This is a genomic window from Amycolatopsis nivea (assembly GCF_004522235.1).
Classification (GTDB): domain Bacteria; phylum Actinomycetota; class Actinomycetes; order Mycobacteriales; family Pseudonocardiaceae; genus Amycolatopsis; species Amycolatopsis nivea.
Genome location: NZ_SDLT01000016.1, coordinates 114,952 through 170,540, shown reverse-complemented (window position 1 = coordinate 170,540; position 55,589 = coordinate 114,952). Strand labels below are relative to the sequence as shown.

Sequence of the window (55,589 nt, the reverse complement as noted above, 5' to 3'; positions counted from 1 at the left end):
GAAGGCGATCGCGGATCACCACTGGGCCAGCACACCGGTGCTCACGAAGTCCTTTCGGGCCAAGGAAATAACCGCAGTCGACGCGAAGCAGTTGCGGATCGTGCTCGACCGGCCGTCGAATCAGGTGCCCGCCTGGTTGTCCGCGCCCGGGCTCGTGCCGCTGCCCGAGTCGGTGCTGAAATCGCGCGACTGGAACGGATTCGCCCGCCATCCGATCGGCAACGGTCCCCTGCGGCTGGAGGGCGACTGGCAGTCCGGTTCCGGCGGCAAGCTCGTCCGGGTCGCCGCGGATCCGGTCCGGGCCAAGGAAATCGAGCTGCGCGTCGGCAATCCGGCGGAGCAGTACGACGAGGTCAAGGAGGGCAAACTCGACGTCGCCACGTCCGTCCCGGGCGACCGGCACGAAGCGATGCACGCCGATTTCGCCGACCGGCACGCGATGTGGGCGCTCCCCCGCGCCGGATACCTGGTGTTTTCCGCCGAAGCAACGCGATTCGCCGATCCCGCGGTGCGGCATGCCTTCGCGCTCGGCACCGACCGCGCCGCACTGGAATCCGGTCCGCTCGCGCACCAGGCGGACCCGGCCAAGGGACTGCTGCCGCCGGCAGTCGCGCCCGGCGAGCGGTCCGGGAACTGCCGTCCGTGCACTTTCGACGGTCCGGCCGCCAAATCCCTGCTGGACCAAGCCGGATTCACCGGCGACGCGGCCGTGTACTACGACAGCTTCGACGGCACCTGGCCGCAGGCGTTGGCCGCGGGCCTGTCGAAGAGTCTGGGAATTTCGGTTACCGCACAGCGAAAAGCCACCGGAGGCAAGCCGACCGGTCCGTCCGCGCTGGAGGTCAAGGCGGTCTCGCCGAGCCCGGCCGACCTCCTCCACACGCTCGCGGACGCCGCCGGTTACACCGATGCCGGATTCGCCGCCGATCTCAATTCCGCCGAAACCACCGCGTCACCGGAAGAAGCCGCGCAGCTGTTCCGGGTCGCCGAAAACCAAGCGCTGCGCGATCTTCCGGCGATTCCACTGTGGACCGCGCACGGCCACGCCGTCTGGTCCGCCCGGGTCCACGACGCGGTGACGACGCCGTTCGCCGGAATCGACCTGACGCGGCTGCGCGACTAAACCCGCGCGTGTTGCGCCAGCACTTCGCCGAACGCCGCCGTCAACGGATCCGGTTCGCTGCGGCCGTAAGCGACCAGCTCTCGCCGAATCGGTTTGCCTGGGCGCAAAACCCGGCCGCTGAACTCGGCGGGGAGCACGTTCGCCGGAACCAGCGCGGGCCCCAATCCGGCCGCCGCGAGCAACGGTGCGGCGGCGGTCTGTTCCGTGCGCACCGCGGGTCGCGGCCGGAACCCGGCTTCTGCGCAAGCGGCGTCGAGAAGTTCGGCTAAGCCGTGGCCAGGCGCGTAGTGCACCCACGCGCAGTCGGCAAGCTCCGCCAGGTCGACCGTACCGTCCGAAGTGGACTCCGTGGCGCCGTCGGCCGGGAGCACGACGACGAACTCTTCGGTGCCCAGCGTCCGCACCGGGCCCGTCCACCCGGCCGGACGCGGGCCGATCGCGAGATCCGCTTCTCCGGCCAGCATCGCGTCGCGCAGTTCGTCGGCGTGGCGGTACTCGAAAAGCCGCACGTCGACGTCCGGCCGTTCGCGCCGCCACACGCGCAGCGCAGGCGGCAGCACCCCGAGGCTCACCGAGTAGACCGTGGCGACCAGCAGTTCTCCGGCTACCTGGCCGGAAGCCTGTCGCGCGGCGCACCGGGCACGTTCGGCATCGGCGAGCGCGGCGCGGGCATGCGGCAGCATCGCGCGCCCCATCGGCGTGAGCCGGACCGAACGCGGCAACCGTTCCAGCAACGGCCCGCCGACGCTGTGCTCCAGCGCCCGCATCTGGTGCGACAGCGCGGGCTGCGTCACGTGCAACTGCTCGGCGGCCCGGGTGAATGAACCGGTGTCGACCACCGTGACCAGGTACTCGAGCTGCCGAAGGCTTGTCATAAGCATAGTTTATCGAAGCGGTGAGAAGTAAGCCTTGGACTCATCGCGCGAGCGAGGTCAGGATCGAAGACATGAGCAGCACACGCGTGGCCCTCGTGGCCGGGGCCAACGGGATCATCGGCCGGAAACTCATCTCCCACCTGCGGACTCTCGACGGCTGGGAGGTGCTCGGACTCTCCCGGCGCGGCGGACCGGGCAGCCTCGCCGTGGACCTGCTCGACCCGGCGGGCACCCGGGCGGCGCTGGCCGGTGTCGGCGCGACGCACCTGTTCTACGCCGCCTACCAGGACCGGCCGACGTGGGCGGAACTCGTACCGCCGAACGTCGCGATGCTGGAGAACCTGGTGAACGGCCTCGACGAAGGCCCGCTGGAACACGTCAGCCTGATGCAGGGCTACAAGGTCTACGGCGCGCACCTCGGCCCGTTCAAGACTCCCGCCCGCGAGGCCGACGCCGGACAGCACATGCCGCCGGAATTCAACGTGGACCAGCAGAAGTTCCTCGAACGCCGAGCCGCGGCAGGAGGCTGGTCGTGGTCGGCGATCCGGCCGTCCGTGGTCGGCGGGACGACGCTCGGCAACCCAATGAACCTCGCGCTCGTGATCGCGGTCTACGCGTCGATCTCGAAGGAACTCGGCCTGCCGCTGCGCTTTCCCGGCAAGCCCGGCGCGTACGACAGCCTGCTGGAGATGACGGACGCACAGTTGCTCGCCGAGGGCACAGTGTGGGCGGCGACGTCCAGTCAGAACGAAGCGTTCAACATCGCCAACGGTGACCTCTTCCGCTGGCGAGAGCTGTGGCCGAAGCTGGCCGCGTACTTCGACCTCGAAGTCGCTTCGCCGTTGCAGCTGCCGCTGACGACCGTGATGGCCGATAAGGAACCACTGTGGACCGAGATGGCGGCGAAGCACGGCCTCACTGCTTCGTACGCCGACGTCTCTTCGTGGGCCTTCGGCGACTTCGTGTTCTCGTGGGACTACGACATGTTCGCGGACACGTCGAAGTCACGCCGCGCCGGTTTCCACTCCTATGTGGACACTGAGCAGATGTTCTACCGGCTGTTCGACGAGTTGCGCCGCGACCACGTCATCCCCGGCCGATGAACGGCATCGTGGTGGCGGTGATGGTGAGGAACTGGACGTTGGCGTCCAGCGGCAATCCCGCCATGTAGAGCACCGCGTCGGCGACGTGGCCCGCGTCGAAGGTCGGCTCGGCCAGGAGCCGCCCGTCGGCCTGCGGGATGCCCGCGGCCATCCGCTCGGTCATCTCGGTGGCCGCGTTGCCGATGTCGATCTGTCCGCACGCGACGTTCCAGGCGCGGCCGTCGAGCGAAATCGAGCGGGTGAGACCGGTGACGGCGTGTTTGGTGGCGGTGTAGGCGACGCTCGCCGGACGGGGCGCGTGCGCGGAGATCGAGCCGTTGTTGATGATCCGGCCGCCCTGGGGGTCTTGGTCGCGCATCAGCCGCACGGCCTGCTGCGCGCACAGGAACATGCCGGTGAGGTTCGTGTCGACGGTGCGCCGCCAGTCCTCGACGGACAGATCCGCGACGGTGCCGCCGAGCGACACCCCGGCGTTGTTCACCAGCAGATCCAACCGGCCCCATTCGCTGCGCACGGCCGAGAAAAGCGCCTCCACCGAAGCCGGATCGGCGACATCCGCGGGCACGACCAGCGCGTTCTCGGCGGAACCGGCCGTCTCGCGCAGGGCGTCCTCGCGACGTCCGGCGAGCGCGACCCGGTAACCCGCGTCGAGCAGCGCTCCGGCGATCCGGCGGCCCAGCCCGGAACCGGCCCCGGTGACCACAGCGGTCTTCTCCGACATGTCGCCTCCTCAAAAGTCCGTTCGCCCGCACGTTGCCATATCGCGGCACACTGGGTTCATGGGACCACGTGACACGCTGCTCGCCGGGTTCGCCAAACAGCTGGGCCATCCGCGGGGCCGGGCCGGACAGGCTGTCGTCCGGCTGCTCAACAACGTCAACCGCGGGCCGGTCACCGGAGCGGTCGAAGCGCTGGAGATCCGCCGCGGCGAAACCGCGCTGGACCTGGGTTTCGGCGGCGGTCTCGGCCTGGACCTCCTGCTGCGCGCGACCGAAGGCGGCACCGTGCACGGCGCGGAGATCTCCGAAACAGCGCTGGCCCGGGCGCGGCGGACGTTCCCGAAGAACCTCGCCGCCGGACGGCTGGTGCTGCACCAGGCCGGAATGGCCGAGCTTCCGCTTGGCGACGGGACGATCGACGCGGCGCTGACCGTCAACACCGTCTACTTCATCCCCGACCTGGTGCCCGCGTTCGCCGAGGTCGCGCGGGTGCTCGCGAACGGCGGCCGGTTCGTCGTCGGCATCGGAGATCCCGCGATGATGCGCGAAATGCCCTTCACCAGCCACGGTTTCCGGCTGCGGCCGCCGGAAGAGATCGAGAAGGCGCTCGCGGACGCGGGGCTGGAACTGCGCCGCCACGACCGGCTCGGCGACGGGCCGAGGGCGTTCCACCTGCTGGTCGCCGGACGCTGAAAAGGGCGGGCTCCCCGGTCGAGGAGCCCGCCCTTTCCGCAACCGCTACTTCTTCGGCACGCCCAGCGCGGCCAGCGCCGGACCCGCCATGATCACGCCGTTGCCGGTCACCGCGTCGAATCCCGGTGCGCCGAGGTCGATCGCGCTCGACACCAGCGCGGTGCGGACGTCCGCCGGGGTCGCGGCCGGCTTGCCGGACAGCAGCAGCGCCGCGATCGCCGCCGCGTGCGGGGCGGCCGCCGAGGTCCCGTAGAACGGCTGGAAGCCGGCGACCGAGGTGGCCACGCCGTCGGCCGCGGTGATGTCCGGCTTCGCGCGGGTCGCGCCGCCGGTCGAGGACACGTTGCCCGGGGTCAGCTCGGTGCCGTCGGCGTTGTAGAAGACGTGCCGCTGGCCGTCGGAGGTGAAGCGCTCCCACTTGCTGGCCGAGGTGAACAGGCCCGGGTACGGGCCGGCCGGGTTCGCCGGGTCGCCGGTCTCCAGCGGACGGCCGAACGCGGTCGCCGCCGGGGCCGCGGCCACCGAGAACGCCGCTGCCGCCGCCGAGTGGCCCGAGGTCACGCCCGCGGTGCTGAAGCCCTTGAGCGAACCGGAGTCGACGAACCGGCCGCGGATCACGTTCAGCGCGAAGAACCGGTCCGCGCCGCTGTACTTGACCACCGCGACGCGGTAGCCGGAGCCGGACGTCGGCACGGTCAGGCTCTCGTACGGGTTCTGCGAACCGTCCTGCGAGTTGGCGCTGGAGGCGACGACGCCGCCGGAAGCGTTGAGCAGGAACAGGTCGTAGTCATTGGCCGAGTGACCCCACGGGTCCGACCAGAACAGCGTCACCGGCCTGCCGAGCGAACCCGGCGAGAGCGGGTCGGTCGTCTGCACGCCGCTGCCCGGGTCGAAGTCGTGCGGGGTGCCGGTGACGCCCGGCAGCGCGGTGCTGGACGAACGGAAGTCGCCCTCGTAGTAACCGCTGGTGCCGTCGGTGAGGTTGCCGGAGTTGCCCGCGGAGGAGAAGTAGAGCGCGCCGGCCGCGGTCACGTCGTTGACCGCCTGCGCGACCTGCGTGTCCTGGAACGGCGACTCGTCGAAGTACGCGACGTCGTCGACGATCACCGTGCACTTGCCGGTGCTGCGCAGCGCGCGGATGTTGTCCGCGAAGCTCGACTCGCTGGTGAACGCGGTCGCGAAACCGAGCGTCGCGCCCGGGGCGAGGTCGTGGACGATCTCCAGCATCGCGGTGCCCTCGTCGCCGCTGCCGGCTTGGCCGGGCAGCACGTCGACGGCGGGAAGTTCGCCCGCGTCCTGCGACTTCTTCAGCGAGTTGACGCCGTCGGAAAGCACGCAGACCTTCACGCCGGTGCCGTTCACGCCGTATTGCGTGCGCGCGGTGTCGGCGCCGTGGGTCTTGTCCCCTTCGGACACCTGCACGGCGGCGACGGCCTTCTTGGCCAGCTGCCGGCGCTGCGCGTCGGGCTCGTTCCAGGTCATCGCCTGCGTCGCGGGCTGGACCTGGCGGACGTCGCCGCGCGCCGCGATCCGGTCCACCGCGTTGAGCGGCAACTGGGCGCGAACCGAGCCATTGGACGAGGTGGACTGGACGGTGCCGCCCGCGGCACGCACGGCCTTCGCGATCACGGCTCCGGCAGTACCGGCGATGTCGACCGAAACCGTGCCGGCCTGGGTGACCGGCAGACCGGTGCGGTAATCCGGCAGCAGCGCGGCGAGACCGCGGTCCGCGCGCAGGCGCTTCTCCACGACGAGCTGGCTGGACTGCTTCCGCTCGGCCGGGGTGAGGGTCTTCTTGATCCCCTGCAACGCGCTGATCCCCGTCCCAGCGCGCGCGTTCGCCGCGTCCGCCGCCGACGGCTGCGCGACGGCGACCCCGCTCCCGGCGAGCACCACCCCGACCGCGAGGGGCACCGAATACGCGGCTACCCGGCTCGTTCTTCTCATGACAACTCCTGTCCTCGCCCCCGGCCACCCACTGTGGTCACGTGAATCTAAATAGCGACCGCGGCCAATACCACCGACCAAAGTGGTATCTGCCCGGATGGCCCACCTGGTGAGACGTCAACGGGCGCTTCCCGGCCCGAAGCGGAGCTGGCACTCTGCTCTCGTGGCGAACCTGGGGAGGGATTTCGCGCGGCTGTGGGCTGCGTACGCGATCAGCACGGCAGGCAGCACGGTCGGCGCGGGTGCCCTCGGACTCGTCGCGGTGCTCGTGCTCGACGCTCCCGCGTGGCAGGTTTCCCTGATCACCGCCATCTCGGCCGCCGCCAGCGCGGTCCTCGCTTTCCCGCTCGGGCCTCGCGTCGAATTCGCCCGGAAGCGTCCCGCGATGATCACCGGAGACCTGATCCGCTGTGCCGCGCTGGCGAGCGTGCCGCTGGCGGCTGCGCTGCACGTGCTGACCATGCCGCAGCTCTATGCGGTCGACATCGTCGTCGCCACCGCGGCCGTCATCTTTTCCGCAGCCAGCGGCGCACACCTCAAAGCCCTTGTCGCGCCGGACGAACGGGCTGTCGCCTTGAGCCGCTTCGAAAGCACCGACTGGGTCTGCTGGTCGGCCGGCCCACCCTTGGGCGGCGTCTTGATCAGTGGATTGGGCGCGACCGCGACGATGCTCATCGACGCGTTCTCGTTTCTGCTGTCCGCACTCGGAATCCGTCGTCTGCGTACGCCGGAACCACCGCCTGCGGTTGCTTCCGGGCCCGCTCGCCGCGGATTCACCGACGGATGGCGTTTCCTGCTGCGCAGCCCTGAACTGCGGCCGCTGTTCTTCAACTCCGTGTTGTTCAGCGGCGCGGTTCTTTGGGTCACGCCGCTGCAAACCGTGCTGATGTTGCGGGATCTCGGCTTCGCGCCTTGGGAATACGGGCTGGTGCTCGGCGTTCCCTGCCTTGGCGGGCTACTCGGCGCGCGGCTCGCGCCGACGCTCAGCTCCCGGTACGGCGCGCGGAAAGTGTTGCTCTGGACCAGTTTCGCGCGTACTCCGTGGCTGCTCGCCGCTCCGTTCGCCTTTCCCGGACCGGCCGGAGTCGTTCTGCTGATCGCCGCGGACTTCGGGCTGTTGCTGGTGGCGGGCATCTTCAACCCGACCTATTCGGCGTACCGGCTGTCGCTGATCGACGACACCGTCCTGACGCGGACACTCACCGCCTGGTCCACCGGAACCCGCACCGCCAAACCCATTTTCATCACCCTCGGCGGGATCGCCGCCGGAGTGGTCGGCGTGCGCTTCTCGCTGGGGATCGGCGCCGTGCTCTGTCTGCTCAGCGCCGCCGCGTTGCCCGCCCGCCGGAGCCGATGATCAGTTTTTGTCGGTGGTGCAGGTTACCGTGGCTGCCATGTTCAAGATCGACCGCGCGGCCGCTGCCGACGCCGCCGCGCTCACCGACCTCATGCACGCCTCGTCGGCCTACCAAGGCCAGTACGCCTCGATCCTGGAGGGATACGCCGTCACGCCGGATTACCTGCGCCAGCACCAGGTTCTGGTCGCCCGGGGCCCGTCCGGGCCAGTGGGTTTCGCCGCGCTCGCCGACGCGGAACTGGACCTGCTGTTCGTCGCCGACGAAGCGCAGGGAACCGGGCTCGGTGCCCGGCTCGTGCAGCGAGTCCTCGAGCTGGCAGCGGAAAACGGGCTGACCGAGGTGCGCGTGGTGTCGCATCCGCCCGCGGTGAAGTTCTACGAACGCATGGGCGCCCGGCAGATCGGGACCGTCCCGCCGAAACCGCCGAAGATCTCGTGGTCCCGGCCGGAACTGGTGTTCTCCCTGTCCGGAAACGACAGCGCCCCGGACCGCGAAACCACCGCGGGCCAGGGCGACCGTCGAGGAATCAGAAGTTGATCATATGACCAGCCAGTCCGTGCACCGCTTCCTTCACCGCCTCGCCCAGTGTCGGGTGCGCGTGCACGTTGCGCGAAACCTCGTGCACCGTAAGGTCCCACTGCTGCGCCAGCGTCAGCTCCGGCAGCAGCTCCGTGACGTCCGGGCCGATGAGGTGCGCGCCGAGCAGTTCGCCGTACTTCGCGTCGCTCAGCACCTTCACGAAGCCCGCCGCGTCGCCGAGGCCGTGCGCCTTGCCGTTGGCCGTGAACGGGAACTTCGACACCTGCACGTCGAAGCCCTTCTCGCGCGCCTGCTCCTCGGTCCAGCCGAAGCTCGCGATCTGCGGCTGGCAGTAGGTCGCGCGCGGGATCATCACGAAGTCCAGTTCCATGGTCTCCGCGCCGGCGATCGTCTCCGCCGCCACGATGCCCATCGACTCCGACGCGTGCGCCAGCATCAGCTTCGCCGTCACGTCGCCGATCGCGAACAGGTGCGGCACGTTCGTCCGGCCGCGGCCGTCGATCGCGATCGCGCCGCGCTCGGTCAGCTCGACGCCGGTGTTCTCCAGGCCGTAGCCCTCCACGTTCGGCCGGAACCCGATGGCCTGCAACACCTTGTCGGCCTCGAGCACCTGCTGCTCGCCGTCCTTCGACACGGTCACTGCCACCTTGGCTCCCGAGTCGTCGATCGACTCGACCTTGGTGCCCAGCAGCACCTTGATCCCCAGCTTGCGGTAGCGCTTGGCCAGCTCGGCCGACACCTCGGCGTCCTCGAGCGGCACCATCCGGTCGAGGAACTCGACGATCGTCACGTCCACGCCGTAGTTGCGCAGCACGTAGGCGAACTCGACGCCGATCGCGCCTGCCCCGGCGATCACGATGCTGCCCGGCAGCTCGCTTTCGAGGATCTGCTTTTCGTAGGTGACCACGCGCTCGCTGCGCTGCGTGCCCGGCAGCAGCCGGGCCGTCGCGCCGGTGGCGATGATGCCGTAGGTGAAGGTGATGCGCTCGCCGTTGACCTCGAGGGTGTTGGCGTCCACGAAGGTGCCGCGCCCGTTGTACTCGGTGATCTTGTTCTTCTTCATCAGGAAGTGCACGCCCTTGACGCGCCCGTCCGCGACCTTGCGGCTGCGCTCGTACGCCGCGGCGTAGTCGAACCGGATCTCCCCGTCGGAGGAGATGCCGTAGGTCTTGGCCTCCTCCTTCACCGTGTGCGCGAGCTCGGCGTTGCGCAGCAGCGCCTTCGAAGGGATGCAGCCGACGTTGAGGCACACCCCGCCCCAGTACTTCTCTTCCACGACCGCCACGCTCAGGCCCAGCTGCGAAGCCCGGATCGCCGCGACGTACCCACCGACTCCGGCCCCGAGGACCACCACGTCATAGTCTGCGCTCATACCGTTGAAACTACCTCCCGCGCCCGCTCGGGGCGGCGTGACGGCGCCCGCTTTCCGCCCGGCCGCCGCTCGTCCTGGGCGGCCCGCCCGCTGCTGCGGCGTGTCCTCCGCCGTCTGATCCGCGGCGAAACCTTTTCCAGTGCAACCGGATCGTCCACAGTGGCACCCGCGGGTACCGCGGAGTCCGCCGGTCAGACAGGCGGGCGCACGCCCCGGATCCCGGCGAGCAGCTCGGTCACCGCGGTCATGATCCGCGCGGTCGCCTCCTCCAGCACGTCCCTGGTCAGCTCCCGCCCGCGCAGGTCGGCGAGGTCCACCGGCTCGCCGGCGACGAATTCGATCTTCCGCCGCGGCAGCACGCGCGGGAACCAGGAACCGGCGGGCAGCAGTTCGTGCGTGCCCCAGTTCGCGACCGGGATCACCGGCACGCCGGTCTCCAGCGCGATGCGCGCCGCGCCGGTCTTGCCCTTCGCCGGCCAGCCGTCCGGGTGCGCGGAGAGCCCGGCCTCCGGGAAGATCGCGACGCATTCGCCCGCCCGCACCGCGGCGACGGCGTCGCGGTACGCGCCCGCGGCGGTCGGCGCGCCGCGGTGGACCGGGATGTGCTTGCCCGAACGCATCACCGACTTGATCACCGGGGCGTTCCACAGGCTCGCCTTCGCCAGGTACCGCGGCACCCGGCCGGAGCCGAGGCAGAAGGCGGTGAGCGTCGTCGGGTCGGCGTTCGACAGGTGGTTGGAAGCCACCACGACCCCGCCCGATTGCGGGATGTTCCGCGCGCCGCGCACGCGGAAGCGGCTCGTGAGGGCGAGCAGCTGCCACACGACCTCGATCGCGAAGTGGTACCAGGCGCCCCGTCCGGAGCGGGCGAAGCGCCTGCCGTACCTCTGCATGCCGCGGAAGCCGAGCAGCTCCCCTTCGAGCGGGGTCCAGTGGTCCCGGGTCCGGGTGCGCAGCGCCATGAGCGTCATTCGTAGCGGAAGACGCTCCGGTTCGGTGCCGCGCGACCTCAGGACGCGGCGGGAATCACACCCGCTCGAGCACCACCACGGGGATCTCGCGGTCGGTCTTCTTCTGGTAGTCGTTGTAGGCGGGCCACACCGCGGCGAGCTTGTCCCACAGCCGGGCGCGTTCCTCGCCGGTCGCGGTCCGGGCGCGCGCGGTGAACTTGTCCGCCCGCACCTGCACGCGGACCTCGGGGTTCTCCTGCAGGTTCAGGTACCAGCCGGGGTGGTTCGGCGCGCCGCCCTTCGACGCGACGATCACCGGGTTGCCGTCGTCCTCCTGGTAGATCAGGGCGAACTTGCGGTCCTGCCCGGTCTTGCGCCCCTTCGTGGTGAGCACCAGCGTCGGCACGCCCTCCTGCCAGTCGTGCCCGACCTCCCCGTCGGTCTCCTCGTAACGGCGAACGTGCTCGTCACCGAACAGCATGCGGATTTCCTTTCGTTCGACTTCCGCGCTCGACAGCCCGGACCTGCCCTCCCACCCTGCCGCGAACCGGTCGGTCGCGCTGATCAGCTCGTGCAGCGTGCCCGGTTCGTCGAAGGCGTGCCCGGCGTCGCCGATCATCTTCAGCTCGGCGCCCGGCAGCACCTGCGCGAGTTCCCAGGCGGTGGTGGCGGGAGTGACCACGTCGTACCTGCCCTGCACCAGAACGCACGGGATGCCCGACAGCTTCCCGGCCCCGCGGATCAGCTGGTCCGGGGCGAGCCAGCCGCCGTGGCGGAAGTAGTGGTTCTCGATCCGCGCGATCGCGAGCGCGAACTCCGGCTCGGCGAACGCCGCCACCACCTCTTCCCGCGGGGTGAACTTCACCGTCTCGCCCTCCCACCGGCTCCACGCGAGCGCGGCGGGCCCGTGCACCTTGGGGTCCGGGTGATTCAGCAGTTCGTGGTACACCTCGAGCAGGTCGCCGCCGCGGCGCGCGTACGGCACCGGCGCGAGGAACCGCGACCACGCCTCCGGGAACACGCACGCCGCGCCCCCGCCGAAGAGCCACTGCACTTCCTTGAGCCGGAGCGTCGCGACACCGCGCAGGATCAGCTCGGTCACCCGCTCCGGATGGGTCTCGGCGTAGGCGAGCGCGAGCACGCTGCCCCACGAGCCGCCGAACAGCTGCCAGCGGTCGATGCCGCGGTCCTCGCGCAGCTGCTCCATGTCGGACACCAGGTGCCAGGTCGTGTTCACCGAGAGGTCGACGTCCGGTTCGCTGCAGTGCGGCGTGCTCCGGCCGCAGCCGCGCTGGTCGAACAGCACGATCCGGTAGCGCTCCGGGTCGAACAGCCGCCGGTGCCGCGCGGACGCGCCGCCCCCGGGCCCGCCGTGCAGGAACGCGACCGGTTTGCCTTCGGGATTGCCGCATTCCTCCCAATACAGCGTGTTGCCGTCGCCGACCGGCAGCATCCCGTGGTCGTACGGATCGAGTTCCGGGTACAGACCGAGCATGCAGCCACTATGCCCGACCTCGGCCGCGTCCCGCTGGGGGTCCACTGTGGACGTGCGGACGCGGCCGGGATGCTCCGGTTAGGCTTCCCGCATGGCGAAGGTACTGGTGGTGGAGGACGACGCGGCGATCGGCAGCGTCCTCGACTCCGCGCTGCGCGGGCACGGCCACACAGTGCAATGGTGCCGGGACGGCCGGAGCGCGCTGCGCGAGACGGCGGCCGATCTCGTGCTGCTGGACCTGGGCCTCCCGGACGTCGACGGCGTCGAGGTGTGCCGGCGGCTGCGTTCGGCCCTGCCGGGCGCGGTGCTGGTGATCCTTACCGCGCGGGCGGACGAAATGGACGTCGTGGTCGGGCTCGAAGCTGGCGCCGACGACTACCTCACCAAGCCCATCCGGCTGGCCGAACTGCTCGCCAGGGTGCGCGCGCACCTCCGCCGGGGAGCGCCCGCCGCGCCGTCGACGCCGGTCGTCCGGATCGGCGCGCTGGAGGTCGACATCGCGAGCAGGCGGGTCAGCCTGAACGGCCGCGAGGTCGTGCTGCGGGCACGCGAGTTCGACCTGCTCGCTCGGCTGGCCGTCCAGCCGGGGCAGGCGGTGAGCCGGGACACGCTGATGTCGGACGTGTGGGATTCGCACTGGCACGGCTCCACCAAGACGCTCGACGTGCACATCGCCGCGCTGCGCCGCAAGCTCGCCTCGGCCGCCGAGTCGCCGTACGAGGTGCCGAGGATCGCCACCCTGCGCGGGCACGGATACCGGTTAGAGGGGGACTGAACGGGGTGCGCCGCCGGATCGTGACGCTCACCGTCCTCGCGGCGGTCCTGGCCACGAGCCTGTTCGGGCTGCCGCTCGCCGTCGGTGCGCTGTGGTACTTCCGCACGCACACCACGGCCGCGCTGGAGCGGGCCGCCGACGGGACAGCCGTCGTCGTGTCCGACGCGCTCGCCGCCGGCGAGCGCTTCCAGATCCCGGACAACGAGGACGGCGCGGAGGTCGGCGTCTACGACCCGAAGGGCCACCTCCTCGCCGGGGAGGGCCCGCCCACCGCGGACGACGTCGTGCGCGGGGTCGCCGTGACCCGCAGCGACATGCTGAACCAGAAGGTCGGCGACGAGGACGTGCTGGCCGTCCCGGTGCTGACCGGCGCCCGGCTCACCGGCATCGTGCGCGCGGCGCTCCCCCGCTCGGCGCTGACCCGCGACGTCGGCATCACCTGGCTGGTGATGGCCGGCTGCGCGATCGGCGCGGTGCTCGCGAGCTGGCTGGTGGCCCGCCGGATCGCCGCCCGGCTGACCCGTCCGCTGGAAGACCTGGCCTGCACGGCGGCCCGGCTAGGCGAAGGCGACTTCTCCGCCCGGTCCCGGCGTTCGGCGATCCCGGAGATCGACCGCGTCGGCGCCGCCCTGGACGTCACCGCGACCCGCATCGGCGAAACCCTGGAACGGGAACGCGCTTTCTCCGCCGAAGCCTCGCACCAGCTCCGCACCCCGCTGGCCGGACTGCGCCTGCAACTGGAATCCGCGCTGGAAACCCCCGGCCGAGACCCGTACGCGGCCGTGCGCGCCGGAATCACCGCCGCCGACCGCTTGGAAAGGACCGTCGAAGACCTGCTCGCGCTGTCCCGGGAACGCCGCACCCCTCGCGACGAGCTGGACCTTTCCGCCCTCCTGGCGGAATTGACCGACGTCCCGCTGCCCGACCACCGCGAACTGCGCCTGGAGATCACCGACCCGCCCCCAGTCCGCGCGTCGGCCCCCGCGGTGCGGCAGGTGCTGGCCGTCCTGCTGGACAACGCGGTGAACCACGGCGAAGGAACCATCACCGTCCGAGCCCGAGACGCCGGCGGCGCCCTGGCCGTGGACGTCGTCGACGAAGGCCCGGACCTGGGCGAACGAGACCCGTTCTCCGACCACACCCCCGGCGGGCACGGCATCGGCCTCCGCCTGGCGAGAAGCCTGGCCGAAGCCGAGGGCGGCCGGTTGCGCCTGTCGCGCCCCAATCCGCCGACGTTCACCTTGCTGCTTCCGGAAGCTCCCGCCTCCTGACCAGCCCGTGCCGGGCGGTGCTTGCTCTCTCGCAGCGTCCGCGGCATGCGGCCGGAGCAGTAGCCCTCCTCGCCAAGATCCGCACGCCGGCAGACGACTGGGTGCCGCTCTCCCCGCTCACCGCCAGGCAACACCGCGCGCCTCACCCGCCGCCACTGACCGCAGAATTCCTCGCCCGCCCCCGCGACCAGCCCCGATCACGGAACTGGCCCCGATCCGCCGGAACCGCAACCCAGCCCCGCCCATCACTCCGGACACCTCCGCCAAGCAGCACGCGGGCACGCGCCACGGCACCCGCGGCCCAGCTTCATTCACTTCCCCGGCCCCGTGCGAGGGGCCGCAGCCACGACGACGGCCCCGCCCGCATCCCAGCGATGCCGACCCCCGGCCCGCCGCCCACGGCCGCCCCAGCGATGCCCACCCCGGCCCGCCGCCCACAGCCGCCCCAGCCATGCCCACCCCGGCCCACCACCCACGGCCGCCCCAGCGATGCCCACCCCCGGCCCGCCGCCCACGGCCGCCCAGCAGGGGCCTCGAGCAACCGCCCGGCCCTGCATCCTCCTCAGCCTCATCCCGAGCAACTCCCGCTAACCCAGCCCTGAACTGCGCAAACAAACCCGCCACCCCAGACCCCGCACCCCGATCACTTACAGTCATCGGCGGCCCGCAACCCCGCCCACCCCCAGCAGCAACCCCGCAGAAACCGACCCCGAGAGCGCAATGAATCACCTGTCACCGCCAGCAATCCACAACACATCTCGGTTCTCGGGGCAATTTTCGATCGATACCGTGGCTCGAAGTCGACAGTGGCGTCACAATCAATCGCTAGGAGCCGCCCGGTGAGCACCAGTCCCACTTCTGCGCGCGGGAGGCTCGGCACGGCCATGCTGCGCCGCAAGCCGGTCACCGATTTGGTGGCCGAGGCTGATCACGGGCCGCTCAAGCGGACGCTCGGGCTCAGTCAGCTCACCATGCTCAGCATCGGGGCCACCCTGGGCAGCGGGATCTTCGTCGTGCTCGGCGAGGCCGTTCCGGTGGCCGGGCCCGCGGTCGTGGTTTCGTTCGTGCTGGCCGGGATCACCGCGTTGTTCTCCGCGCTTTCCTACGCCGAGCTGGCGGGCATGATCCCGCTCTCCGGCTCCTCGTACTCCTACGCGTACGCGACGCTCGGCGAGCTGGTCGCCTGGGTGTGCGGCTGGTGTTTGGTGCTGGAGTACGGCGTCTCCGTCGCGTCAGTCGCGGTCGGGTGGGGGCAGTACGTCAACGAACTGCTGCACCTGGCCTTCGGCGTCACGTTGCCGGAAGCGCTCAGCGGGCCTCCGGGCGACGGCGGGCTGGTCAACATCCCGGCGATCGTCGTGGTGCTGCTGGCGATGGTGCTGCTGCTGGCCGGCGCGAAGGAAAGCGCGCGGGCCAACGCGATCATGGTCGTGGTGAAGATCGGCACGCTGATCCTGTTCTGCGCCATCGCGTTCACCGCGATCCGGGCTCAGAACTTCACGCCGTTCGTGCCGCTCGGGATGGCCGGGGTGAGCGCGGGCGGAGCGAAGTTGTTCTTCTCCTACATCGGGTTCGACGCCGCTTCCACGGCCGGCGAGGAGGCGCGCAACCCGCAGCGCGACCTGCCGCGCGCAATTCTCTTGTCGCTCGGCATCGTGACCGTTCTCTACTGCCTCGTCGCGGTCGCGGCGATCGGTGCGATGCCCTGGCAGCAGTTCGGCGACAAGCAGGCCGCGCTGTCGCACGTGCTCGCCACGATCTCGGGGAACCCGCTCTGGGCGATCCTGCTCGCGATCGGTGCGATCGTGGCGACCTCCAGCGTCGTGCTGACCGTCCTGTACGGACAGACGCGGATCCTCTTCGCCATGTCGCGCGACGGGCTCGTACCGAAGTCGCTGTCCACCGTGCACGAGAAAACCGGCGTGCCGCGCACCAACACCTTCGTGGTGTCCGGGTTCGTCGCGCTGCTCGCCGCGTTCATCCCGCTCGGCAAGCTCGCCGACGCCACCAGCATCGGGACGCTGTTCGCGTTCGGGCTGGTCAACGTCGCCGTGCTGATCCTGCGCAAACGCCGTCCCGAGGCGCAGCGCACGTTCCGGGTGCCGTTCTCGCCGGTCACGCCGATCATCGGGATGGCCTGCTGCGCGTACATGATGTTCAGCCTCGACGGGGCGACCTGGGTCGTGTTCGGCGCGTGGATGCTGGTCGGGCTCGTCATCTACTTCGGCTACAGCATCCGTCGCTCGCGGCTCGCGGAAGGCGTCCGATGATCATCGCTGTCCACCAGGGACCGTTCGACCAGCTGCCCGAGGCGATGGCGGCCGCGGCGGAGCGCGGTGCCGAGTTGATCGTGACTGCCGAGATGGGCACGACCGGTTACAACATCGGCGCGAAAGCCGTCGGGGAGCTGGCCGAACCAGCGGATGGACCGCGAGCCGCCGAGTTGGGCGCGTTGGCCGCCAAGCACCAGATCGCGGTGGTCTACGGCTATCCCGAGCGCGCCGGCGACGCGGTGTACAACTCGGCGCAATTGCTGTCCGCGCAAGGGGAACGGCTCGCGAACTACCGCAAGACGCATCTGTTCGGCGATCTCGACCGCGACCAGTTCTCGCCCGGTGACGAGCCGGTGGTGCAGGCCGATTTCAACGGTCTCCGCGCCGGTCTGCTGATCTGTTACGACGTCGAGTTCCCCGAGCTGGTCCGCGCGCACGCGCTCGCGGGTACCGAACTGCTGCTCGTGCCCACCGCGCTGATGCGGCCGTACGAGCGCATCGCCGACCTGCTCATTCCGGTTCGTGCGCACGAAAGCCAGCTGTTCCTCGTGTACGCGAACCGCTGCGACACCGAAGGCGAACTCACCTACTGCGGACGCTCGACGGTCGCGTCGCCGGATGAAGTCGTCGCGAAGGCTGGGCCGGACGAAGAGCTTCTGTTCGCCGAGCTCGACCCCGCTGTGCTCGCCCAGGCGCGAGCCGAAACCCCGTACCTGGCCGACCGACGGCCGTCGCTGTACCGCTCTCTCACCGAAGGACCCCGGGCATGACCTCCGCAGTTCCCGCCGCGATCCACGCCGAGGAACCCGCCGGCCGGCCGATCACCATGTTCGGCCCCGATTTCCCGTTCGCCTACGACGACTACCTCGCGCATCCGGCCGGGCTCGGCAGCGTGCCGGAGCAGGCGCACGGCACCGAGGTCGCGGTGATCGGCGGCGGCCTTTCCGGCATCGTGGCCGCCTACGAGCTGATGAAGCTCGGGCTGCGGCCGGTCGTCTACGAGATCGACGGCATCGGCGGGCGGCTGCGCACGCACCGCTTCCCCGGGCTGCCCGACGACGTGGTCGCCGAGATGGGCGCGATGCGGTTCCCGCCGTCGTCGACGTCGCTGTTCCACTACATCGCCAAGGCCGGGCTGGAAACCACGCCGTTCCCGAACCCGCTTTCCCCCGCCACGCCGAGCACCGTCGTCGATCTCAAGGGCCGCAGCCATTACGCGCGCACGCCCGAAGATCTGCCCGACGTGTACGGCGAAGTGGCGCGGGCATGGCAACGCACGCTCGATGAACACGCCTCGTTCGCCGAGATGCAGACCGCGATCCGCAATCGCGACGTCGCGACGGTGAAAAAGATCTGGAACGAGCTGGTGCCCCGGCTCGACAACCAGACCTTCTACGGATTCCTGTGCGATTCCCCGGCGTTTTCCTCGTTCCAACATCGCGAGATCTTCGGCCAGGTCGGATTCGGCACCGGCGGCTGGGACACCGACTTCCCGAACTCGATTCTGGAAATCCTCCGGGTCGTCTATACCGGCGCGGACGACGAGCACCGCAGCATCGTCGGCGGCAGCGGGCAGCTCCCGAAACGGCTGTGGGAGCACGTCCCGGAGAAGCTCGCGCACTGGCCGTCCGGGACGAATCTGGCTTCCCTGCACGAAAACGGCGCGCCGCGGCCGGGGGTCACGCGACTGCACCGCACCGCGCCGAACAACATCACCGTCACCGACGCCTCCGGCCACATCCGCACGTTCGGCGCGGCGGTGTTCACCGCGCAGAGCTGGATGCTGCTGTCGAAGATCGAATGCGACGAGGCGCTGTTCCCGATCGACCACTGGACGGCCATCGAGCGCACCCACTACATGGCCTCCTCCAAGGTGTTCGTGCCGGTCGACCGCCCGTTCTGGCTCGACCGCGACCCGGTCACCGGCCGCGACACGATGAGCATGACGCTGACCGACCGGATGCCGCGCGGCACCTATCTTCTCGGCGACGACCCGGACCGGCCCGCGGTGATCTGCCTGTCCTACACGTGGGCCGACGATTCGCTGAAGTGGCTGCCGCTCAGCGTGTCCGACCGCGTCGAGGTGATGCTGCAGTCGCTGCGCGAGATCTACCCCGGCGTCGACGTGCGGCGGCACATCGTCGGCGACCCGGTAACCGTGTCGTGGGAGGCCGAACCGCATTTCATGGGCGCGTTCAAGGCGAACCTGCCCGGGCATTACCGGTACCAGCACCGGCTTTTCACGCATTTCGTGCAGGATTCACTGCCCGAGCGCTATCGCGGTTTGTTCCTTGCGGGCGACGACATCTCGTGGACGGCGGGCTGGGCCGAGGGCGCGGTGCAGACCGCGCTCAACGCGGTATGGGGCGTGCAGCGGCACTTCGGCGGCACGAGCGATCCGGCGAATCCCGGCCCCGGCGACCGTTTCGCGGACCTCGCGCCGATCGAACTCCCGGACTGAGCAAAGCCGTCAACCCATACCGCGCGGTAGCAGCCGAACGTGTTTCCGCCGCGACATTCCGCCCGGCTGTTCCGCCTTACTGAACCGATCATGCCAAACTGATGCCATGAGCACCGATCCGGCGCCGAAGTGGCGGCGACTCGAACCGGACGAACGCAAAGAGCAGATCTACGCCTGTGCGGCGCGGCTGTTCGGCGAACGACCGTATTCGGAAGTGTCCACTTCGGACATCGCGGCCGAGGCAGGCGTGGCCCGCGGACTGATCAATCATTATTTCGGAACGAAAAGGGAGTTGTACCTCGAAATCGTTCGGCGCGCGCTTACCGTGCCACGGATTGCGGTGCAGATTCTGCCGGACGGCCCGCTGGAAGTACGCGCGGACGCCGCCATCGACTGGCTGCTCGACATGGTGCGCGGGCAGGAGAAGCTGTGGCTCGCCGCGATCGCGCCGGAGGGCATCGGCCGCGACCCGGAGGTGGACCGGATCGTCGCCGAGGCCGACCGCGCGTCCGCCGACCGCGTCCTGGAGGCGGTCGGGCTGTCCCGCGACAGCGCGCACGGCGAGGAACTGAACGCGGCGGTGCGCGCGTTCGCCGGCATGGTGAAGGCGGCGGGCCGCGAATGGCTCGTGCACCGCTCGCTGGACCGGCGCCAGGTGCACACGCTGCTGACCATGTCGCTCGTGACCGTGGTCGGCCAGGTCTTCCCCGCGATCCAGCACCCGCCCCAGCACTGACGTACCGGAAGGAGAACCCCCGGCACCACGAGGGGGGAGGAAAGTGCCGGGGGCCCCTTCCGGAGGCGAGGCCCCCGGTAGCTGTCCACGCTACGCCGGGAAGGCGTCGAATCGGTGTCGGTCGGCGCGGCGACAGCCCGACTTTTCACCACGACCACGCGGACGGCCCAGCGCGGACGCCCCGGCCGGGCAATTTCGCGAATTTCAGCCGCGCAACCGGGCCAATCGGCACGTGAGCCCGTCCAGGCAGCTGCGGATCGCGAAGTCGAACAGCTGCGGATGGTAACCGGCGGCGGCCGCGGGGTCGGCGAGCAGCTCCCGCATCGCGCGGCCGTGCGCGGCCATCCCGGGCAGGTCCTCGCGGTCGTGGTAGGAGGCGTACTCCTCGGTGTTGTCCAGGCGCAGGCCGAGGCTGCAGTCCCGGTCGTCCTCCAGCGCGACGTACTGGCACGCGGTGGTGGTGAGCATCGTGTAGGCGAGCGCGCTCTCGTCGCCGAAGCCCGCGTCCAACAGCATCCGGACGCCGCGGTCCACCGTGGGCGTGGCCGCGGCGACCGATGGGCCGAACGACGCCATCCGGCGCGCCGTGCCCGGGTGCTTGCGCAGCACCTCGCGCAGACCGGTCAGCAGTTCGACGAACCACTCCTGCCAGTCCAGCTTCTCGTCGGGCAGCCGCAGCTGGCCGACCACCCGGTCGAGCACCGCGCACACGACCGCGTCGCGGTCCCCGACGTGGTGGTAGACGACCGCCGGGTACGCCCCGATCGCGGCGGCCAATTGCCGCAGCGTCCAGTTCTCCAGGCCGCGTTCGACGGTGAGCTTCACCGCCGCGTCGATCACCTTCTTCGCGGTGACCGCGGGCAGCCCGGCGGCGGAACGGGACCGGGCGCGCTGTCCGGCACGCGAAGTCGGCATGGCGTGCACCGTAACCGGCGACCGCCCGGCTCGGCCACACGCGGTTCCGCGCTGCGGCATGATCGGGGCATGCCACGCGCACAGGCCAACGGCCTCGAACTCGAGTACGACACGTTCGGCGACCCGGCCGCGCCGCCGATCGTGCTGGTGATGGGACTCGGCGCCCAGATGATCACCTGGGAGGAGGGTTTCTGCGAGCTGCTCGCGAGCCGCGGCTTCCACGTGGTGCGCTTCGACAACCGCGACGCGGGCCTGTCCACCTGGTTCGACGAACTCGGCGCGCCGGACCTCGCCGGGATCATGGCGGGCACGGCCCCGGCGCCGTACCTGCTCTCGGACCTCGCGGACGACGTCGTCGGGCTGTTCGACGCGCTCGGTTTCGCGAAGGCGCACGTCGTCGGCGCCTCGATGGGCGGAATGGTCGCGCAGCAGCTGGCGATCGACCACCCGGACCGGCTGCTGAGCCTGACCTCGATCATGTCGACGACCGGCGACCCGTCGGTCGGCCAGGTCTCGCCCGCCGCGCTGGAAACGCTCACCAAGCCGGCTCCGGAAACGCGCGAGGAGCAGATCGAGCTGAGCGTCGCGAACTACCGGGTGACCGGGTCGCCGGGCTATCCGGCCACCGAGGAATACCTGCGGCGCAAGGCAACCCGGAACTACGACCGGGGACGGCATCCGGTCGGGATGCAGCGGCAGGCCGCCGCCGTGGTCGCGTCGGGCGATCGCACTGAACGACTGCACGACGTCCGGGTGCCGACCGTCGTGCTGCACGGCGACTCCGACGTGATGATCGACGTCAGCGGCGGGAAGGCGACCGCGGCGGCGATCCCGGACGCGGAACTGGTCATCGTCCCGGGCATGGGGCACGACCTGCCGGAGCCGCTGTGGCCGGAGATCGTGGCGGCGATCGTCCGCGCGGCCGCCCGCGCCTGACCGGGGTCAAGAAGCCGTCAATACCTCGCTCCGGAGCGTACGGAACCTGTCCGCGCGCCCTCCCTTACGCGCCCGCGCGAGGTGCCATGGGGCATGCGTATTGACGGACGGCTGGCTGGCGGATTCGGTTTCCCGCTCGGTTGCGTGGCGGTGGTGGCAGCTGCGATCGCGGCGAAGCTCGCGCCCGCGCATCCCGGTTATGCCGTGGCGGCCGTCGCGCTCGCGGTCGGTGCAGTGGCAGTGATCACGACTCCCCTCGCGGCGGGCGGCGCGGCGATAGTGGGCTGGGCGGTGCTTTCCGGCTTCGTCTACAGCCGAGCCGGGACCCTAGTTTTCACCGCGGCGACCGGCTGGGTCGCGGTGATCTTGGCTGGTGCGGCCGGGTTCGGGCTCGCTGCCGGTGCTGGATGGCGCGCGGTCCGGCGGGATCCTCCGGTGGTCGCGGAAGCTGTCGTGCCGGTGCCGCGGAAGGCGGTCGAATCGAGCCACCGCCGGGTGGCGTCACTCTGAAATGGCTCGCCAAGGTGCGGGAAGGGTGCCAGGCTGACGGGGTATCACGTCGTCACCTTCGGAGGTCAGCCATGAGTGAAGCGCAACCGGCACCCAGCGACGGGGAGGGCGACGTCAAGCGGAAGTTCCGCGAGGCGCTGGAACGGAAGCAGGCCAAGGCGCGGGACGGGGCCGCGCACGAGAACGCGGGGCAGCAGAGCCAGCACGCGCACGGGCCCGCGGCGAACAAGCGGACGTTTCGGCGGAAGAGCGGCTGATCGCCGTTCCTGAGGGTGGCGTGGGGCACCCCGAAGCTTGATTGTGACTACGGGCGGAGGGTGCTTGTCAAGGCGGGAAAGATGCCTTGACAAGCACCCTCCGCCCGTGTTTTGGCTTCGTATCGGGGTGCGGGGGTGGTGTGGGTGCCTCGCTCGTCGGGTGTGTTGGCTGCGGTTGGGTGGGCGGGGCTAGCGCCCCAATGTGGCATTGGGTGCGTCAGATGCACCCAATGTGGCGTTCGGTGCGTGGGATGCACCCAATGCCGCATTGGGGCGCATCCTGGCGAGCTCAGGTCGGGCTAGCGCGGGGCGGGCGAGCGCATTCCGGCGAGCGCGCGCATCCCGGACTTGCGCGGGCGAGCAAGCACGGGGTGGGCGGGCGCATTCCGGCGAGCGCGGGGAGAGCGAGCGCATCCCGGGCGAGCCCGGGCGGGCGCATTCCGTCGAGCGCAAGGCGGGCGGGCGCATCCCGGGCGAGCGAGCGCGGGTGGCGGGCCGTGAAGGGCTCCTTGAGGGAATCCAAGTCCGTGAAGGGGCCCCTCACGTACCGGGTGGTGGGTCGTGAGGGGAACCCTGAAGGAATCTGGTTCCGTGGGGGTTCCCCTCACGTACTCGGCCGAGCTACACCGTGAGGATCGAGCGCAGGCGGCCGACGTCGGTCATCCGGCGTTCGGCCAGGCGGTCGGCAGCGGCGGCGGGCGGTACGCCGTCGTCCTTTGCCAGGTCGTACACCGCTTTCGTCGTGTCGAAGATGGCCGCGGTTTTGCGCTGGGCGCGGGCGAAGTCGAAGCCGTGGCGTTCGTCGTCCACCTGGATGACGCCGCCCGCGTTCACCAGGTAGTCGGGGGCGAAGAGGATGCCGCGGTCGTCCAGGAGCTTGTCGACGCCGGGGTGCGCCAGTTGGTTGTTCGCCGCGCCGCACACGATTTGCGTGCGCAGGGCGGCGACTGTCTCGTCGGTGAGCACGCCGCCCATCGCGCAGGGGGCGAAGACGTCCAATTCGGTCCCGATCATGGCGTCCACATCGGACACCACCTCGACCCCGGGGTACGCCGCTCGGGTGCGTTCCACCGCGCTGGGCGCGACGTCGGTGATCACCACGTGCGCGCCGGCTTCGACGAGGTGGCCGACGAGGATGTGGCCGACCTTGCCGACACCTGCGACGCCGACGCGGCGGCCGGTCAGTTCGGGTACGCCCCAGACCTGGTCGGCGGACGCGCGCATTCCCTGGTACACGCCGAAAGCAGTGAGCACCGAGGAGTCGCCTGCCCCGCCGTCCTCAGGGGAACGTCCAGTGACGTGCCGGGTTTCGCGGGCGACCACGTCCATGTCGCGGACGTACGTGCCCATGTCGCAGGCGGTGATGTAGCGGCCGCCGAGCGATTCCACGAAGCGGCCGTACGCGCGCAGGAGCGCTTCGGACTTCAGCGTGTTCGGGTCGCCGATGATGACGGCTTTGCCGCCGCCGAGGTCGAGGCCGGCTAGTGCGTTCTTGTACGCCATTCCCTTGGAGAGCGCGAGAACGTCGTCGAGGGCGGCGTCCTCAGTGGCGTAGGGGTAGAACCGGGTGCCGCCGAGGGCCGGGCCCAGAGCGGTGGAGTAGATGCCGATGATGGCTTTCAGCCCGCTGGCCTCGTCGTGGCAGAACACGACTTGTTCATGGCCGGTGTGACGGCCGAACACGCCTTCGGTCACGGTGGTGACTCCTTTGTCTCCCACGCGGCTCGTGGCCGCGCAAATGTGTGAACGGTGCGCACCGGGGAACGGGGGTTGCCCGTCCCGCAGTGCACACCGTCAACCTACTTCGCCGTTCTCCGGGCCACCACCCGCATCCCGGGAGCTTCACCCCAGATCCGCGACAGCTTCCCGAAGCGTGGAAATCGCGGTCTCGAGCTGTTCATCCGACAGGTACGGCGCGGGTCCGAACCGGAGGTAATGGCCCCGGCTGTCGGTCCGCACGCCGCGCGCGGACAGGCGTTCGCACAGCTGCCCGGCGACCGGGCTGCGCAGCGAGAGGAAGCCGCCGATGCCGTCGAGCGGGGTCTCGCGGTCGCGGGTGACGACGTCGTCCGGCAGGCCGAGGCTGTCGAAGCAGCCGGCCAGCAGGCCGACCTGGTGCTGCGAAACCTCGCGCAGGAACTCGGCGGTGAGTCCTTGCTCGGCGAAGAATTGCTGCACTCGTACACCGCGGTAGTGGCTCGACGGGTCGTAAGTGGCTCCGGCGAACCGGTCGCCGCCGGGTGCGTACGCGACTTCGTCCGGCCGGCGGTCGTCGGCGAGGGCGCCGAATTCCGCGTACCAGCCGGTAATCACCGGGCGCAGCTCCTGGGCGTGCGCGGGCAGGCGCAGGAAGCAGTTGCCCTCGCCGAGCTGCAGGTACTTGTAGCCGCCGCCGAGCACCCACGCGTTGGTGAGGCCGAGGTCGTGCAACGAGAACGGGACCGCGCCGACCGCGTGGTACGCGTCGACGACCAGCTCGACCGAGCGGCTCCGGCACGTGTCAGCCAGATGCGCGAGGCCCGGCACGATCCACGACGTCTCGAACAGCACCGCCGACGTGAGCACCGCGGCAGTGCGGTCGTCGACCTGCTCGGCGAGCCGTTCGGCCAGCGTCGCGACCGGCGCGGCGGGCACGCGGACGACCTCGACGCCCTCCTCGGCCAACCGGGTGAGCTGGCGGCGCAGCGTGTGGAATTCCCCGTCCGTGGTCACCAATCGCGGCCGCTTCCGCAGCTCGATCGCGGACAGGAACCGCAGCACGAGTTCGTGCGTGTTCTGGCCGAGCGCGTAGTCGCCGTGCGGATCGGACAGCCACTGCCGGAACCCGTTCCGCAGCTCGCCTGCCTTCGCGAACGCCCGGCCCCACTTCTCGTCCACCTCCTCCGCGGCGTCGGCGAACGCTTCGCGCAGCCCCTCCTCGGCGACGTCCGGCCAGGCCTGGTGCGAATGCGCGGACAGCAGCAGCCGGTCGGCGACGCGGAACCGCGAATAGTGCGGGGCGAGTGCGTTTTCCTTGGCGCGCAAGGACTCCACTGTGCTCACAACCGGCTCCGGACGGCCCACAGGTCCGGGAACATCGGGTTGAACAGCGTGGTGCGCAGGTAGGCCGCGCCGGACGAACCGCCGGTGCCGGTCTTGTCTCCGATCGTGCGTTCGACCATTTTCACGTGCCGGTAGCGCCATTCCTGCAGGCCCTCGTCGAGGTCGACCAGCGCCTCGGCGAGCACCGACGGGCCGCCGTCGTCCTGGTAGACCTTCAGCAGCACTTCCTGCAGTTCCGGCGACGGCTCCAGCGGACGGGTCACGTCGCGGTCGGTGGCGACCGGATAGCCCTTTCCGGACAGATACGTCAGGAACGAGTCGAACACCGACGGGCGGCGCATCGCGTCGGCGATCCGGGTGCGCTGCTCGCCGCCGTCCGGGTAGTGCGCGAAGACGCGCTCGTCGCGGCGGCCGAGCACCGCCTCCAGTTCGCGGAACTGGCCGGACTGGAAACCGCTCGAAGCGTCGAGGCGGGCGCGGAAGCTGGTGAACTGGCTGGGCGTCATCGTCTCCAGCACGTCGATCTGCGCGACCACCACCTTCAGCACGGTCAGGATGCGGCGCAGCGTGCGGATCGAATGCGCGGTCTTGCCCGCTTCGAGGCTTTCCTGCAGGAACTCGGCCTCGTGCAGGATCTGCTTGAACCACAGTTCGTAGACCTGGTGGATCACGATGAACAGCAGTTCGTCGTGTTCGTCCGAGCGCGGGCGCTGGGCGCCGAGCACCTCGTCGAGGGCCAGATAGGACGTGTAACTGAGTGCGGCCTGGGTGTCGTCGGTTCCGGTCATCGGGTTCCTCATCTCGTGGACAGGGTTCGGTCGAAGTGGCGCTGGGCGGGTGGCGCGAGCGCCGAGTACAGGTCGTGGAACAGCTTGACCGCCGCGGCCCTGGTCTCCGGCGCGGGGATCAGCTCGGCAGGCAGTTCCGGGTCCAGTGAAGGGAATTCGCGATAGGTGTGCACCAGGCGGGTGCGCACGGCGAACGCTTCCGGATCGCCGAGCTCGCGCGGGCAGTCGCCGAATTCCGCTACGAACGCGGCGTAGCGGGCGGACAGCCCGTCGAGGTCCCAGGCCCGTCCGGCGAGCCGGCGCACGTCCAGCGCGGCGGACGGCGTGCCGAGCATCAGACCGGCGTGTTCGGCGACCTCGAGTTCGGTGAGCAGGGCGAGCACCTCGGCCTCGCGGTCGTGCGGGGCGAGCCAGGTGCCGTCCTGGACCGGGCCGAAACCGAGGAAGCGCAGCCGCCGCACCAGCCGTTCGCGGGATTTGCGCCGGGTTTCCGGGATGTTCTGCCACAGCACGGTCCAGGTCCCGGCCGGTTCGTCGCGGCGGCCGAGGCCGAAGATCCGCCGGTCGCCGTCGTCGAGCAGGGCGACCGTGCGCGCGGTCAGCGAGTAGTGCACCAGCCTGCCCTCGCGGTGCCGCGACAGCAGACCGCGGCGCACCAGCCGGGTCAGCGCGATCCGCGCCGCGCCGTCGGAGAACCCCAGCTCGTGCAGCAGCGCGACGAGCCCGCCGGACCACACGCGCCTGCTCTCGCGCGGGCGCACGTAGCTGCCCAGCAGCGTCATCACGAGCTCCTGGGGCGTGCGGGCGGGTTCGGTGTCGGGCACGAGCCAACTCTATACACCTCAGCCCGCTGCGGTGTAGCTTTCGGGAGTGAGCAGTTTTTCCGACCGAGTCGTCGTGGTCACCGGCGGCACCCGCGGCATCGGCGCGGCCGTCGCCGAGCGGTTCCGCGGCGCCGGTGCGACCGTGCACTCCCCTGGCCGAGCCGAATGCGACGTCACCGACGAGGCCGCCGTCCGCGCGTATTTCGCCCAACTCGGACCGGTCGACGTGCTGGTCAACAACGCGGGGGTGTCCTCGAGCGCGCCGCTGGCGAAGACCGGCCTCGACGACTGGCGCGGCCAGTTCGAGGTGAACGCGACCGGCGCGTTCCTGTGCACGCGCGAGGTGCTGCCGGGAATGCGCGAACGCGACTTCGGGCGGATCGTCACGGTCGCGTCGACCGCGGGTCTGGCCGGGGCGCGCTACACCTCGGGCTACACCGCGTCGAAGCACGCGGCGGTCGGCCTGATGCGCGCGGTGGCGGCGGAAGTGGCCGGCACGGGCGTCACGTCGAACGCGGTGTGCCCGTCGTTCGTGCGCACCGACATGACCGCGACCTCGGTCGCCCGGATCCGCGAGCGCACCGGCCGCGACGAGGCCGACGCGGAAGCCGCGCTCGCTGCCGCGTCCCCGCTCGGACGGCTGCTCGAACCCGGCGAAATCGCGTACGCCGTGGAGTTTTTCGCCGCCCCGGAGGCGGCCGCGATCAACGGACAGACCCTCGTACTCGACGGTGGAGGAATCCAGAAATGAGCCCGTTCCGCGCCAGTGTCCCGCTCACGAAATCGTGGGAGCACTTCGAGTTCACGGTGGACGACGGGGTCGCGACGGTGACCTTCGACCGGCCGGAGAAGCTCAACGCGCTCACCTTCGACGTCTACGCCGACCTGCGCGACCTCGTCGCCGAACTGCCGCACCGCGGCGACGTGCGGGTGCTCGTGCTCACCGGGAAGGGCCGCGGGTTCTGCTCGGGCGGCGACGTCGAGGAAATCATCGGCGAACTCCAGAAAATGGACACCGCGGAACTGCTCGAATTCACCCGGATGACCGGCGCGGTGGTGAAAGCCATGCGCGAGACGCCGATCCCGATCATCGCGGCGATCAACGGCGTCGCGGCGGGCGCCGGTTCGGTTCTCGCGCTGGCGAGCGATTTCCGGCTGCTGGCCGAATCGGCGAAGTTCGCGTTCCTGTTCACGAAGGTCGGCTTGGCGGGCGCGGACATGGGTTCGGCGTATCTGCTGCCGCGCTTGGTCGGCCTCGGCCGCGCGACGGAACTGCTGATGCTGGGCGACAAACTCCCCGCCGCGCGCGCCGAGGCGATCGGACTGGCGAACCGGGTCGTGCCAGACGCCGAACTGGCCGGTGAGGCCGCCGCGCTAGCGCGCCGCCTCGCGGACGGTCCGGCGCTGGCGTACTCGACCACGAAGGTGCTGCTGACCCGCGAACTCGACAGCGACCTCGGCAGCTCGATCGAACTGGAAGCCATCACGCAGGCGTTGCTGATGACCGCCAAGGACCACAAGGAGTTCTACGCCGCCTGGGCCGCCGGCCGCAGTCCACAGTGGACCGGACGCTGATCAGGCCCGGGTCACCGAGACCTGGAGTTCCGTCACCCAGTCGTCGCGGTTTTCCGGGCACTCCAGGTTGACCTCGCGCGGGTAGCCGGCCGACTGGTAGCCGTTCGCGTCGATCCAGCGGGCCAGAGCCTGGGCCGCTGGATCGATCGTCTCCATGGAACCGCGGTGCACGATGGTCGCCGCGTGCTCCAGCGACGGTAGGTCGAGGACCCGGATGTCGCCGTCCCGCAGCGGGGCGGAAACCTCGACGGCGGCGTGGACGACGACCTTGCCGTCGCCCTCCGGGACGTCCTCGTAATAGGCCACCCCAGGGCCGGTGCAGGCGATGCCCGCCGCCTCCATTCGCCGGAAAAGCTCGTCGTAGAGCGGTCCGATGACGGGACCGATGTCCTCCGGCTCGAAACTCGCGGCGATCGCGGTCAGCTCCGCGACCCGCACCGCGGGGACGTTCTTGACGACGACGTCGTTCTCGGGCATGTGCCCCTCGCTTTCGATCGCTCGGAGCCTCGCCTCGACCCGGACCAGCCGAGCCGCCGCGGCTGCCATCGCCGCTTCCAGGTCTGCCCGGCGCAGCCGCAGCATGGTGCCGAGCTGCTCAGTGGTGACCTTCTCGTCGAGGATCTCCTGCACCTGCTGGAGAGTGAAGCCGAGATCCTTGAGCGCGATGACGCGGTTGAGGCGCGCCAGCTGGGCGGCGGCGTAGTAGCGGTAACCGGTGGCGAGGTCGACCTGAGCCGGGCGCAGCAGCCCGGTCGCGTCGTAGTGCCGCAACATGCGGACCGAAACGCGGCCGTGGCGGGCGAAGTCTCCGATACTGAACATGACGCCTTCGAGTTGACCGCCTGACACGGTGTGAGAGTCAAGAAGCCTTTCAGAGATCCGTGTAGGCGATCGCGTTCTCTTCCAAAGACCCGAACCACAGCCGGCCGTGGTACTCGCGGATCCCCACCAGCAGGTGGAATCCCGGGATCTCGCCGCGCAATTCCCGCACCACCGCGCCCGCCGGGGTGACGGCGACGGCGCCCACCTGGCGTTTCGGGGCGGGCTGCAGCGAATCCGGCAACGCGCGCACCGCGGTCCGGACCGCCGTGGGCAGGCGGCGCACGACGTCGAGGGCACGGAGGCGCGGGCTGGCCTCGGTGATCCAGATCAGCCCGTCCGAACCGGTCGCGATGTTGTCCGGGAAGCCCGGCAGGTCGTCGATCAGGACGTCGCGGTCGCCCGCGCGCGGTCCGGACAGCCAGACCCGGCTGACCCGGCACGCGCCGGTTTCGGCGACCGCCACATAGGACTCGTCCGGCGGCAGCGCGACGCCGTTCGCGAACTGGAGACCGTCGCCGAGCAGGTCGATGTGCCCGTCCGGCGTGCGGCGCAGCAGCCGTCCGCCCGCGGTCTGTTCGATGAGGTCGTCGCGCCAGTTGTCGATGCCGAAGCGGCGCGAGGAATCCGTGAAGTAGACCGTTCCGTCGGCGGCGACCGCGGCGTTGTTGCAGAACACGAAGTCCAGCCCGGCCCCGGACGTCGCGAGGGTCGTGGTCTCGCCGCCGGCCAGCGGCATGGTCAGCAAACCGGCGCGGGCGTCGCAGATCAGCAGCTCGTCGTCGCCGTACAGCTCCAGCCCGAGCGGGCGGCCGCCGGCGTCGCCAAGCAGGTCGATCCGCCGTCCGTCCGGCGAAACGCGCAGGATCCGGCCGTCGTCGACACCGGTGTAGACCCGGCCCTCGGCGTCCACGACCACGTCTTCCGGACCGTGCCCGTTCACCGGCACGATGGTGACCTCACCGAACTGCACGCCGGCCTCCTACCGGTAGGTGAGCAGCCGCGCGTTCTCGCCTTCGAGGTGCGGATGCTCGTTGAAGGACAACAGGTTCACGCCGCCGCGGCCGGACGTCAATTTCGTGATGCCGGTGTTCACGGTGACACGGTTCAGCTTCAGCAGCCCGGGCCCCGGCGTGCCCAGCAACGACCCGGCGACCGCGCCCAGCACTCCGCCCGAGGTGAACACGAGCCCGTTCTCGCCCTTGCCCAGCGAACCGGCCAGCTCGGCCAGCGCCGCCGTGCAGCGGCCGAGGAAAGCAGGCCAGCTTTCCGTGCACGGGCCGCTGTCGCCGGAGTCGACCCACGCGGTCAGCGCGGCGTCCAGCAACCGCTGGTACTCGCGCGGATCCTCTTGCGGCGCACCGCCCGCGTGGTGCGCGGCGATGTCGACGTGGTCGTATTCGTTCCAGCGTTCGTCCTCGATCGCCGGCACGTCGCAGCCGAGGGCCTTCAACGCCGTCGCCGCGGTGTCCCGCTGGCGGGCCAGCGTTCCCGAGCGCACCTGCGTGAACTCGACCCCGCGCCGTTTCAGCTCCGCGCCGACCAATGTGGACTGTTCGAACCCCAGCGGCGACAACGCGTCGTAATCCGCCGCGCCGAACGACGCCTGGCCGTGCCGGATCAGGTAAATCGCACCCATTTATCCCGTCCCGTCAGGAAAACATCCGCAGCAACCGGCCAGGAGCCAAGCGTACCGCGAGGCTCAGCGGCACCCAGGGCCACGAAGGCACGTACGCGCGCTTCGGTTCCGCTTCGATCGCCTTGACCAGCGCGTGCGCACCGGCTTCGGCGGACACCATAAGCGGGTTGCGTTTGGTCGAGCGAGCGGTCATCTCCGAACTGATGTAGCCGGGCCGCACGTCGGTGACCGTGATGCCGTGGCTGCTCAGCTCCAGCCGCGCACCCTCGGCGAACGCGGAGATCCCCGCCTTGGACGCGGAGTACGCGGTGAGATTCCGGGGAAAACCGCGCAGCGCCATGAACGACGAGATCACCGCGAGGTGCCCGTCGCGCTGTTCGCGGAAGATGCCCGCCGCCGCCTCGATCTGGGCCACCGCGCCGACGAGATTGGTCTCGAGGGTCTGCCGGTTGGCGTCGAACCGTCCCGCGCCGACCGGCTGTCCCTTGCCGAGCCCGGCGTTGACGATCACGCGGTCGAGCCTGCCGAGTTCCGCCCGGAATTCCTCGAATACCTGGAAGACGCGGTCGTGGTCGGTGACGTCGAGCGCGCGCGTGGCGACGGTGATCCCGGGGTATGCGGCACGCAGTTCCGCGGCCAAGTCGTCGAGCCGTTCGGTGCGCCGGGCGCACAGCGCGAGATTGCGGCCGCGAGCGGCGAACTGCCGGGCCATTCCCTCGCCGAGACCGGAGCTGGCTCCGGTGATCAGGATGTTCTGCCGCAAGACCATGCCCGGAGCCTACCCGCTGGTAACCGCACCTGGCGGTCCGTGTGATCCCGTCGAAGGCCCGGGAGAAAACCGAAGGAGTTTCGCGCTCGCCGCGGCGGATGACCGGTGGCCCGGCCTCTGGGGGCATGCCGGGCCACCGGTTCCGGGCGCGGCCGCCGGCCGGGCGCGGGGCGCGGTCCGCGCTGCCGGGGCCGAGGCTCCGGACGCGCCGGGGGCGGCGCGTTCCGTCCTGGCCATGGAAGCGCGACCGCGCAGGTCACGGCAATGGTTCCCAGTTGCCAGTACTAGCCCGTTCGTCCGAATGGCACGGCGGTACAACCTGGTCGGACGGCTGCTACCGTGCCTGTGTCGGGCTCGGCACGGTCGGTTACCAGCGGGGGCGGGCGGCGGGACATGACGCAGCGGCAGGCGGACCACGCCGGTCCGGACACCGACGGAGGTGGCCGGACCGCGTTCGCGAGCGCGCTGCGCGCCGCGATCGGAGCCAGCGGGCTTTCCCTGGACCGGATCCAGGCACGGCTGCGCGCGCGGGGCGCGACGGTCAGCGTCACCGCGCTCAGCTACTGGCAGTCGGGCAAACGCCAGCCGGAGCGGGCCGGATCGCTTTCGGCGGTGCGGGTGCTGGAGGAAATCCTCGACGTCCCCGACGGCGCGCTGCTCGGTTTGCTGCCGCCGCCCCGCCCGCGCGGCGCGAGCAGACGCGACCGGGCGGGCGAGGAACCGGTCACCTTCACCCGCGAAATCCTGCAGCCGCTGCTGGAACGCGTCGGCGCGCCCGACGCGCTGGACCAGCAGCACCAGCTGAAGCTGATCGGCCTGCACGACCGCTGCGACATCGCGGCCGACGGCGGCCAGCTCTCGGTCACCTCGCGCGCGGTGTTCCAGTCCGGTGCGGACGGTCAGGACCGCTGGCTGCTGGTGTACGCACAGGGCGACGCGACGGCGGTGCCCGACTTGCAGCCGGTGCGCAACTGCCGCGTCGGCCGCGCCGAAGTGGACGACGACCACGGCATCCTGGTGGCCGAACTGCTCTTCGACCGCGCGCTGGAACGCGGCGAAACGCACCTCATCGAGTACACCCTGCGCAACTCCGGGCCGCCGTACCCGCAATGCCGGGCGACGCACTACCGGGAATTCCGCCGCCCGGTCCGCGAGTACCTGCTGGAGATCCGCTTCGACCCGACCGCAGTGCCCGCCCGGTGCTGGCAGTACGCGAACGCCACCGACGAAGCACCGGCCCGGCGCCGGCTGCGGCTCGACAGCGGCAACGGCGTGCACGCGATCGCGCTGGATTTCGGGCCGGGGATCTTCGGCATCGGCTGGGGTTCGTGACTCCGGTAGCCGAGGTGCGCGAGCTGACCGTCGTGGTCGACACCGGACGGTGGCGCGAGACGGTTCTGGACTCGGTGTGTTTCGCGGTGCCAGCGGGACGGATCACCGCGTTGCTCGGCGAATCCGGATGCGGCAAATCCATCGTCGCGGCGGCGTTGACGGGTTCGCTTCCCTCGGTGGCGCGCAGCTCGGGAGACGTGCGGATCAACGGCACCGTCGGCCTGGTGCCGCAGTCCGGGGTCACGGCGTTCGCTGCAGAGCGAACCGTCGGCGCGCAGCTGGACGAGCGTCAGCAGCTCTATCGCGGACGGAGCGTCGAGGACTCCTGCAAGGCAGCGGTCTGTTCCATGGAGACGCTGGAGCTCTTTCCCCACCAGCTTTCCAGCGGGCAGATTCAGCGCGCTGCGCTCGCGGCGGCCTTGCTGTCCGAACCGGACCTGCTCGTTGTGGACGAACCTAGCGCGTCCCTCGACCGCGGCACCGCGTACGACGTGTGGGCCAGCCTGCGCGCGTACGCCGACACCGGTGCCGCCGGGTCCCCCGCCGAAATCCGCTCCCTCGCCGATCCCTACGTGCAGGGTTTCTTCCCCTGACCGCGCTCAGCTCAGCTTGGTCCGCAACACCTTCCCGGTCGCGTTGCGCGGCAATTCGTCCAGGAACTCCACGTCCCGCGGCACCTTGTAGCGCGCCAGGTTCGCCTTCACGTACTCGCGCACGCCGTCCTCGTCGAGGGTCGAGCCCTCGGTGCGCACCACGAACGCCTTGAGCCGTTCGCCGAAGTCCGGATCCTCGACGCCGATCACCGCCGCCTCGAGGACGTCTTCGCGCTCCACCAAGAGGTTCTCCACCTCGATCGGGAACACGTTTTCGCCGCCGGAGACGATCATTTCGTCGTCGCGGCCGTCGATGAACAGCAGACCGTCCTCGTCGAAGTGGCCGACGTCGCCGCTAGAGAGCAGGCCGTCGATGATTTCCTTGTTGCGGCCGTCGGTGTAGCCGCCGAAGCTGAGCCCGCTGCCGACGAACACCCGCCCGGTCACGTGCGGCTCGGTGATCTTGGTGCCATGTTCGTCGTACAGCGCGACGCGACAGCCGACCGGCGCGCGGCCGACCGTGCCGGGTGCGCGTTTCCAGTCCTCCGGCGTCGCGACCGTCGCCACCGCGACTTCCGTGGAGCCGTACAGGTTGTGCACGACGTCGCCGAATTCCTCGTTCGCCCGGTTGCCGAGATCCGGCGACAGCGCGGACCCGGCGACGAAGATAATCCGCAGGCACGACGTGTCGTACCGGTCGCGAACCTCCTTCGGCAGGTCGACGATCCGCTGCAGCATCGTCGGCACCAGAACGAGCGCGGTGCACCGGTGCGTGGCGACGCCCTTCAGCGTCGCCTCCGGGTCGAACTTCCGGCGCATCACCACCGTGCAGCCGAGCGCGAAGCTGAGGATGAACTGCGACAGCCCGGTGCCGTGGAACAGCGGCGCGCCCATGAAGGTCGCTTCGCCGGAGCGCAGCGGGATGCGGTCCAGAAACTGCGCCGACGCCAGCGCGGACGTGTGCGGTCGCGGTGCGCCCTTGGGGGTGCCGGTGGTGCCGCTGGTGAGCAGGACGAAACCGCCGGGTTTGGCGGGCGCGGGCAGCGGGCGGTCGTCGGTGCTGGCGATGATCTCGGCGAGCACCGGGATCTCGTGCCCGGCCGGTTCGTCCACCCAGGCCAGGTACCGGTCGACGTTCTCGTCGATCGCGTCGAGCAGGCCGGTGAACTCCTGGTCGTAGACGAGCGCGGTGACGCCCTCGCGCTGGGCGACGTCGGCGAACTGCGGTTTGGCGAACCCGGTGTTCATCAGCAGCAGCCGCGCGCCGAGCTTGCCCGAGGCGGCCATCGTGAGCACGAGCCCGCGGTGGTCGCGGCACAGCGCGGCGATCACCGAACCGGGCCCGAGCCCGCGCTGCGACCAGGCGCGGGCGAGCGCGTTGGACTGGTCGTCGAGCTGCTTGAAGGTGAGCGGGCCGAGGTCGTCGACGATCCCGACGGCCGTCGAATCGCGCCGCGCGGCGATGTGGTTCGCGCCGGCGAACGGGCCGTACTTGCGGATCGCGACGAGGGAGCGCAGGCCCTCGTCGAGCCGGGGAAACGGCACCAGGCCGGCGCGGCGCATCACCTCGACGCTGCGCACGGTCTCGGTCAGCTTGCCTGCCACCTGGCCGGCCAGCTCGGCCACACTCATCCGGGCACCTCCATTGCTGCGGCGGGAGCGCCCACGCCGACGGTCTCCGTACCGCCGGTATGGGAGTTACTCGACAGTAAAGCAAGGCCCGTCCGCGCACCAGTGCCCGGCCGGGGAGGAAATCTCCCATGCCGGTCACGGACCGTCCGGGAAGCGCTTCGAGAGCCGGTGCTCAGAAATTGTCGGTGCTGGTCCGCACAATGGGACGGTGCAGGTGATCACCGGCCGGGAGGAGGACTCCGGCTACACGATCGAGGGCCCCGCGGGGACCCTCCGCGGGCTTTCGCGCGCCGACTGGGCCGACGAGGTCCGCCGGCTGGAGGCGGCCGAGAGCCCGCGCTGGGTGCTGCCCTCAGCCGAGGAGATCTATCCCACGCTGATCAAGGCGGGGGTGCGGCTGGGTCGCTGCCACGACCTGTCGCTCGCCGAAGGGCTGCTGCTCGCCTACGAGGGCCGGGAGGGCGAATCGCGCAGTTTGCGGGCAGCGTGGGCCCGGGCGAACGGGGAGGAACCGCCCGACGACGGCCCGGCCTTCGGCGAGGACGCGCAGCCCACGCTGTTCTCCCCGCGCGGCCCCGGGCTGCCGCCGGGAGTCACCGTCGCCGCGGCGGCCCGGCGAGTGCTGGCCGAACAGGAGAAACGCGTCGCCGCCACCGAGGCCCCCGCGCGGATGCGGCTGCTGCTCGCGGCCGAATCCGCCAGCGCACTGGCCGCCGCGGAAATCTCGGCCGCCGGGCTGCCCTGGCGCGCCGACCGGCACCTGCAGCTGCTGGAAGAACGCCTCGGCCCCCGCGTACCCGCTGGTCAACGCCCGAAAGTCTTGGTCGAGCTCGCCGCGAAAATCTCCGCGGCGCTGGGCGGGCGGCCGGTCAATCCCGATTCCTCGGCCAGCGTCGTCCGCGCGCTCGCCAGGGAGGGCATCGAAATCCCGGCGGCGCGGAAGTACCTGCTGCAGGACATCGACCATCCCGCGGTCGCGCCGCTGCTGGAGTACAAGGAACTGTCGCGGCTGCACTCGGCCAACGGCTGGGCGTGGCTGGACGAATGGGTAGCCGACGGACGCTTCCGGCCGCACTACGTGGTCGGCGGCGTGGTGTCCGGCCGGTGGGCTACCCGGGGCGGCGGGGCGCTGCAGATCCCGCGCGCGCTGCGCTCGTGCGCGTCCGCGGATCCCGGCTGGAAACTCGTCGTCGCCGACGGTGCGCAACTGGAGCCGCGCGTCCTCACCGCGCTGTCCGGCGACCGCCGCCTTGCCGAAGTCGCCGCGGCTACCGACCTGTACGCCCGGCTGGCGGAAGCGCTATTCTCCGGCACCCGCTACGTCCCGCTCCGCCCCGGAGACACGCGAGACGACCGTTCCCGCGCGAAAATCGCCATGCTGTCCGCGATGTACGGCGGCACCTCCGGCGAGGCCGGTCCGCTGCTCGCGTTGCTGCGCCAGCGTTTCCCGGACGCAGTGTCCTATGTGGAGCACGCCGCCGCGGCGGGCGAACGGGGTGAACGGGTTCGGTCCAGGCTGGGCCGTACTTCTCCGGCTCCGTCTGCTGCTTGGCGTGCTTTGACCGGCGGGCTCACCGAAGACGAGGCAACAGAAACCCGCGCGCGGCGGGCGTCGCGCAGTTGGGGCCGGTTCACGCGGAATTTCGTGGTGCAGGCAAGTGCGGCCGACCTGACGGCGGTCTTGCTGGCGACTTTGCGCGGTCGGCTGCCCGAACCGGCGCATCTGGTGTTCTTCCTGCACGACGAGGTGATCGTGCATGCCCCTGCGGAGCTGGCTGATGAGGTCGCGGAAATCGTGGAGACAGCGATCCAGGAAGCGGCCCGACTGGTCTTCGGCGAGGCGTGCCCGGTGCGATTTCCCATGGAAGCGAAATCGGTGGACAATTACGCGGAGGCGAAGTGATCAGCTGACTCATGTTTCCCAGCAACCACATGGCGGCACCCGGGAAATCCGTTCGGGGGACGCGGAGTTGCCGTCGGTCGCACTCGCTGCGGGACATTCCACCGCAAAGGCGCTATCCGCGGATCGGAAATGATCAGTACCGTCGTGCGCCATGGTGGGGAGAAAAACACAACGCACACTTGGCAGCTTCTGGAGCTTTCTTGCCTTCATCGCGGTCATCGCGCTGTGGGCGATCCCGTCGATCGGGCCGGGCGTCGCGAACACCAGGAAGAACTAGTTCTGCCGCAACAACGCCAACGGCATCCTGCTCGGTTGTCACATCCGGCAGCACAAATGGCAGAAGCTCAAAATGGCGTTCAAGGCGCAAGCACCAGCGAAAGCCCTCGGAAGGATGCTCGGCAACGTGAAGGGAGTGGCAGCCTCGCTTTCCGCCGTCGCCGGAACGGTTTCCGCCGGTGCCGCCACCATCACGCTCCTGGTGAAGTGACGGCTACGCCAGCGCCTCGTCCAACGCCTTCGTGATCCGCTTCAGCGACACCGGATGCGCCGTCCCCAGTGTCTGTGCGAAGAAGCTCACCCGAAGCTCCTCGATCATCCACCGCACCTCCGCCAGCGCGGGCGACGACGTCCCCGGTGGCAGCGTGGCCATCGCGTCCTCGTACTCCTTCGTGATCCAGGCGACGTCCGCCATCCGCTGCAGGTCGCGCGTCTGCTCAAGCGGCAGCTTCTCCAGCCGCCGCTCGATGCCGCGCAGGTACCGGACCACGTTGGGCAGCCGGGCGGCGCCGGTCTCCGTCACGAAGCCCGCGTGCACCAAACCGTCCAGCTGACGGCGGATGTCCGCCAGCGATTCGGCCGGGCCGCGAGTGTCCGCGAGACGAGTCTCCACGTCGATGGCCGCGCGCAGGATCCGCTCGACCTCCGTCAGCACTTCCAGCACCTTCGGGTTCAACCCCGCGCGTACCTTTTCCAGCAGCGCGGCGAAACCCGCCTCGTCCCAGACCGGGCCGCCCGCCGCGGCCATCAGCGCGTCGACCGCGCAGTCGACGCAGTCCTCCAGCAGGCCCGCGACGCTGCCGTGCGGGTTGCGGTTCAGCACGAGCTTCGAGGAGTTCGACAGCGACCGCGTAATGAACTTCATCGGCGAGTTCAGGTTCAGCCGCAGCATCCGCCGCGTGCCGGACCACATCGCGTGTTGCTGTTCGGCGGGCGTGTCCAGCAGCCGCACGGCCACCGACGCGCCCTCGTCCACCAGCGCCGGATACGCCTTCACGTCGTGGCCGCGCCGGGTCGACGCGAACACCTTCGGCAGCTCGCCGAACGCCGGCTGCACCAGGCCGGCCTTCTCGATGCTGTTGGCGGCCTTGGAAATCGTCTCCCGCACGCGCGGCGCGAGACGGCGCTTCAGCTCGTCCAGATCCTTGCCCTCGGCCACCCGTTTGCCGCGCTCGTCCACCACGCGGAAGGTGATCCGGAGGTGGTCCGGCACCGTTGAGAGGTCCCACGCCGTGTGCGGGATGTCGATGCCGCGCATCGCGTGCAGTTCGTCGCCGAGGATGTCGAGCAGCGGACCGTCCGAAGGGGACACTCGCGTCAACGCGTCGGCAGCCGTGTCCGGAGCCGGGACGAAGTTGCGCCGCAACGCTTTCGGCAGCGATTTGATCAGCTGCGTCGCCAGTTCGCCGCGCAGACCGGGCACCTGCCAGTCGAAACCGTCCGGCGTCACCTGGTTCAGGACCGGCAGCGGGATGTGCACGGTCACGCCGTCGGCGTCTGCTCCGGGCTCGAACTGGTAGGTCAGCTTGAAAACGTGCGTGCCCTGCGTCCACGAGTCCGGGTAGTCCGATTCGCGGACCGCGCCCGCGACCTCGTTGATGAGCATGGACTTCTCGAACGACAGCAGGTCCGGCTCGTTCCGCCGCGCCTTCTTCCACCAGCTGTCGAAATGCCGCACGGACACGATGTCCTCGGGCACTCGCGCGTCGTAGAACTCGTACAGCGTCTGGTCGTCCACCAGGATGTCGCGCCGCCGAGCGCGGTTCTCCAGGTCCTCGACCTCGTCCAGCAGCGCCCGGTTCTCGGCGAAGAACCGGTGGTTCGTATGCCAGTCGCCCTCGACCAGCGCGTGCCGGATGAACATCGCGCGCGAGATCTCCGGGTCGATCCGGCCGTAGTTCACGCGCCGGTCGGCCACGAGCGGCACGCCGTACAGCGTCACCTTCTCGGTCGCCATCACCGCGCCCTGCTTGCGCTCCCAGTGCGGCTCCGAATACGAACGCTTCACGACGTGCTGCGCGAGCGGTTCGACCCAGTCCGGCTCGATCCGCGCGTTGACCCGGCCCCACAGCCGCGACGTCTCGACCAGTTCCGCCGACATCACCCAGCGCGGCTGCTTCTTGAACAGCGCCGAACCCGGGAACACCGAGAACCGGGCCCCGCGCGCACCGAGGTAGTCGCCCTTCGCCGGGTCCTTGAGCCCGATGTGCGACAGCAGCCCGGAAATCAGCGCCGTGTGCACGTGCTGCGGCTCGGCGGGGGTGGTGCTGAGCGTGATGCCGAGCGGCTTGGCGAGCTGGCGCAGCTGGCCGAAGATGTCCTGCCACTCGCGGATCCGCAGGTAGTTCAGGTACTCGGTGCGGCACATCCGGCGGAACTGGTTGCCGGTCAGCGTCTTCTGCTGTTCGCTGACGTACTCCCACAGCTTGAGGTAGGAGAGGAAGTCCGAGGTCGGATCGGCGAACCGGGCGTGCTGCGCGTCGGCGGCCTGCTGCTTCTCCGCGGGCCGTTCGCGCGGGTCCTGAATGGACAGTGCGGCAGCGATGATCATGACCTCGCGCACGCAGCCGTTCTGCGCGGCCTCCAGCACCATCCGGCCCATCCGCGGGTCCACCGGCAGCAGCGCGAGCTTGCGGCCGACCTCGGTGAGCTTCGAGGAATCGCCGGTCTCGAACGCGCCGAGTTCCTGCAGCAGCTGGACGCCGTCGGTGACCTGGCGGCGGTCCGGCGGTTCGACGAACGGGAACGCGTTCATGTCCCCGAGGCCGAGCGACGTCATCTGCAGGATGACCGACGCGAGGTTCGTCCGCAGGATCTCCGGATCGGTGAACTCCGGCCGGGACTCGAAGTCTTCCTCGGAGTACAGCCGGATGCAGATGCCGTCCGAGGTACGCCCGCACCGGCCCTTGCGCTGGTTCGCCGACGCCTGCGAAACCGCCTCGATCGGCAGCCGCTGCACCTTCGTGCGGTGGCTGTAGCGCGAGATGCGCGCGGTGCCCGGGTCGATCACGTACTTGATCCCCGGCACGGTCAGCGACGTCTCGGCGACGTTCGTGGCCAGCACGATCCGCCGTCCGGTGTGCCGCTGGAACACGCGGTGCTGATCAGCCGCGGACAGCCGCGCGTACAGCGGCAGCACCTCGGTGTTCCGCAGCTCCAGCCGGTTCAGCACGTCCGCGGTGTCGCGGATCTCGCGTTCCCCGGAGAGGAACACGAGGATGTCGCCGGGACCTTCGCCGGACAGCTCCTGGACCGCCTCGGCGATCGCCTGCGTCTGGTCGCGGTCCGGATCGCCCTCGGGATCGTCCGGGTCCACGAGCGGCCGGTAGCGCACCTCGACCGGGTAGGTCCGGCCGGAGACCTCGACGATCGGCGCGTCGTCGAAGTGCCGCGAGAACCGCTCCGGGTCGATGGTCGCCGAGGTGATGATCACCTTCAGGTCGGGACGGCGCGGCAGCAGCTGCTTGAGGTAGCCGAGGATGAAGTCGATGTTGAGGCTGCGCTCGTGCGCCTCGTCGATGATCAGCGTGTCGTACTGGCGCAGCATCCGGTCGGTCTGGATCTCGGCCAGCAGGATGCCGTCGGTCATCAGCTTGACCAGGGTGTCCTGGCCGGACTGGTCGGTGAACCGGACCTTGTAGCCGACGGTGTCGCCCAGTTCGGTCTTCAGCTCGCTGGCGATCCGGTCGGCGACCGTGCGCGCGGCCAGCCGGCGCGGCTGGGTGTGCCCGATCTGCCCGCGCACGCCGCGGCCCAGCTCGAGGCAGATCTTCGGCAGCTGCGTGGTCTTGCCCGACCCGGTCTCCCCCGCGACGATCACCACCTGGTGGTCGCGGATCGCGTCGCCGATCTCGTCCTTGAGCCTGCTGACCGGCAGCTCGGCGGGGTACTCGATCTTCGGCACGCTTTCGCGGCGCTGCTGCACGCGCAGCAGCGCCGTTTCGACGTCGGCGGCGATGCGCTCGGCCGTCTGCTGCTTGTCGCGAGACCGGCGCGCGCCGTCGAGACGGCGGCGCAGCCGGTGCTCGTCGCGCAGCATCAATTCGGGCAGCTGGGCGCGCAGCTCTGCGAAGGGGGCTGGAGTGGACATACTTGGGCCAAGGATAGCCGTGCGTGACCGTCGTGGCTTCCGAATATGCCGCGAGCGACAGCCCGGCGTCCCCGGCTCACGGCACCGGGGCCGGACGCGGCCGCACGAGCTTGGCCGGAAGCAGCCAGGTCAGCCGGTCCGAGCGGAGCACGGCGAGCGGGCCGATCACGGCCAGGAGCAGCACGTACCCGGCGACGAACGGGGCCACCCGCGAATCCAGCCCGGCCGCGGTCGCCATCGTCGCCAAGACGAGCGAGAACTCGCCCCGGGTGAGCACAGTCAGGCCGATGTTCACGCCTTCCTGGCGGTCGAAGCCGTGCAACCGGGCCGCGAACGCGCCGGCGGCGAGGTTCAGCACCAGCGTCAACACGACCGCGGCGAGCACCGGGAGGACGACCGTGCCGACCGCGCCCGGGTCGATCGACAGCCCGAAGATGAAGAAGAACAACGCTCCGAACGCGTCCCGCAGCGGCAGCACCAGCTTGTGCACCCGTGGCGCGACCTGGGAATTGCCGAGCATCATGCCGACCATGAACGCGCCGATCGCGTCGGACACGCCCACCTCCTCGGCCACCGCGGCGCCGAGCACGGCCACGCCGACGAAGCAGACGGTGAGCAGTTCGTCGTCCGCCGAACCGAAGAGCCGCGACACGAGCCGTCCGCCCCAGCGCGCCAGTGCGGCGAGCACGAGCAGGAAGCCGAACGCCTTGCCGAAGTCGGCGAGCGCCGCGCCGAAGCCGTCCGCACCGCTGAGCACCGGCTGCAGCAACGCCAGGTACAACGCGAGGAACAGGTCTTCGAGCACGACGATGCCCATGATGAGGCGGGATTCCCGGTTGTTCATCCGCCGGGTTTCCAGGAGCAGTTTGGTGACGATGGCCGACGAGGAGATGCCGATCGCGCCGGCGATCACCAGCGCCTCGCGCGTGCCCCAGCCGAGCGCGAAGCCGAACGCGAGCCCGCCGCCGATGTTCAGCACGAGGTAGGCCACCCCCGCGCCGGCGAGTCTGGCGCCGCCGCGGGCGAGGTCGTCGAGCGAGAACTCCAGTCCCAGATAGAAGAGCAGGAACACGAGACCGAGCCCGGCCAGTACGCCGAACTCGGCCGGATCGTCCACAAGGGACAGTCCGGGGGTGTGCGGGCCGAAGACGAAACCGGCAAGCATGAACAGGGGAATCGTGGGCAGCCCGATCCGGGCGCCGACGCGGGCGAGGGCGCCGGCGGCGAGAAACGCGCCGCCGACGGCCAGCAAAGCATGACCGTTGCTCATGAGATCCTCTTGAGAGCCGGGTACAGGTGGGAAACGAGTACTCAGCAACCCGGAGGAGCGCGTGCCGCGGCGGCTGCGGGCGCGCGGTCCAGTTCGACCGGCGGCGCGGCGGAAAACGGGACGGTGCACCAATCCGGCCGGGCGAGGCGGATCTCGCCGGGAGCGTCGGCGAGCGGCAGCGGATGCGCGGCGACGAGATGCGGGCCCTGTTCCTGGACCAGGGCGGGTTCGGCGTCGTGCGGACGCGGGCCAGCCGGTCCTGGCCCGGGGACGGCCACGCCGAGCAGGAGCAGCGCGGCGAGCAGCAGGACGAGGATGGACCGGTGCCGCGGCGCGGGAGCGGCGGCAGCAGTCGTCATCTCGGGACGAGTTTACCATGTCTTTAAGGTTCGCCGGGAGCTCCACCCTGAGTCCACAGTAGACAGATGACGGCCGGATCCCGTGGTCCCAGTCATTTTCCGGCCTGCTTCAGGCAACCTTCATCGTCCATAGTGGACCACTGACATTCACATCCGTGAAAAATTTTCGTATCCCTTGCCTCGCCACTTCACGCTCGGTTATCGTGGCGCTACGCCGCAGCAGTACCCGGAACCGGTTCATTCGCCGGTCCGGCCGCCTTGCCCACGTACCGCGGAAAGGGATTCCCCCCATGCGCAAGACGATGCGGCCCGCGCTGGCCGCCGGTCTCACGGCTGCCTCGGCCCTCGCTCTCGTCCTCAGCACTCCCGCTCTCTCGGCCGCCGCCGTGCCCGCCCCGCTCGCCGCCTCGGCGTCCTCGGTGCTCGGCTCGGGCGGCGACCTCGCCTCCCCGGAGAAAAAAGAGATCGCGATGCAACTGGTGTCGAGCGCGGAAAACTCGTCGCTCGACTGGAAGAAGCAGTACTCCTACATCGAGGACATCGGCGACGGGCGCGGGTACACCGCGGGCATCATCGGGTTCTGCTCCGGCACCGGCGACATGCTGGAACTCGTGCAGGCCTACACCAAGTCCGTGCCGGACAACCCGCTGGCGAAGTTCCTGCCCGCGCTGGAAAAGGTCAACGGCTCCGATTCGCACGAGGGTCTCGGCTCGGCCTTCGAAAGCGCGTGGAAGCAGGCCGCGGGCACCGAGGAATTCCAGGCCGCGCAGAACAGCGAGCGCGACCGCGTGTACTTCGACCCGGCGGTGAACCAAGGCAAGTCCGACGGTCTCGGCGCGCTCGGCCAGTTCATCTACTACGACGCCATCGTGATGCACGGCCCCGGCACGAGCACCGACAGCTTCGGCGGGATCCGCGACGCCGCGCTGTCGCAGGCGAAGCCGCCGTCCCAGGGCGGCGACGAAACCGCCTACCTCAAGGCGTTCCTCGACGCGCGCAAGGTGGTCATGAAGAAGGAGGAAGCGCATGCGGACACCTCCCGCGTCGACACCGAGCAGCTGGTGTTCCTCAACGACGGCAACCTCGATCTGCACACGCCGCTGAAGTGGAAGGTCTACGGCGACCCGTACGAGATCAACTGAGCCCGCAGCAGGTTCTCGCACTCCGCCTCCGCGTGGGACCGCGACGGCGACCGCTGGGTACGGGAGCTCGGCCCGTACCCAGCGGACGTCGGCGAGCAAGGAATCGGCGTTGCGCGCGAAGGCCGGTTCGGCGTTCTTTCTGCACGTGTCCACTGGCGGGCCGACCGCGGGCTGTGTCGCTCTCGCGCAAGACGACCTGATCGCGGTGCTGCGCTGGCTCGATCCCGCGCGGTCATCGCAGTAACTGATCGGCCGTCCGCGTGTTGACGACCCGGTCCGGTCCGATGCCCGCCTTTTCCGCGCGCTCGCAGCCGTAAGCCTGCCAATCGAGCTGGCCGGGCGCGTGCGCGTCGCTGTCGATCGCGAACTCGCAGCCCAGCTCGACGGCCTGGCGCAGCAACCGCATCGGCGGGTCGAGCCGGTCCGGCCGCGAGTTGATCTCCACCGCCACGCCGTTCTCGCGGCACGCGGTGAACACCTTCTCCGAGTTGAACTGCGACTCCGGCCTGCTGCGTCCGCCGACCAGCCGTCCGGTGCAGTGCCCCAGCACGCGGACGTGCGGGTTCTCGATGGCGGCCAGCATCCGCGGCGTCATCTCCCGCGCGGGCATCCGCAGTTTCGAGTGCACGCTCGCCACCACGAAGTCGAGCCGGTCCAGCAGCTTCTCGGTCTGGTCGAGCGCGCCGTCGTCGAGGATGTCGACCTCGATGCCGTGCAGCAGGCGAAACGGCGCCAGTTGCTCGTTCACTCGCGCGACCTCGTCCATCTGCGCCCGCAGCCGCTCCGGAGACAGACCGCGCGCGACGGTCAGCCGCGGCGAGTGGTCGGTGAGCACGATCCACTCGTGCCCCAGGTCGCGTGCCGTCTCGGCCATCTCGAGGATCGGGCTGCCGCCGTCGGACCAGTCGGAGTGCGTGTGACAGTCGCCGCGAAGTGCCGTACGCAGCGCACCGCCGTCCGGCAGCTTGCTTTCGGGCAGCTTCGCCGCGTACGCGGGCGTACGGTCGTGCCACGCGTCCTCGATGACGCCAGCAGTGGCTTTGCCGATCCCCTTCAACGCCTGAAGCGTCTTCGTGCCGACGCGCGACGCCAGCTCGTCTTCGGAGAGCCTGTCGACCACAGCGGCGGCCTGACGGAACGCGCGCACGCGGTAAGTCGGTTCACCGGCGCGCTCGAGCTGGAAGGCGATGTCGCGCAGCGCGCGGGCCGGGTCCATGCCTCCTGTTTTACCCGCTCAGCCGCGGCGAGGCAGCTCGTGCAGCTCGACGTCGCCGAGACGGCCGTTCTTGATCTCCACGGTCTGGTAGGTGCAGAACGGCTGCCGCCGCCGGTCGGTGGGCGAGCCGGGGTTGAGCAGCCGCAGCCCGCCGGGCGTCACCGTGTCCCACGGGATGTGGCTGTGTCCGAAGATCAGCACGTCGACGTCCGGATACAACGCGTCGCAGCGAGCCGCCCGGCCCTTCGCGTCGCCGGTTTCGTGGACGACCGCCACCCGGACGCCCTCCAGCGTCTCCCTGGCCACCTCCGGCAGACGTTTCCGCAGTTCGGGACCGTCGTTGTTGCCGTACACGCCGATCAGCCGCGTGCTGCGGGCTTCAAGAGCGTCGAGGGTGTCCACGTCGACCCAGTCGCCCGCGTGCACCACGACGTCGGCCTTCGCGACCTCGTCCCAGACCTGCGCGGGCAGTTCCTTCGCCCGCTTCGGCAGGTGGGTGTCCGCGACGAGCAGCAACCGCACGCCGTCACTCCTCCCCGATCGCCTCGAGCACGTGGTCGAGGAACGCCGCGATGTGCGCGCGCAGCAGCTCGGCCGCGCCGTCCTCGTCGCCCTTCCGCGCGGCGGCGAGCACCGCCTTGTGCTCGTTCCATTCCTTGCGCCAGCTGGGATTCGCGTCCCAGCCGACCACGGTGATCAGCGCGGCCCGATCGCGCAGGTCGTCCAGCATCGACACCATGAGCGGGTTGCCGCAGCCCGCGTACAACGCGCGGTGGAACCGCCGGTTGAGCAGGCTCAACGTGGTCTGGTCGGCATCCGCGGCCGACGCCTCCTTGAGAATCTGGGCAGCCTCGTCGAACGACTCCCGGTCCGCCGCCCGCACCGCGCGGCGCAGCGCTTCCGGTTCCAGCACCATCCGCACGTCGTAGACCGACCGCGCCAGCTCCGCGTCGACCACGCACACCGACGCGCCCTTGTACGGGCTGAACGTGACCAGCCCGGTGTTGGACAGCACCTTGAGCGCCTCGCGCACCGGCGTCTTCGACACCCCGAGCCGCGCGGCCAGCTCCGCCTCCACCAGCTGCTGACCGGGCACCAGCTCGCGGGCGAGAATGCCGCGCCGGATCTCCTCCAGCACCACCTCGGTGCGGGAGGCGGGGAGGCTGAACGTGGACGGCATGCCGACCCTCCTGGCTTTCGCGCTCGTCCCCGCACATTCAACCAGGCGGGCGTCTCCGAGCGTCGACACGTACGATCATATATCAGATGCCATCCGTCGACCGAGAGGACGCGCAGCAATGAAGGCACCCGAGGACCTGCGCAGCCACCGCTGGTTCGGCGGCGACGACCTGCGGAACTTCAGCCACCGCACCCGCGCCCGGCAGCTCGGCTACGAGCCGGAAGAACACCTCGGGAAGCCGGTGATCGGCATCCTCAACACCTGGAGCGACATCAACCCGTGCCACCAGCACCTGCGCGAACGTGCGGAACAGGTCAAGCGCGGCGTGTGGCAGGCGGGCGGATTCCCGCTGGAGTTCCCGGTGGCGACGCTGTCGGAGACGTACCAGAAGCCGACGCCGATGCTGTACCGGAATCTGCTGGCGATGGAGACCGAGGAACTGCTGCGGTCGTATCCGGTCGACGGCGCGGTGCTGATGGGCGGCTGCGACAAGACCACCCCGGCGCTGCTGATGGGCGCGGCGAGCGCCGGGCTGCCGTCGATTTTCGTGCCCGCGGGCCCGATGCTGCGCGGAAACTGGCGCGGCGAGGTGCTCGGCAGCGGCACCGACATGTGGAAGTACTGGGACGAACGGCGCGCGGGCACGATCGGCGACCGCGAACTGGCCGAACTCGAACGCGGCCTGGCCCGCTCCCCCGGCCACTGCATGACGATGGGGACCGCGTCGACCATGACGTCCGCCGCCGAGGTGCTCGGGTTGACCCTGCCCGGCGCGGCCTCGATCCCGGCGGTCGATTCCGCGCACCACCGGATGGCCGCGGCGACCGGCGCGCGCATCGTGGACATGGTGTGGGAAGACCTGACGATCGCGAAGATCGTCGACGAGCGCGCGTACGCCGACGCGATCACGACCGTGCTGGCGCTCGGCGGGTCGACCAACGCGGTGATCCACCTGATCGCGATGGCCGGCCGCAGCGGGATTTCCTTGTCGCTGCAGGATTTCGACGCGATCGCCCGCCGCGTGCCGGTGCTGGCGAACATCCGGCCCGGCGGCGACTGGCTGATGGAAGACTTCTACTACGCAGGCGGCCTGCCCGGGCTGCTGTCCCGCTTGACCGACCTGCTGCACCTCGACCGGGTCACCGTCACCGGACGTCCGCTCGCCGACTCGCTCGCCGACGCCCGCGTGCACAACGACGACGTGATCCGCCCGCGCGACAACCCCGTCGCCAGCGAGGGCGGCGTGGCCGTGCTGCGCGGCAACCTCGCGCCCGGCGGCGCGGTGATCAAGCACATCGCCGCCGACCCCGCTCTGCTCACCCACACCGGTCCAGCAGTGGTTTTCGACAACTACCAGGACTTGAAGAAGCGCATCGACGACCCGGCGCTGGGCATCACCGCCGATTCCGTATTGGTGCTGCGCGGATCCGGGCCGCTCGGCGGTCCGGGCATGCCCGAGTACGGCATGCTGCCGATCCCGGCGCACCTGCTGGAACAAGGCGTGCGGGACATGGTGCGGATCTCCGACGCCCGGATGAGCGGCACCAGTTACGGCGCGTGCGTGCTGCACGTGGCACCGGAATCGCACGTCGGCGGGCCGCTCGCGCTGGTCAGCGACGGCGACCTGATCACCCTGGACGTGCCCGCGCGGACGTTGCAGCTGGAGGTCGACGAGGCCGAACTGGAACGTCGTCTCGCCTCGTGGGCCGCCCCTGCGCCGCGGTTCGAGCGGGGTTACGGTGCGCTGTACGCGGAGCACATCACGCAGGCCGACGAGGGCTGCGACTTCGACTTCCTCGCCCGCACCGGCGCCAATCCGGAACCGGACGCTGGGTGACCGGTTTGTTCCCCTGGGGGCAGTAGTCCGGCATGTCCGGCTCGGCCCGTACGCTGTGCCCCTGACCGCAGCGAATCGAAGGGGTCGTGAGGTGCAGTACGAACCGCGCTGGCCGGAAACCGACAGCGACCAGACCGAGGTCCTGCCGGTCGTACCACCGGAGGAACCTCCGTCCCCGCCGCGAAGGCGCGGCCTGCGCAAAGCCGGCTGGATCAGCGGCGGCGTGCTCGGCGTCCTGGTCGTCGCGTACCTCATCGACCTGCTGACCAGCCAGGGCCGGGTGCCGCGCGGCGTCGTCGTGGCCGGCGTGGACGTCGGCGGGCTGGAGCGGCCGGTCGCCGAACGCGAGCTGCGCGGGAAGATCGAGCCCCGGCTCACCCAGCCGCTCACGGTCACCGCGGGCAACGCGCACACCAAGCTGTCGCCGACCGAGGCCGGGCTGGGGCTCGACTGGAGCGGCACCCTCGACCAGGCGGGCGACCAGCCGATCAACCCCTTCACCCGGCTGGCGTCGTTCTTCAGCACGCGGGAACTGGGCGTCGTGTCGCACGTCGAGGCAGCGAAGCTCGACCCGGCGCTCGAGGACCTGCGCGGCCGTGTCGACCGGGCGCCCGCCGAGGGCGCGATCCGGTTCGACGGCACCACGCCGGTCGCGGTCCCGCCGCAGGTCGGGCAGAAGCTGGACGTCGCGGCGGCGCGGGCGAAGGTGCTGAGCGGCTGGGCTTCGGGCAGCGAACTGACTCTTCCGGTCACGCCGACGCCGGTGCGCACCACCGCCGAGGGCGTTCAGCGCGCGCTCACCGAATTCGCCAAGCCCGCGGTGTCCGCGCCGGTCATCGTCAAGGGCGAAGGCGCGGACGCGACGCTGTCGCCGGAGCAGATCGCCGGCGCGCTCACGTTCGTGCCCGGCGAAGGCGGCGGCCTCGCCCCGCAGATCGACCCGAAGAAGGTCACCGACGCGCTCGCGCCGCAACTGAAGTCCACCGAGCAGGAGGGCAAGGACGCGGCCATCGCGTTCTCCGGCGGGAAACCGGTCGTCGAGCCGTCCGCGGACGGCAACACGGTCGACTGGGAGCAGAGCCTCAAGCCGCTGCCGAACACGCTGAAGCAGACCGACAGCCGCGAGCTCAAGGCGATCTACAAGAAGACGCCCGCGAAGGTGACCACCGAGCAGGCGGACAAGCTGGGCGTCAAGGAAGTCATCGGCGAGTTCACCACCGGCGGGTTCGCCGCCGACTCCGGCACGAACATCCGGGTGGTCGCCGAGAAGGTGAACGGCGCGATCGTCAAGCCGGGAGAAACGTTCAGCCTCAACGGATTCACCGGTCCGCGCGGGCGTCCGCAGGGCTACGTCGAAGCCGGCGTGATCGAGAACGGCGCGCCCGCCCGCGAGGTCGGCGGCGGCATTTCGCAGTTCGCCACCACGCTGTACAACGCGGCGTACTTCTCCGGGATGAAGGACGCCGGGCACAAGGAACACAGCTACTACATCAGCCGCTACCCGGCCGCGCGCGAGGCGACGGTGTTCCAGAACCCCAACGGCGCCAGCGTGATCGACCTGAAGTTCACCAACGACTCGGACACCGGCGTCGCGATCCAGACCGTCTGGACGCCGTCGTCGATCACCGTGAAACTGTGGGGCACCAAGCGGTACACGGTCGAATCGGTCCCCGGCGAGCGCACGAATCCGACGCCGCCGCCGACGAAACCGGGTCCGGCGGAGAGCTGCCACGCGTCCAACGGCGCGCCCGGTTTCACCGCGAGCGACACCCGGATCCTGCGCGACGCCTCGTCGGGCCGGGAAGTTTCGCGGCACACGCGGTCGGTCCGCTACAACCCGCAGCCGAAGATCACCTGCGGGGAGTAGCGAGTCGCTGCATCGTGGCGGCTACCGCGAGGTCGACGGCGAAAGCGAACTCCGCTTCGTGATCGCACCGCGCCAGATGCGGCGCGGATTCGACCACGGCGGGAAGTTCGGTCTGCTCCAATTCGGCGCGGCGGTGGGCGATCCCGGCTTCGTCGGTGACGCCGAACGCCGGTCCCGCGCCCGCCTCGCGCAGAAGCGAGCCGACGACGACGGCCAGGAGCGAGCGCAGCAGGTGCACCGCCTCTTCCGGTGACGCGCCTGCCTTGCGCAGCACCGAAAGCACCGCCTCGACCGGAGCGAGCGCGGCGATCGACGGCAACTGTCTGGTTAGGACCAACGCGGCGGCCTGCGGGTGCGCTCGGGTTGCTTTCCGGAACGACTGGGCGATGGCGCGGAGGTCCGCTTCAGGCTGCCCGGTCAGCTCCGGGAGATCGATCCCGCCCAGTACGTGTCCGGCGACGGCGTCGAGCAAGGCCTCTTTGCCGTCGATGTGGTGGTAGAGGCTCTTCGCGTCCACGCCGAGACGCTGCGCAACGGTCCGCATGCTGACCGCTGCCGCCCCGTCGGCGTCGACCACTTCCAGCGCGGCCGTCAGGATCGCCTCCCGCGACAGCCTGGCGTCTCCCTTGCGCGGGCGTCCCCGGCGCGTCGTGGTGTTCACGGCTCCATCATGGCGCACTTGCGTTAAACCCACAGTGTGGATTAAATTGCGGCTTCGCTCCCCTGGTTTGGAGGAACCCGTGGACCCGTTGGCCATCCCCGCGCCCGAAGTGCTGCGTGCCCGGCAAAAGCTCGTCCTCGACCACTTCCACGACGAGGTGCGCCAGGACTGGGACGACGTGCTGGCGACGTTCCCGCATCCGCACTACGAGATCGTGCCGACGATGACCGTGCACGACGGCGATTCCGCCGTGCGCGGCTACTACGACGAAACGCGCCGCGCTTTTCCCGATCAAGACCACGAAATCATCGCTCTGCGCCACAGCGCGGATGCGGTAATCGTCGAATTCTGGCTTCTCGGCACGCATCGCGGGCCGCTCGGGAAGATCCCGCCCACCGGGCAGCGGTTCCGGGTCCGGATAACCGCGTACTTCCTCTTCGACGCGGACGAACAGCTGGTGTGCGAACGCATTTACTTCGACACGCTCACCATGCTCCGGCAGCTGCTGCGCGCGTACGACGTCCGGAAGCCCACCTCGTGGCCCAAGCTCGTGCGCGCGGTGCGCGGGCTGCTCGCGATGTCCGGGACCCCGGATCCACGGCTTTCCGACACCACTCCGCCCGCTTTTTGTCGGTGACCCCGCGTACAGTCGTGCGCACACCACGGGAAGGGGGAACCGGTGTCCGACGACGCGGCCATGGGGCTTTACGGACTCACCAAACGGTTCGGGACCACGCTGGCAGTAGACGATGTGCGGCTTGAAGTGCCGCGGGGGTCGTTCTTCGGCCTCGTAGGCCCCAACGGAGCCGGGAAAACGACGTCGCTGTCGATGGCGGTCGGCTTGCTTCGGCCAGACGCCGGCGAAGCGCGCGTGTTCGGCGTGGACGTGTGGCGGGAACCGGAACGGGCGAAAAGCCTGATCGGCGTTCTTCCGGACGGATTGTCCATTCCGGAACGGCTCACCGGACGGGAACTGCTCACATACATGGGCCTGCTGCGCGGGCTAGCGCCGGACACGGTCGCCGAACGCGCCCAGGAACTGCTCGGCGTGCTGGAGCTGACGGACGCCGAGCGCACCCTCGTCATCGACTATTCCGCGGGAATGCGCAAGAAGATCGGCCTCGCGACGGCACTGCTGCACGGCCCGCGGCTGCTGGTGCTGGACGAGCCGTTCGAGGCGGTCGACCCGGTTTCCGCGTCGACGATCCGCACGATCCTGCAGCGATTCGTCGCCTCCGGCGGCGCGGTCGTGCTGTCGAGCCACGTGATGGCGTTGGTGGAACAGCTGTGCAGCCACGTCGCGGTGATCACACGCGGACGCGTCGTCGCCGCGGGCGCGGTGGCTGACGTGCGGGGCGAAGGCACGCTGGAAGACGCGTTCGTGCACATCGTCGGCGGCCGGACGGGCGGAACGGAGGGGCTGGCGTGGTTGGCGTCCTCGTCCGACTGAAGCCGCGGGTCCTGCGCGACTCCCTGCGCGGACGGCAGATCCCCGACGCGCAGACCAGCGGAACGGAGGAGCCCGCATGATCGGCATCCTCGACCGACTGAAACTGCGGGTCCTGCGCAACTCCCCCCGCGGACGGCAGATCGCCGACGCGCAGACCAGCGGAACGGAGGGGCCCGCATGATCGGCATCCTCGACCGACTGAAGCCGCGGGTCCTGCGCAATTCCCTCCGCGGGCGACTCGCCGGAACCATCGTCGGCGCGCGGACCAGCGGAATGGGGACGCCAGCATGATCGGCATCCTCATCCGGCTAAAGCTCCGAGTCCTGCGCAACTCCCTCCGCGGCCGACAGATCGCCGGAATGATCGTCGGCGGCCTCTTCGGTCTGCTGGCGGCGCTGTTCACCATCGGCATCGCGGTGTTCCCGGCTCCGGAAGCGCGGATCACCGTCGACCTGCTCACCTCGATCTACGCGGTCTGGATGGCAGGCTGGGTGCTCGCGCCGATCGCGACCGGCGGCGGCGACGACACCCTGCGGCCAGAACACTTCGCGCTGCTGCCGATCGGCCGCCGCAAGCTGGCAGTCGGCTTGCTCGCGGCGAGCTTCGTGGGCGTCACCGCGGTGGTGAGCCTGCTGGCGTTCCTCGGCTTGGTGTTCTACGGCCTGCGGTTCGGCGCCGGCGCCGCGCTCGTCGGTCTCGTGTTCACCGTGCTGCAGCTGGCGTTCGTGGTGCTGCTGTACCGCGTCGTGATGGCCGCGCTGGGCACGCTGCTGACATCGCGCAAAGGCAAGGAACTCGGCATCATCCTGGTGGCGCTCACCGGGTTGTCCGGCGTCGCGGTCAACTACGTGATGCGAAGCGTCGGCCCGGCGATCGTCACCGGTCAGATGCCCGGCTTCGTCAGCGTCATGCACGCCCTCCCGTCCGGTTGGGGCACGCTCGCAGTACACGCGGCCGGAGTCGGGAATTGGGGCACGGTCGGCGGCCTCTTCGCCGCACTGCTCGGCGTCGTAGCGGTTCTGGTCCTGCTCTGGGGCGCCCTGCTGGCCCGCCAGGTCACCACGCCGTCGTTCCGCGGAGCGTCCCGCACCCGCGCGAAGAGCACCCGCACGCGACGCAGCTTGCTTCCCGCGACCCCGGTCGGCGCCGTGGCCCGCAAGGAACTGCACACCTGGTGGCGAGACGCCCGCCGCCGCGTCGCCTTACTGTCGACGCTGCTGATCGGCTTCGTCATCACCGTCGTCCCAGCCCTGTCCGGCGGGGGCGGCCAATCGGCGATGCTGCCGTATTTCGGTGTCGCAGTAGTCCTTTTCGCCTCGATGCAGTCCGGCAACCTGTACGGAATGGACGGCAGCGCCCTGTGGCACACACTGGTCGTCCCCGGCGCCGAACGCGCCGACATCCGCGGCCGCCAACTGGCGTGGGTCCTCATCGTCGCCCCCGTGGCTTTGGTGCTGGCCCTGGTCCTGCCCGGCGTCACCGGCGTACCAGGCGCGTACCCGTGGGTCCTAGGCCTGGTTCCCGCAACGTTGGGTGCCGGCGCCGGAGTCCTGATGCTGCAATCCGTCTTCTTGGCCTTCCCCTTGCCGGATCAACGCCGAAGCGGCAGCCCATGGTCCTCCGGCGGACGCCCAGGATGCGCCCGAGCCGCCCTGATGCTGGCGACCACACTGCTCATCGTGCTCGGCGCACTACCGGTGGTGGCACTGGGCGTGGCTGGAAAGCTGGCAGACCTGCCGGTGCTGCAGTGGCTGGGCATCCCAGCCGGAATCGCGACCGGCATCGCGCTGGCATGGTGGTGGGGTTCGCTCGCCCAGCAACGACTGGTGACGCGGGGTCCGGAGCTACTGGCGACGGTCTCCAAGGAACGGTGAGAAACCTTTCTTGCCGAGGTGTCTCATGGCGTCGCGCGCGTTGATAACCAAGGCAAGAGACCCCCGCCAGGGGAGTTCGCCGTGAAGCAGTACCTGCTGGCCGTCCTGGGAGACGAACCGCGCTGGAGACCGGCGAGGAACCGGCCGCCCAGATGGCTTGCACCCAGGCACCGACGACATGAAAACCGCCGGTGCCTGGGTGTTCGTCGGCAGTTTGCGCCCCTCGCACGCCGCCACCGTCGTCCGCCCACAAACGGCGCGGTCACGATGACCGACGGCCCGCTCGCCGAACTGCGGGAGCAACTGGGCCGTCGCACCGCAGCCTCGTCAGCTCACCAACCGCTCCCACGCAGCCACACCTTCACCTGCCACTACCCTCACCAATCGCGCCCTCCGAGCACACCTGCGCCAGCCCACTAACTTTCACCAACCGTGCCCTCCCAGCGCGCCTTCGCCAACCCACCAACCGCTCCCACCCGGCTCACCTTCGCCTGCCCATTAATCCTGACCAACCGCGCCTCCCAGCACACCTCCACCAGTCCCACCAACCCTCACCAACCGCCCTCACAGCGCGCCTTCGCCTGCCCTCTGCTCCCCGCAACCTCCTTCCTGCGCCCCGCCAGCCGCACCTCTCAAGGCAGCGCCGCCAACGATTCCTCTAGTGCCGTGTCCGGAAGTTCGTTGTCCACCATGTCGCCCGCCAGGTACGCGCCGTACGCGGGCAGGTCGAGGTGCGCGTGTCCGCACAGCGCGGTCAGGATCACCTTCTCTTCGCCAGTCTCCTTGCAGCGCAACGCTTCCTGGATACACGCGGCCAGCGCATGTGTCGGCTCGGGAGCGGGGATGATCCCTTCGGTGCGGGCGAACTGCACCCCGGCGGCGAAGCATTCCTGCTGCCCGATCGCGAGCGCCTCGATGAGGCCCAGTTCGTAGATGTGCGAGATCAGCGGCGACATCCCGTGATAGCGCAGGCCGCCGGCGTGGATCGGGTCCGGGATGAAGCCGTGGCCGAGCGTGTGCATTTTCAGTAGGGGCGTGAGACCGGCGGTGTCGCCGAAGTCGTAGGCGTAGCGGCCGCGGGTGAGGGTCGGGCAGGCCGCCGGTTCGACCGCGCGGATCACCGGGTTCATCCGGCCGGCCAG

The 55,589-nt window shown here is 70.0% G+C and carries 52 protein-coding genes and 1 pseudogene (2 of these 53 only partly in view); 28 read left to right on the top strand and 25 right to left on the bottom strand.

The features are described 5' to 3' along the window. Nucleotides 1-1,123, top strand: the 3' portion of a protein-coding gene (locus EIZ44_RS20720; RefSeq protein ID WP_134730551.1) for a peptide ABC transporter substrate-binding protein. 344 nt of this gene lie to the left of the window's left edge; 1,123 of the gene's 1,467 nt are visible here — the last part of the coding sequence; its start codon lies off the left edge, out of view; it ends in the stop codon at nucleotides 1,121-1,123. Here EIZ44_RS20720 and EIZ44_RS20715 read toward each other — a convergent pair. Then, entirely contained in the window at nucleotides 1,120-1,998 is an 879-nt protein-coding gene (locus tag EIZ44_RS20715) for a LysR family transcriptional regulator (RefSeq protein ID WP_101433999.1), read from the bottom strand. The genes EIZ44_RS20720 and EIZ44_RS20715 overlap by 4 nt on opposite strands. Nucleotides 1,999-2,069: 71 nt before the next feature. Here EIZ44_RS20715 and EIZ44_RS20710 point away from each other — a divergent pair, with 71 nt between their 5' ends. Beyond that, complete coding sequence (locus EIZ44_RS20710) at nucleotides 2,070-3,101, top strand: SDR family oxidoreductase (RefSeq protein ID WP_134730549.1); 1,032 nt, start codon at nucleotides 2,070-2,072, stop codon at nucleotides 3,099-3,101. Here EIZ44_RS20710 and EIZ44_RS20705 read toward each other — a convergent pair. Continuing rightward, nucleotides 3,085-3,822, bottom strand: a complete 738-nt coding sequence (locus EIZ44_RS20705) for an SDR family oxidoreductase (protein WP_037370137.1) — start codon at nucleotides 3,820-3,822, stop codon at nucleotides 3,085-3,087. The genes EIZ44_RS20710 and EIZ44_RS20705 overlap by 17 nt on opposite strands. 58 nt (nucleotides 3,823-3,880) lie before the next feature. Between EIZ44_RS20705 and EIZ44_RS20700 the strand changes: the two genes are divergently transcribed. Next, entirely contained in the window at nucleotides 3,881-4,513 is a 633-nt protein-coding gene (locus tag EIZ44_RS20700; RefSeq protein WP_134730547.1) for a class I SAM-dependent methyltransferase, read from the top strand. A 45-nt stretch (nucleotides 4,514-4,558) separates the two neighbouring features. Here EIZ44_RS20700 and EIZ44_RS20695 read toward each other — a convergent pair whose 3' ends face one another. After that, complete coding sequence (locus tag EIZ44_RS20695; RefSeq protein ID WP_134730545.1) at nucleotides 4,559-6,460, bottom strand: S8 family peptidase; 1,902 nt, start codon at nucleotides 6,458-6,460, stop codon at nucleotides 4,559-4,561. Nucleotides 6,461-6,623: 163 nt separating this feature from the next. On the opposite strand from EIZ44_RS20695, the gene EIZ44_RS20690 reads away from it, so the two are divergent. Together EIZ44_RS20690 and EIZ44_RS20685 are read left to right on the top strand one after the other, a co-directional pair. Then, nucleotides 6,624-7,817, top strand: a complete 1,194-nt coding sequence (locus EIZ44_RS20690) for an MFS transporter (RefSeq protein WP_238604947.1) — start codon at nucleotides 6,624-6,626, stop codon at nucleotides 7,815-7,817. Nucleotides 7,818-7,854: 37 nt separating this feature from the next. Beyond that, nucleotides 7,855-8,355 (top strand): GNAT family N-acetyltransferase, encoded by a 501-nt coding sequence (locus tag EIZ44_RS20685; RefSeq protein WP_037820653.1) that lies wholly within the window; start codon nucleotides 7,855-7,857, stop codon nucleotides 8,353-8,355. Here EIZ44_RS20685 and lpdA read toward each other — a convergent pair. From lpdA to pip, 4 genes and pseudogenes are all read right to left on the bottom strand, one after another. After that, on the bottom strand, nucleotides 8,345-9,730 hold the full coding sequence (gene lpdA, locus EIZ44_RS20680; protein ID WP_037820608.1) for a dihydrolipoyl dehydrogenase: 1,386 nt from the start codon (nucleotides 9,728-9,730) through the stop codon (nucleotides 8,345-8,347). The genes EIZ44_RS20685 and lpdA overlap by 11 nt on opposite strands. 191 nt (nucleotides 9,731-9,921) lie before the next feature. After that, complete coding sequence (locus tag EIZ44_RS20675; protein ID WP_078870824.1) at nucleotides 9,922-10,701, bottom strand: lysophospholipid acyltransferase family protein; 780 nt, start codon at nucleotides 10,699-10,701, stop codon at nucleotides 9,922-9,924. A gap of 55 nt (nucleotides 10,702-10,756) precedes the next feature. Continuing rightward, nucleotides 10,757-11,161, bottom strand: coding sequence for a nitroreductase family deazaflavin-dependent oxidoreductase (locus EIZ44_RS46280; protein WP_439098613.1), 405 nt, complete (start codon nucleotides 11,159-11,161; stop codon nucleotides 10,757-10,759). Between the two features lie 75 nt (nucleotides 11,162-11,236). Further along, a pseudogene (gene pip / locus EIZ44_RS20670) lies at nucleotides 11,237-12,175 on the bottom strand (prolyl aminopeptidase); the annotation flags it as partial. Between the two features lie 91 nt (nucleotides 12,176-12,266). Between pip and EIZ44_RS20665 the strand changes: the two are divergent. From EIZ44_RS20665 to EIZ44_RS20640, 6 genes are all read left to right on the top strand, one after another. Further along, a complete protein-coding gene (locus tag EIZ44_RS20665; RefSeq protein ID WP_037820604.1) occupies nucleotides 12,267-12,950 on the top strand; it encodes a response regulator transcription factor in 684 nt (227 codons plus the stop codon). A 5-nt stretch (nucleotides 12,951-12,955) separates the two neighbouring features. After that, on the top strand, nucleotides 12,956-14,221 hold the full coding sequence (locus EIZ44_RS20660) for a sensor histidine kinase (RefSeq protein WP_134730540.1): 1,266 nt from the start codon (nucleotides 12,956-12,958) through the stop codon (nucleotides 14,219-14,221). A gap of 884 nt (nucleotides 14,222-15,105) precedes the next feature. Continuing rightward, nucleotides 15,106-16,491, top strand: coding sequence for an amino acid permease (locus EIZ44_RS20655; protein WP_037820601.1), 1,386 nt, complete (start codon nucleotides 15,106-15,108; stop codon nucleotides 16,489-16,491). Further along, nucleotides 16,488-17,264, top strand: coding sequence for a carbon-nitrogen hydrolase family protein (locus EIZ44_RS20650; protein WP_134730538.1), 777 nt, complete (start codon nucleotides 16,488-16,490; stop codon nucleotides 17,262-17,264). The genes EIZ44_RS20655 and EIZ44_RS20650 overlap by 4 nt, the downstream gene beginning before the upstream one ends. Beyond that, nucleotides 17,261-18,955 carry a flavin monoamine oxidase family protein gene (locus EIZ44_RS20645; RefSeq protein ID WP_134662496.1) on the top strand — a complete coding sequence of 565 codons (1,695 nt, stop codon included), beginning with the start codon at nucleotides 17,261-17,263 and terminating at the stop codon, nucleotides 18,953-18,955. The genes EIZ44_RS20650 and EIZ44_RS20645 overlap by 4 nt, the downstream gene beginning before the upstream one ends. A gap of 106 nt (nucleotides 18,956-19,061) precedes the next feature. Further along, nucleotides 19,062-19,691, top strand: a complete 630-nt coding sequence (locus tag EIZ44_RS20640; RefSeq protein ID WP_037715077.1) for a TetR/AcrR family transcriptional regulator — start codon at nucleotides 19,062-19,064, stop codon at nucleotides 19,689-19,691. A gap of 204 nt (nucleotides 19,692-19,895) precedes the next feature. Here the strand turns inward: EIZ44_RS20640 and EIZ44_RS20635 are convergent, their stop codons facing one another. Then, the gene (locus tag EIZ44_RS20635; protein WP_037820595.1) at nucleotides 19,896-20,606 is read right to left on the bottom strand and encodes a TetR/AcrR family transcriptional regulator; all 711 of its coding nucleotides are present in this window, start codon (nucleotides 20,604-20,606) and stop codon (nucleotides 19,896-19,898) included. Nucleotides 20,607-20,675: 69 nt separating this feature from the next. Here EIZ44_RS20635 and EIZ44_RS20630 point away from each other — a divergent pair, with 69 nt between their 5' ends. The 3 genes from EIZ44_RS20630 to EIZ44_RS20620 all read left to right on the top strand — a co-directional run bounded on the left by EIZ44_RS20630 (nucleotide 20,676) and on the right by EIZ44_RS20620 (nucleotide 22,309). Then, nucleotides 20,676-21,542, top strand: coding sequence for an alpha/beta fold hydrolase (locus EIZ44_RS20630; protein ID WP_134730536.1), 867 nt, complete (start codon nucleotides 20,676-20,678; stop codon nucleotides 21,540-21,542). Nucleotides 21,543-21,635: 93 nt separating this feature from the next. Further along, nucleotides 21,636-22,052 carry a hypothetical protein gene (locus EIZ44_RS20625; RefSeq protein ID WP_134730535.1) on the top strand — a complete coding sequence of 139 codons (417 nt, stop codon included), beginning with the start codon at nucleotides 21,636-21,638 and terminating at the stop codon, nucleotides 22,050-22,052. A gap of 71 nt (nucleotides 22,053-22,123) precedes the next feature. Continuing rightward, on the top strand, nucleotides 22,124-22,309 hold the full coding sequence (locus EIZ44_RS20620; protein WP_037820589.1) for a DUF5302 domain-containing protein: 186 nt from the start codon (nucleotides 22,124-22,126) through the stop codon (nucleotides 22,307-22,309). A 621-nt stretch (nucleotides 22,310-22,930) separates the two neighbouring features. Here the strand turns inward: EIZ44_RS20620 and EIZ44_RS20615 are convergent. The 4 genes from EIZ44_RS20615 to EIZ44_RS20600 all read right to left on the bottom strand — a co-directional run bounded on the left by EIZ44_RS20615 (nucleotide 22,931) and on the right by EIZ44_RS20600 (nucleotide 26,921). After that, nucleotides 22,931-24,004 carry a Glu/Leu/Phe/Val dehydrogenase dimerization domain-containing protein gene (locus EIZ44_RS20615; RefSeq protein ID WP_037817468.1) on the bottom strand — a complete coding sequence of 358 codons (1,074 nt, stop codon included), beginning with the start codon at nucleotides 24,002-24,004 and terminating at the stop codon, nucleotides 22,931-22,933. Nucleotides 24,005-24,151: 147 nt separating this feature from the next. Beyond that, nucleotides 24,152-25,351 carry a kynureninase gene (locus tag EIZ44_RS20610; protein WP_134730534.1) on the bottom strand — a complete coding sequence of 400 codons (1,200 nt, stop codon included), beginning with the start codon at nucleotides 25,349-25,351 and terminating at the stop codon, nucleotides 24,152-24,154. Beyond that, on the bottom strand, nucleotides 25,348-26,139 hold the full coding sequence (locus tag EIZ44_RS20605) for a tryptophan 2,3-dioxygenase (protein WP_037817470.1): 792 nt from the start codon (nucleotides 26,137-26,139) through the stop codon (nucleotides 25,348-25,350). The genes EIZ44_RS20610 and EIZ44_RS20605 overlap by 4 nt, the downstream gene beginning before the upstream one ends. Nucleotides 26,140-26,147: 8 nt before the next feature. Continuing rightward, nucleotides 26,148-26,921 (bottom strand): PaaX family transcriptional regulator, encoded by a 774-nt coding sequence (locus tag EIZ44_RS20600; RefSeq protein WP_051173119.1) that lies wholly within the window; start codon nucleotides 26,919-26,921, stop codon nucleotides 26,148-26,150. An 88-nt stretch (nucleotides 26,922-27,009) separates the two neighbouring features. Between EIZ44_RS20600 and EIZ44_RS20595 the strand changes: the two genes are divergently transcribed. Both EIZ44_RS20595 and EIZ44_RS20590 read left to right on the top strand, forming a co-directional pair. Beyond that, nucleotides 27,010-27,714, top strand: a complete 705-nt coding sequence (locus tag EIZ44_RS20595) for an SDR family NAD(P)-dependent oxidoreductase (RefSeq protein ID WP_037817472.1) — start codon at nucleotides 27,010-27,012, stop codon at nucleotides 27,712-27,714. Continuing rightward, a complete protein-coding gene (locus EIZ44_RS20590; RefSeq protein ID WP_134730530.1) occupies nucleotides 27,711-28,538 on the top strand; it encodes an enoyl-CoA hydratase family protein in 828 nt (275 codons plus the stop codon). Before EIZ44_RS20595 ends, EIZ44_RS20590 begins: the two co-directional genes overlap by 4 nt. Here EIZ44_RS20590 and EIZ44_RS20585 read toward each other — a convergent pair whose 3' ends face one another. The 4 genes from EIZ44_RS20585 to EIZ44_RS20570 are packed head-to-tail and all read right to left on the bottom strand — an operon-like array spanning nucleotide 28,539 to nucleotide 31,765. Next, nucleotides 28,539-29,360 carry a MerR family transcriptional regulator gene (locus tag EIZ44_RS20585; protein WP_134730529.1) on the bottom strand — a complete coding sequence of 274 codons (822 nt, stop codon included), beginning with the start codon at nucleotides 29,358-29,360 and terminating at the stop codon, nucleotides 28,539-28,541. It lies immediately after the preceding gene. Between the two features lie 49 nt (nucleotides 29,361-29,409). Continuing rightward, a complete protein-coding gene (locus EIZ44_RS20580) occupies nucleotides 29,410-30,330 on the bottom strand; it encodes an SMP-30/gluconolactonase/LRE family protein (RefSeq protein ID WP_134730527.1) in 921 nt (306 codons plus the stop codon). 9 nt (nucleotides 30,331-30,339) lie between these two features. Continuing rightward, on the bottom strand, nucleotides 30,340-30,996 hold the full coding sequence (locus tag EIZ44_RS20575; protein WP_134730525.1) for a histidine phosphatase family protein: 657 nt from the start codon (nucleotides 30,994-30,996) through the stop codon (nucleotides 30,340-30,342). A gap of 13 nt (nucleotides 30,997-31,009) precedes the next feature. Next, on the bottom strand, nucleotides 31,010-31,765 hold the full coding sequence (locus tag EIZ44_RS20570) for an SDR family oxidoreductase (RefSeq protein WP_134730523.1): 756 nt from the start codon (nucleotides 31,763-31,765) through the stop codon (nucleotides 31,010-31,012). Nucleotides 31,766-32,158: 393 nt separating this feature from the next. On the opposite strand from EIZ44_RS20570, the gene EIZ44_RS20565 reads away from it, so the two are divergent. Next, nucleotides 32,159-33,097 (top strand): hypothetical protein, encoded by a 939-nt coding sequence (locus EIZ44_RS20565; protein ID WP_134730521.1) that lies wholly within the window; start codon nucleotides 32,159-32,161, stop codon nucleotides 33,095-33,097. Beyond that, the gene (locus EIZ44_RS20560) at nucleotides 33,094-33,690 is read left to right on the top strand and encodes an ATP-binding cassette domain-containing protein (RefSeq protein ID WP_134730519.1); all 597 of its coding nucleotides are present in this window, start codon (nucleotides 33,094-33,096) and stop codon (nucleotides 33,688-33,690) included. Before EIZ44_RS20565 ends, EIZ44_RS20560 begins: the two co-directional genes overlap by 4 nt. Before the next feature lie 6 nt (nucleotides 33,691-33,696). Here the strand turns inward: EIZ44_RS20560 and EIZ44_RS20555 are convergent, their stop codons facing one another. Further along, nucleotides 33,697-35,322: an acyl-CoA synthetase gene (locus EIZ44_RS20555; RefSeq protein WP_134730517.1), complete on the bottom strand. Its 1,626-nt coding sequence runs from the start codon at nucleotides 35,320-35,322 to the stop codon at nucleotides 33,697-33,699. A gap of 208 nt (nucleotides 35,323-35,530) precedes the next feature. Between EIZ44_RS20555 and EIZ44_RS20550 the strand changes: the two genes are divergently transcribed. From EIZ44_RS20550 to EIZ44_RS44785, 3 genes are all read left to right on the top strand, one after another. Then, complete coding sequence (locus EIZ44_RS20550) at nucleotides 35,531-37,225, top strand: bifunctional 3'-5' exonuclease/DNA polymerase (RefSeq protein ID WP_134662511.1); 1,695 nt, start codon at nucleotides 35,531-35,533, stop codon at nucleotides 37,223-37,225. A gap of 151 nt (nucleotides 37,226-37,376) precedes the next feature. Further along, nucleotides 37,377-37,502: a hypothetical protein gene (locus EIZ44_RS45950; protein WP_276323737.1), complete on the top strand. Its 126-nt coding sequence runs from the start codon at nucleotides 37,377-37,379 to the stop codon at nucleotides 37,500-37,502. A gap of 72 nt (nucleotides 37,503-37,574) precedes the next feature. Continuing rightward, on the top strand, nucleotides 37,575-37,712 hold the full coding sequence (locus tag EIZ44_RS44785; protein WP_167754218.1) for a hypothetical protein: 138 nt from the start codon (nucleotides 37,575-37,577) through the stop codon (nucleotides 37,710-37,712). A gap of 3 nt (nucleotides 37,713-37,715) precedes the next feature. Here the strand turns inward: EIZ44_RS44785 and hrpA are convergent, their stop codons facing one another. The 3 genes from hrpA to EIZ44_RS20535 form a co-directional block, all read right to left on the bottom strand. Continuing rightward, nucleotides 37,716-41,591, bottom strand: a complete 3,876-nt coding sequence (hrpA, locus tag EIZ44_RS20545; protein WP_134730515.1) for an ATP-dependent RNA helicase HrpA — start codon at nucleotides 41,589-41,591, stop codon at nucleotides 37,716-37,718. 76 nt (nucleotides 41,592-41,667) lie between these two features. Further along, nucleotides 41,668-42,861: a cation:proton antiporter gene (locus EIZ44_RS20540; RefSeq protein ID WP_037817486.1), complete on the bottom strand. Its 1,194-nt coding sequence runs from the start codon at nucleotides 42,859-42,861 to the stop codon at nucleotides 41,668-41,670. A gap of 41 nt (nucleotides 42,862-42,902) precedes the next feature. Then, a complete protein-coding gene (locus EIZ44_RS20535) occupies nucleotides 42,903-43,220 on the bottom strand; it encodes a hypothetical protein (protein WP_134730513.1) in 318 nt (105 codons plus the stop codon). Between the two features lie 290 nt (nucleotides 43,221-43,510). Here EIZ44_RS20535 and EIZ44_RS20530 point away from each other — a divergent pair, with 290 nt between their 5' ends. Both EIZ44_RS20530 and EIZ44_RS45945 read left to right on the top strand, forming a co-directional pair. Continuing rightward, nucleotides 43,511-44,362, top strand: coding sequence for a chitosanase (locus EIZ44_RS20530; protein ID WP_043838950.1), 852 nt, complete (start codon nucleotides 43,511-43,513; stop codon nucleotides 44,360-44,362). Between the two features lie 109 nt (nucleotides 44,363-44,471). Continuing rightward, on the top strand, nucleotides 44,472-44,606 hold the full coding sequence (locus EIZ44_RS45945) for a hypothetical protein (protein ID WP_255443417.1): 135 nt from the start codon (nucleotides 44,472-44,474) through the stop codon (nucleotides 44,604-44,606). Here EIZ44_RS45945 and EIZ44_RS20520 read toward each other — a convergent pair. From EIZ44_RS20520 to EIZ44_RS20510, 3 genes are read right to left on the bottom strand one after another with little or no spacing between them, the layout of a single operon-like run. Beyond that, nucleotides 44,595-45,578 carry a PHP domain-containing protein gene (locus tag EIZ44_RS20520; RefSeq protein ID WP_134730511.1) on the bottom strand — a complete coding sequence of 328 codons (984 nt, stop codon included), beginning with the start codon at nucleotides 45,576-45,578 and terminating at the stop codon, nucleotides 44,595-44,597. The genes EIZ44_RS45945 and EIZ44_RS20520 overlap by 12 nt on opposite strands. A gap of 18 nt (nucleotides 45,579-45,596) precedes the next feature. After that, complete coding sequence (locus tag EIZ44_RS20515; RefSeq protein WP_043838954.1) at nucleotides 45,597-46,100, bottom strand: metallophosphoesterase family protein; 504 nt, start codon at nucleotides 46,098-46,100, stop codon at nucleotides 45,597-45,599. 4 nt (nucleotides 46,101-46,104) lie between these two features. Then, nucleotides 46,105-46,758, bottom strand: a complete 654-nt coding sequence (locus tag EIZ44_RS20510) for a GntR family transcriptional regulator (protein ID WP_037817500.1) — start codon at nucleotides 46,756-46,758, stop codon at nucleotides 46,105-46,107. 118 nt (nucleotides 46,759-46,876) lie between these two features. On the opposite strand from EIZ44_RS20510, the gene araD reads away from it, so the two are divergent. Beyond that, nucleotides 46,877-48,595 (top strand): L-arabinonate dehydratase, encoded by a 1,719-nt coding sequence (gene araD / locus EIZ44_RS20505; RefSeq protein WP_134730509.1) that lies wholly within the window; start codon nucleotides 46,877-46,879, stop codon nucleotides 48,593-48,595. 91 nt (nucleotides 48,596-48,686) lie between these two features. Further along, nucleotides 48,687-50,462: a VanW family protein gene (locus EIZ44_RS20500; protein ID WP_134730507.1), complete on the top strand. Its 1,776-nt coding sequence runs from the start codon at nucleotides 48,687-48,689 to the stop codon at nucleotides 50,460-50,462. Here the strand turns inward: EIZ44_RS20500 and EIZ44_RS20495 are convergent. Beyond that, nucleotides 50,446-51,123, bottom strand: coding sequence for a TetR/AcrR family transcriptional regulator C-terminal domain-containing protein (locus EIZ44_RS20495; RefSeq protein WP_134730505.1), 678 nt, complete (start codon nucleotides 51,121-51,123; stop codon nucleotides 50,446-50,448). The genes EIZ44_RS20500 and EIZ44_RS20495 overlap by 17 nt on opposite strands. 79 nt (nucleotides 51,124-51,202) lie before the next feature. Here EIZ44_RS20495 and EIZ44_RS20490 point away from each other — a divergent pair, with 79 nt between their 5' ends. The 3 genes from EIZ44_RS20490 (at nucleotide 51,203) to EIZ44_RS20480 (ending at nucleotide 54,447) form a co-directional block, all read left to right on the top strand. Further along, entirely contained in the window at nucleotides 51,203-51,760 is a 558-nt protein-coding gene (locus EIZ44_RS20490; RefSeq protein WP_134730504.1) for an ester cyclase, read from the top strand. Between the two features lie 42 nt (nucleotides 51,761-51,802). Then, nucleotides 51,803-52,573 (top strand): ATP-binding cassette domain-containing protein, encoded by a 771-nt coding sequence (locus tag EIZ44_RS20485; RefSeq protein WP_037817506.1) that lies wholly within the window; start codon nucleotides 51,803-51,805, stop codon nucleotides 52,571-52,573. Between the two features lie 287 nt (nucleotides 52,574-52,860). Continuing rightward, nucleotides 52,861-54,447: a hypothetical protein gene (locus tag EIZ44_RS20480; RefSeq protein ID WP_134730502.1), complete on the top strand. Its 1,587-nt coding sequence runs from the start codon at nucleotides 52,861-52,863 to the stop codon at nucleotides 54,445-54,447. Between the two features lie 632 nt (nucleotides 54,448-55,079). On the opposite strand, the gene EIZ44_RS20475 is transcribed toward EIZ44_RS20480, so the two are convergent. Next, nucleotides 55,080-55,589: the 3' portion of a TrpB-like pyridoxal phosphate-dependent enzyme gene (locus EIZ44_RS20475; RefSeq protein WP_134730500.1), read on the bottom strand. 843 nt of this gene lie beyond the right edge of the window; the window shows 510 of its 1,353 coding nt (coding positions 844-1,353); its start codon lies beyond the right edge, outside the window — the gene reads right to left on this strand; it ends in the stop codon at nucleotides 55,080-55,082.

Excerpts from the sequence above, each read along its gene's own strand:
- EIZ44_RS20705 (WP_037370137.1), bottom strand. The coding sequence starts at position 3,822 with ATGTCGGAGAAGACCGCTGTGGTCACCGGGGCCGGTTCCGGGCTGGGC.
- EIZ44_RS45950 (WP_276323737.1), top strand. The coding sequence starts at position 37,377 with ATGGTGGGGAGAAAAACACAACGCACACTTGGCAGCTTCTGGAGCTTT.
- EIZ44_RS20605 (WP_037817470.1), bottom strand. The coding sequence starts at position 26,139 with ATGACCGGAACCGACGACACCCAGGCCGCACTCAGTTACACGTCCTAT.
- EIZ44_RS20585 (WP_134730529.1), bottom strand. The coding sequence starts at position 29,360 with ATGTTCAGTATCGGAGACTTCGCCCGCCACGGCCGCGTTTCGGTCCGC.
- EIZ44_RS20590 (WP_134730530.1), top strand. The coding sequence starts at position 27,711 with ATGAGCCCGTTCCGCGCCAGTGTCCCGCTCACGAAATCGTGGGAGCAC.
- hrpA (WP_134730515.1), bottom strand. The coding sequence starts at position 41,591 with ATGTCCACTCCAGCCCCCTTCGCAGAGCTGCGCGCCCAGCTGCCCGAA.
- EIZ44_RS20620 (WP_037820589.1), top strand. The coding sequence starts at position 22,124 with ATGAGTGAAGCGCAACCGGCACCCAGCGACGGGGAGGGCGACGTCAAG.
- EIZ44_RS20695 (WP_134730545.1), bottom strand. The coding sequence starts at position 6,460 with ATGAGAAGAACGAGCCGGGTAGCCGCGTATTCGGTGCCCCTCGCGGTC.
- EIZ44_RS20530 (WP_043838950.1), top strand. The coding sequence starts at position 43,511 with ATGCGCAAGACGATGCGGCCCGCGCTGGCCGCCGGTCTCACGGCTGCC.
- lpdA (WP_037820608.1), bottom strand. The coding sequence starts at position 9,730 with ATGAGCGCAGACTATGACGTGGTGGTCCTCGGGGCCGGAGTCGGTGGG.
- EIZ44_RS20565 (WP_134730521.1), top strand. The coding sequence starts at position 32,159 with ATGACGCAGCGGCAGGCGGACCACGCCGGTCCGGACACCGACGGAGGT.
- EIZ44_RS20700 (WP_134730547.1), top strand. The coding sequence starts at position 3,881 with ATGGGACCACGTGACACGCTGCTCGCCGGGTTCGCCAAACAGCTGGGC.
- EIZ44_RS20635 (WP_037820595.1), bottom strand. The coding sequence starts at position 20,606 with ATGCCGACTTCGCGTGCCGGACAGCGCGCCCGGTCCCGTTCCGCCGCC.
- EIZ44_RS20630 (WP_134730536.1), top strand. The coding sequence starts at position 20,676 with ATGCCACGCGCACAGGCCAACGGCCTCGAACTCGAGTACGACACGTTC.
- EIZ44_RS20535 (WP_134730513.1), bottom strand. The coding sequence starts at position 43,220 with ATGACGACTGCTGCCGCCGCTCCCGCGCCGCGGCACCGGTCCATCCTC.
- EIZ44_RS20510 (WP_037817500.1), bottom strand. The coding sequence starts at position 46,758 with ATGCCGTCCACGTTCAGCCTCCCCGCCTCCCGCACCGAGGTGGTGCTG.
- EIZ44_RS20570 (WP_134730523.1), bottom strand. The coding sequence starts at position 31,765 with ATGGTCTTGCGGCAGAACATCCTGATCACCGGAGCCAGCTCCGGTCTC.
- EIZ44_RS20625 (WP_134730535.1), top strand. The coding sequence starts at position 21,636 with ATGCGTATTGACGGACGGCTGGCTGGCGGATTCGGTTTCCCGCTCGGT.
- EIZ44_RS20715 (WP_101433999.1), bottom strand. The coding sequence starts at position 1,998 with ATGACAAGCCTTCGGCAGCTCGAGTACCTGGTCACGGTGGTCGACACC.
- EIZ44_RS44785 (WP_167754218.1), top strand. The coding sequence starts at position 37,575 with ATGGCGTTCAAGGCGCAAGCACCAGCGAAAGCCCTCGGAAGGATGCTC.
- EIZ44_RS20640 (WP_037715077.1), top strand. The coding sequence starts at position 19,062 with ATGAGCACCGATCCGGCGCCGAAGTGGCGGCGACTCGAACCGGACGAA.
- EIZ44_RS20710 (WP_134730549.1), top strand. The coding sequence starts at position 2,070 with ATGAGCAGCACACGCGTGGCCCTCGTGGCCGGGGCCAACGGGATCATC.
- EIZ44_RS46280 (WP_439098613.1), bottom strand. The coding sequence starts at position 11,161 with ATGCTGTTCGGTGACGAGCACGTTCGCCGTTACGAGGAGACCGACGGG.
- araD (WP_134730509.1), top strand. The coding sequence starts at position 46,877 with ATGAAGGCACCCGAGGACCTGCGCAGCCACCGCTGGTTCGGCGGCGAC.
- EIZ44_RS20685 (WP_037820653.1), top strand. The coding sequence starts at position 7,855 with ATGTTCAAGATCGACCGCGCGGCCGCTGCCGACGCCGCCGCGCTCACC.
- EIZ44_RS20520 (WP_134730511.1), bottom strand. The coding sequence starts at position 45,578 with ATGGACCCGGCCCGCGCGCTGCGCGACATCGCCTTCCAGCTCGAGCGC.
- EIZ44_RS20655 (WP_037820601.1), top strand. The coding sequence starts at position 15,106 with ATGCTGCGCCGCAAGCCGGTCACCGATTTGGTGGCCGAGGCTGATCAC.
- EIZ44_RS20665 (WP_037820604.1), top strand. The coding sequence starts at position 12,267 with ATGGCGAAGGTACTGGTGGTGGAGGACGACGCGGCGATCGGCAGCGTC.
- EIZ44_RS20540 (WP_037817486.1), bottom strand. The coding sequence starts at position 42,861 with ATGAGCAACGGTCATGCTTTGCTGGCCGTCGGCGGCGCGTTTCTCGCC.
- EIZ44_RS20675 (WP_078870824.1), bottom strand. The coding sequence starts at position 10,701 with ATGACGCTCATGGCGCTGCGCACCCGGACCCGGGACCACTGGACCCCG.
- EIZ44_RS20480 (WP_134730502.1), top strand. The coding sequence starts at position 52,861 with ATGATCGGCATCCTCATCCGGCTAAAGCTCCGAGTCCTGCGCAACTCC.
- EIZ44_RS20645 (WP_134662496.1), top strand. The coding sequence starts at position 17,261 with ATGACCTCCGCAGTTCCCGCCGCGATCCACGCCGAGGAACCCGCCGGC.
- EIZ44_RS20600 (WP_051173119.1), bottom strand. The coding sequence starts at position 26,921 with ATGACGCTGCTGGGCAGCTACGTGCGCCCGCGCGAGAGCAGGCGCGTG.
- EIZ44_RS20650 (WP_134730538.1), top strand. The coding sequence starts at position 16,488 with ATGATCATCGCTGTCCACCAGGGACCGTTCGACCAGCTGCCCGAGGCG.
- EIZ44_RS20575 (WP_134730525.1), bottom strand. The coding sequence starts at position 30,996 with ATGGGTGCGATTTACCTGATCCGGCACGGCCAGGCGTCGTTCGGCGCG.
- EIZ44_RS20555 (WP_134730517.1), bottom strand. The coding sequence starts at position 35,322 with ATGAGTGTGGCCGAGCTGGCCGGCCAGGTGGCAGGCAAGCTGACCGAG.